This is a genomic window from Acinetobacter sp. LipI_15 (assembly GCF_058242865.1).
Genome location: NZ_JBZAYN010000001.1, coordinates 3,113,521 through 3,169,891 on the forward strand (window position 1 = coordinate 3,113,521; position 56,371 = coordinate 3,169,891).

The 56,371-nt window shown below is 42.2% G+C and carries 50 protein-coding genes, 2 tRNA genes, 3 rRNA genes and 3 pseudogenes (1 of these 58 cut by a window edge); 25 read left to right on the forward strand and 33 right to left on the reverse strand.

The features are described from left to right. The 4 genes from ssuD to AC4CU0_RS14780 form a co-directional block, all read left to right on the forward strand. Positions 1 to 380 carry the 3' portion of an FMNH2-dependent alkanesulfonate monooxygenase gene (gene ssuD / locus AC4CU0_RS14765; protein WP_490743414.1) on the forward strand. It extends 796 nt beyond the left edge of the window, so 380 of the gene's 1,176 nt are visible here — the last part of the coding sequence; the start codon falls outside the window, past its left edge; the stop codon is at positions 378 to 380. Next, positions 380 to 1,195: an aliphatic sulfonate ABC transporter permease SsuC gene (ssuC, locus tag AC4CU0_RS14770; protein WP_078190647.1), complete on the forward strand. Its 816-nt coding sequence runs from the start codon at positions 380 to 382 to the stop codon at positions 1,193 to 1,195. Before ssuD ends, ssuC begins: the two co-directional genes overlap by 1 nt. A gap of 10 nt (positions 1,196 to 1,205) precedes the next feature. Then, complete coding sequence (locus tag AC4CU0_RS14775) at positions 1,206 to 2,012, forward strand: ABC transporter ATP-binding protein (RefSeq protein WP_490743415.1); 807 nt, start codon at positions 1,206 to 1,208, stop codon at positions 2,010 to 2,012. Between the two features lie 347 nt (positions 2,013 to 2,359). Further along, positions 2,360 to 2,980 (forward strand): TetR/AcrR family transcriptional regulator, encoded by a 621-nt coding sequence (locus tag AC4CU0_RS14780; protein ID WP_078190649.1) that lies wholly within the window; start codon positions 2,360 to 2,362, stop codon positions 2,978 to 2,980. A gap of 69 nt (positions 2,981 to 3,049) precedes the next feature. On the opposite strand, the gene AC4CU0_RS14785 is transcribed toward AC4CU0_RS14780, so the two are convergent. From AC4CU0_RS14785 to AC4CU0_RS14800, 4 genes and pseudogenes are all read right to left on the reverse strand, one after another. Beyond that, complete coding sequence (locus AC4CU0_RS14785; RefSeq protein ID WP_111886021.1) at positions 3,050 to 3,616, reverse strand: 5'-methylthioadenosine/S-adenosylhomocysteine nucleosidase family protein; 567 nt, start codon at positions 3,614 to 3,616, stop codon at positions 3,050 to 3,052. 117 nt (positions 3,617 to 3,733) lie between these two features. Then, positions 3,734 to 4,351, reverse strand: coding sequence for a hypothetical protein (locus AC4CU0_RS14790; protein WP_306670149.1), 618 nt, complete (start codon positions 4,349 to 4,351; stop codon positions 3,734 to 3,736). Further along, positions 4,303 to 4,809 carry a Rieske 2Fe-2S domain-containing protein gene (locus AC4CU0_RS14795; RefSeq protein ID WP_490743416.1) on the reverse strand — a complete coding sequence of 169 codons (507 nt, stop codon included), beginning with the start codon at positions 4,807 to 4,809 and terminating at the stop codon, positions 4,303 to 4,305. Before AC4CU0_RS14795 ends, AC4CU0_RS14790 begins: the two co-directional genes overlap by 49 nt. Positions 4,810 to 5,068: 259 nt before the next feature. Next, positions 5,069 to 6,209: pseudogene (locus tag AC4CU0_RS14800) on the reverse strand (TDT family transporter). Positions 6,210 to 6,417: 208 nt separating this feature from the next. Here AC4CU0_RS14800 and ribF point away from each other — a divergent pair. From ribF to AC4CU0_RS14825, 5 genes and pseudogenes are all read left to right on the forward strand, one after another. After that, complete coding sequence (gene ribF / locus AC4CU0_RS14805) at positions 6,418 to 7,419, forward strand: riboflavin biosynthesis protein RibF (RefSeq protein WP_180009565.1); 1,002 nt, start codon at positions 6,418 to 6,420, stop codon at positions 7,417 to 7,419. A 63-nt stretch (positions 7,420 to 7,482) separates the two neighbouring features. Beyond that, positions 7,483 to 10,329: an isoleucine--tRNA ligase gene (ileS, locus tag AC4CU0_RS14810; RefSeq protein ID WP_180022897.1), complete on the forward strand. Its 2,847-nt coding sequence runs from the start codon at positions 7,483 to 7,485 to the stop codon at positions 10,327 to 10,329. After that, complete coding sequence (gene lspA / locus AC4CU0_RS14815; RefSeq protein ID WP_078190655.1) at positions 10,322 to 10,861, forward strand: signal peptidase II; 540 nt, start codon at positions 10,322 to 10,324, stop codon at positions 10,859 to 10,861. Before ileS ends, lspA begins: the two co-directional genes overlap by 8 nt. Continuing rightward, positions 10,854 to 11,336, forward strand: coding sequence for an FKBP-type peptidyl-prolyl cis-trans isomerase (locus AC4CU0_RS14820; RefSeq protein ID WP_078190656.1), 483 nt, complete (start codon positions 10,854 to 10,856; stop codon positions 11,334 to 11,336). The genes lspA and AC4CU0_RS14820 overlap by 8 nt, the downstream gene beginning before the upstream one ends. A 145-nt stretch (positions 11,337 to 11,481) precedes the next feature. After that, a pseudogene (locus tag AC4CU0_RS14825) lies at positions 11,482 to 12,024 on the forward strand (NADPH-dependent FMN reductase). Between the two features lie 324 nt (positions 12,025 to 12,348). Here the strand turns inward: AC4CU0_RS14825 and AC4CU0_RS14830 are convergent. Continuing rightward, positions 12,349 to 13,638 (reverse strand): glutamate carboxypeptidase, encoded by a 1,290-nt coding sequence (locus tag AC4CU0_RS14830; RefSeq protein WP_490743417.1) that lies wholly within the window; start codon positions 13,636 to 13,638, stop codon positions 12,349 to 12,351. A gap of 490 nt (positions 13,639 to 14,128) precedes the next feature. After that, on the reverse strand, positions 14,129 to 14,524 hold the full coding sequence (locus tag AC4CU0_RS14835) for a tautomerase family protein (protein ID WP_472585132.1): 396 nt from the start codon (positions 14,522 to 14,524) through the stop codon (positions 14,129 to 14,131). Between the two features lie 471 nt (positions 14,525 to 14,995). Here AC4CU0_RS14835 and AC4CU0_RS14840 point away from each other — a divergent pair, with 471 nt between their 5' ends. Then, the gene (locus AC4CU0_RS14840; RefSeq protein WP_472585133.1) at positions 14,996 to 16,036 is read left to right on the forward strand and encodes a TauD/TfdA family dioxygenase; all 1,041 of its coding nucleotides are present in this window, start codon (positions 14,996 to 14,998) and stop codon (positions 16,034 to 16,036) included. Between the two features lie 92 nt (positions 16,037 to 16,128). Here the strand turns inward: AC4CU0_RS14840 and AC4CU0_RS14845 are convergent, their stop codons facing one another. Further along, entirely contained in the window at positions 16,129 to 17,304 is a 1,176-nt protein-coding gene (locus AC4CU0_RS14845) for a PQQ-dependent sugar dehydrogenase (RefSeq protein WP_490743418.1), read from the reverse strand. Positions 17,305 to 17,747: 443 nt separating this feature from the next. Here AC4CU0_RS14845 and AC4CU0_RS14850 point away from each other — a divergent pair, with 443 nt between their 5' ends. Next, positions 17,748 to 18,329, forward strand: coding sequence for a type 1 glutamine amidotransferase domain-containing protein (locus AC4CU0_RS14850; protein ID WP_490743419.1), 582 nt, complete (start codon positions 17,748 to 17,750; stop codon positions 18,327 to 18,329). A 68-nt stretch (positions 18,330 to 18,397) separates the two neighbouring features. On the opposite strand, the gene AC4CU0_RS14855 is transcribed toward AC4CU0_RS14850, so the two are convergent. The 10 genes and pseudogenes from AC4CU0_RS14855 to AC4CU0_RS14900 all read right to left on the reverse strand — a co-directional run bounded on the left by AC4CU0_RS14855 (position 18,398) and on the right by AC4CU0_RS14900 (position 28,527). After that, a complete protein-coding gene (locus tag AC4CU0_RS14855; protein ID WP_490743420.1) occupies positions 18,398 to 18,709 on the reverse strand; it encodes an ankyrin repeat domain-containing protein in 312 nt (103 codons plus the stop codon). Between the two features lie 15 nt (positions 18,710 to 18,724). Further along, positions 18,725 to 19,561, reverse strand: coding sequence for a hypothetical protein (locus AC4CU0_RS14860; protein WP_490743421.1), 837 nt, complete (start codon positions 19,559 to 19,561; stop codon positions 18,725 to 18,727). Positions 19,562 to 19,643: 82 nt separating this feature from the next. Continuing rightward, on the reverse strand, positions 19,644 to 20,993 hold the full coding sequence (locus AC4CU0_RS14865) for an MFS transporter (protein WP_427987900.1): 1,350 nt from the start codon (positions 20,991 to 20,993) through the stop codon (positions 19,644 to 19,646). 407 nt (positions 20,994 to 21,400) lie between these two features. After that, positions 21,401 to 21,952: pseudogene (locus AC4CU0_RS14870) on the reverse strand (DUF4256 domain-containing protein). Positions 21,953 to 22,170: 218 nt separating this feature from the next. Continuing rightward, positions 22,171 to 22,285 (reverse strand): 5S ribosomal RNA (gene rrf / locus AC4CU0_RS14875). A gap of 190 nt (positions 22,286 to 22,475) precedes the next feature. Then, positions 22,476 to 25,369: ribosomal RNA gene (locus AC4CU0_RS14880) — 23S ribosomal RNA — on the reverse strand. Between the two features lie 457 nt (positions 25,370 to 25,826). Continuing rightward, positions 25,827 to 25,902 (reverse strand) — tRNA-Ala (locus tag AC4CU0_RS14885). Between the two features lie 71 nt (positions 25,903 to 25,973). After that, a tRNA-Ile gene (locus tag AC4CU0_RS14890) sits at positions 25,974 to 26,050 on the reverse strand. 61 nt (positions 26,051 to 26,111) lie between these two features. After that, positions 26,112 to 27,650 (reverse strand): 16S ribosomal RNA (locus tag AC4CU0_RS14895). Together the 16S, 23S and 5S rRNA genes with 2 tRNA genes alongside form the textbook arrangement of a ribosomal RNA operon. Positions 27,651 to 28,254: 604 nt before the next feature. Then, entirely contained in the window at positions 28,255 to 28,527 is a 273-nt protein-coding gene (locus AC4CU0_RS14900) for a hypothetical protein (protein WP_180042222.1), read from the reverse strand. 225 nt (positions 28,528 to 28,752) lie between these two features. Here AC4CU0_RS14900 and AC4CU0_RS14905 point away from each other — a divergent pair, with 225 nt between their 5' ends. Then, positions 28,753 to 29,394, forward strand: coding sequence for a YczE/YyaS/YitT family protein (locus AC4CU0_RS14905; RefSeq protein WP_490743422.1), 642 nt, complete (start codon positions 28,753 to 28,755; stop codon positions 29,392 to 29,394). 494 nt (positions 29,395 to 29,888) lie between these two features. On the opposite strand, the gene tyrS is transcribed toward AC4CU0_RS14905, so the two are convergent. Then, a complete protein-coding gene (gene tyrS, locus AC4CU0_RS14910; protein WP_171262600.1) occupies positions 29,889 to 31,121 on the reverse strand; it encodes a tyrosine--tRNA ligase in 1,233 nt (410 codons plus the stop codon). Positions 31,122 to 31,184: 63 nt separating this feature from the next. On the opposite strand from tyrS, the gene AC4CU0_RS14915 reads away from it, so the two are divergent. Beyond that, complete coding sequence (locus AC4CU0_RS14915) at positions 31,185 to 32,312, forward strand: anhydro-N-acetylmuramic acid kinase (RefSeq protein ID WP_490743423.1); 1,128 nt, start codon at positions 31,185 to 31,187, stop codon at positions 32,310 to 32,312. 56 nt (positions 32,313 to 32,368) lie between these two features. Here the strand turns inward: AC4CU0_RS14915 and AC4CU0_RS14920 are convergent, their stop codons facing one another. Further along, a complete protein-coding gene (locus tag AC4CU0_RS14920) occupies positions 32,369 to 33,655 on the reverse strand; it encodes a lytic murein transglycosylase (protein WP_490743424.1) in 1,287 nt (428 codons plus the stop codon). Positions 33,656 to 34,014: 359 nt separating this feature from the next. On the opposite strand from AC4CU0_RS14920, the gene AC4CU0_RS14925 reads away from it, so the two are divergent. Beyond that, positions 34,015 to 34,761: an IS5 family transposase gene (locus AC4CU0_RS14925; protein ID WP_026056797.1), complete on the forward strand. Its 747-nt coding sequence runs from the start codon at positions 34,015 to 34,017 to the stop codon at positions 34,759 to 34,761. A gap of 483 nt (positions 34,762 to 35,244) precedes the next feature. On the opposite strand, the gene AC4CU0_RS14930 is transcribed toward AC4CU0_RS14925, so the two are convergent. Then, entirely contained in the window at positions 35,245 to 36,366 is a 1,122-nt protein-coding gene (locus AC4CU0_RS14930) for a 5-(carboxyamino)imidazole ribonucleotide synthase (RefSeq protein WP_111886091.1), read from the reverse strand. Between the two features lie 16 nt (positions 36,367 to 36,382). Beyond that, entirely contained in the window at positions 36,383 to 36,895 is a 513-nt protein-coding gene (gene purE / locus AC4CU0_RS14935) for a 5-(carboxyamino)imidazole ribonucleotide mutase (RefSeq protein ID WP_078189531.1), read from the reverse strand. Between the two features lie 215 nt (positions 36,896 to 37,110). On the opposite strand from purE, the gene AC4CU0_RS14940 reads away from it, so the two are divergent. Beyond that, the gene (locus AC4CU0_RS14940; RefSeq protein WP_490743425.1) at positions 37,111 to 37,407 is read left to right on the forward strand and encodes a hypothetical protein; all 297 of its coding nucleotides are present in this window, start codon (positions 37,111 to 37,113) and stop codon (positions 37,405 to 37,407) included. After that, entirely contained in the window at positions 37,404 to 37,544 is a 141-nt protein-coding gene (locus tag AC4CU0_RS14945) for a hypothetical protein (protein WP_227591843.1), read from the forward strand. The genes AC4CU0_RS14940 and AC4CU0_RS14945 overlap by 4 nt, the downstream gene beginning before the upstream one ends. A 25-nt stretch (positions 37,545 to 37,569) precedes the next feature. On the opposite strand, the gene AC4CU0_RS14950 is transcribed toward AC4CU0_RS14945, so the two are convergent. Continuing rightward, a complete protein-coding gene (locus AC4CU0_RS14950; protein ID WP_078189529.1) occupies positions 37,570 to 37,908 on the reverse strand; it encodes a DMT family protein in 339 nt (112 codons plus the stop codon). Positions 37,909 to 38,182: 274 nt separating this feature from the next. Here AC4CU0_RS14950 and mpl point away from each other — a divergent pair, with 274 nt between their 5' ends. Continuing rightward, positions 38,183 to 39,547 (forward strand): UDP-N-acetylmuramate:L-alanyl-gamma-D-glutamyl-meso-diaminopimelate ligase, encoded by a 1,365-nt coding sequence (gene mpl / locus AC4CU0_RS14955; RefSeq protein ID WP_490743426.1) that lies wholly within the window; start codon positions 38,183 to 38,185, stop codon positions 39,545 to 39,547. A gap of 61 nt (positions 39,548 to 39,608) precedes the next feature. Here mpl and AC4CU0_RS14960 read toward each other — a convergent pair whose 3' ends face one another. The 3 genes from AC4CU0_RS14960 to AC4CU0_RS14970 form a co-directional block, all read right to left on the reverse strand. After that, positions 39,609 to 40,079: a BLUF domain-containing protein gene (locus AC4CU0_RS14960; RefSeq protein ID WP_180109492.1), complete on the reverse strand. Its 471-nt coding sequence runs from the start codon at positions 40,077 to 40,079 to the stop codon at positions 39,609 to 39,611. Between the two features lie 601 nt (positions 40,080 to 40,680). Beyond that, a complete protein-coding gene (locus tag AC4CU0_RS14965) occupies positions 40,681 to 41,007 on the reverse strand; it encodes a GNAT family N-acetyltransferase (RefSeq protein WP_257225408.1) in 327 nt (108 codons plus the stop codon). Positions 41,008 to 41,320: 313 nt separating this feature from the next. Further along, a complete protein-coding gene (locus tag AC4CU0_RS14970) occupies positions 41,321 to 41,626 on the reverse strand; it encodes a GNAT family N-acetyltransferase (RefSeq protein ID WP_490743522.1) in 306 nt (101 codons plus the stop codon). Positions 41,627 to 41,758: 132 nt separating this feature from the next. On the opposite strand from AC4CU0_RS14970, the gene AC4CU0_RS14975 reads away from it, so the two are divergent. The 3 genes from AC4CU0_RS14975 (at position 41,759) to AC4CU0_RS14985 (ending at position 44,453) form a co-directional block, all read left to right on the forward strand. After that, on the forward strand, positions 41,759 to 42,952 hold the full coding sequence (locus AC4CU0_RS14975; protein ID WP_490743427.1) for a sugar transporter: 1,194 nt from the start codon (positions 41,759 to 41,761) through the stop codon (positions 42,950 to 42,952). Between the two features lie 302 nt (positions 42,953 to 43,254). Then, a complete protein-coding gene (locus AC4CU0_RS14980; protein WP_078189519.1) occupies positions 43,255 to 44,220 on the forward strand; it encodes a TerC family protein in 966 nt (321 codons plus the stop codon). Positions 44,221 to 44,327: 107 nt separating this feature from the next. Then, positions 44,328 to 44,453 carry a hypothetical protein gene (locus AC4CU0_RS14985; protein WP_490743428.1) on the forward strand — a complete coding sequence of 42 codons (126 nt, stop codon included), beginning with the start codon at positions 44,328 to 44,330 and terminating at the stop codon, positions 44,451 to 44,453. 64 nt (positions 44,454 to 44,517) lie between these two features. Here the strand turns inward: AC4CU0_RS14985 and AC4CU0_RS14990 are convergent, their stop codons facing one another. Beyond that, on the reverse strand, positions 44,518 to 45,096 hold the full coding sequence (locus AC4CU0_RS14990; RefSeq protein WP_490743429.1) for a nucleotidyltransferase family protein: 579 nt from the start codon (positions 45,094 to 45,096) through the stop codon (positions 44,518 to 44,520). Positions 45,097 to 45,362: 266 nt separating this feature from the next. Between AC4CU0_RS14990 and guaD the strand changes: the two genes are divergently transcribed. The 3 genes from guaD (at position 45,363) to AC4CU0_RS15005 (ending at position 47,870) form a co-directional block, all read left to right on the forward strand. Then, complete coding sequence (gene guaD / locus AC4CU0_RS14995) at positions 45,363 to 46,679, forward strand: guanine deaminase (RefSeq protein WP_490743430.1); 1,317 nt, start codon at positions 45,363 to 45,365, stop codon at positions 46,677 to 46,679. 225 nt (positions 46,680 to 46,904) lie between these two features. Beyond that, complete coding sequence (gene hpt / locus AC4CU0_RS15000; RefSeq protein WP_078194457.1) at positions 46,905 to 47,432, forward strand: hypoxanthine phosphoribosyltransferase; 528 nt, start codon at positions 46,905 to 46,907, stop codon at positions 47,430 to 47,432. Positions 47,433 to 47,612: 180 nt separating this feature from the next. Beyond that, positions 47,613 to 47,870 carry a GlsB/YeaQ/YmgE family stress response membrane protein gene (locus AC4CU0_RS15005; RefSeq protein WP_078189516.1) on the forward strand — a complete coding sequence of 86 codons (258 nt, stop codon included), beginning with the start codon at positions 47,613 to 47,615 and terminating at the stop codon, positions 47,868 to 47,870. 79 nt (positions 47,871 to 47,949) lie between these two features. Here the strand turns inward: AC4CU0_RS15005 and AC4CU0_RS15010 are convergent, their stop codons facing one another. Together AC4CU0_RS15010 and dmeF are read right to left on the reverse strand one after the other, a co-directional pair. Beyond that, positions 47,950 to 48,648, reverse strand: coding sequence for a DsbC family protein (locus AC4CU0_RS15010; RefSeq protein ID WP_490743523.1), 699 nt, complete (start codon positions 48,646 to 48,648; stop codon positions 47,950 to 47,952). 116 nt (positions 48,649 to 48,764) lie between these two features. Further along, the gene (gene dmeF / locus AC4CU0_RS15015; RefSeq protein WP_490743433.1) at positions 48,765 to 49,709 is read right to left on the reverse strand and encodes a CDF family Co(II)/Ni(II) efflux transporter DmeF; all 945 of its coding nucleotides are present in this window, start codon (positions 49,707 to 49,709) and stop codon (positions 48,765 to 48,767) included. 56 nt (positions 49,710 to 49,765) lie between these two features. Between dmeF and AC4CU0_RS15020 the strand changes: the two genes are divergently transcribed. Next, the gene (locus AC4CU0_RS15020; protein WP_078194474.1) at positions 49,766 to 50,032 is read left to right on the forward strand and encodes a metal/formaldehyde-sensitive transcriptional repressor; all 267 of its coding nucleotides are present in this window, start codon (positions 49,766 to 49,768) and stop codon (positions 50,030 to 50,032) included. A gap of 115 nt (positions 50,033 to 50,147) precedes the next feature. After that, complete coding sequence (locus AC4CU0_RS15025; RefSeq protein WP_490743434.1) at positions 50,148 to 51,323, forward strand: MFS transporter; 1,176 nt, start codon at positions 50,148 to 50,150, stop codon at positions 51,321 to 51,323. A 279-nt stretch (positions 51,324 to 51,602) separates the two neighbouring features. Here the strand turns inward: AC4CU0_RS15025 and mnmE are convergent, their stop codons facing one another. From mnmE to rpmH, 5 genes are all read right to left on the reverse strand, one after another. After that, a complete protein-coding gene (gene mnmE / locus AC4CU0_RS15030; RefSeq protein WP_078189512.1) occupies positions 51,603 to 52,958 on the reverse strand; it encodes a tRNA uridine-5-carboxymethylaminomethyl(34) synthesis GTPase MnmE in 1,356 nt (451 codons plus the stop codon). A 92-nt stretch (positions 52,959 to 53,050) separates the two neighbouring features. Further along, a complete protein-coding gene (yidC, locus tag AC4CU0_RS15035; RefSeq protein WP_490743435.1) occupies positions 53,051 to 54,817 on the reverse strand; it encodes a membrane protein insertase YidC in 1,767 nt (588 codons plus the stop codon). Positions 54,818 to 54,822: 5 nt separating this feature from the next. Next, positions 54,823 to 55,143, reverse strand: a complete 321-nt coding sequence (gene yidD, locus AC4CU0_RS15040; RefSeq protein WP_078189510.1) for a membrane protein insertion efficiency factor YidD — start codon at positions 55,141 to 55,143, stop codon at positions 54,823 to 54,825. A 9-nt stretch (positions 55,144 to 55,152) separates the two neighbouring features. Then, on the reverse strand, positions 55,153 to 55,545 hold the full coding sequence (gene rnpA, locus AC4CU0_RS15045; RefSeq protein WP_490743436.1) for a ribonuclease P protein component: 393 nt from the start codon (positions 55,543 to 55,545) through the stop codon (positions 55,153 to 55,155). A 31-nt stretch (positions 55,546 to 55,576) separates the two neighbouring features. Further along, a complete protein-coding gene (rpmH, locus tag AC4CU0_RS15050) occupies positions 55,577 to 55,711 on the reverse strand; it encodes a 50S ribosomal protein L34 (RefSeq protein WP_000831329.1) in 135 nt (44 codons plus the stop codon). Positions 55,712 to 56,371: the final 660 nt, after the last annotated feature.

The following is a 56,371-nucleotide window of genomic DNA, read 5'->3' on the forward strand; positions in this document are numbered from 1 at the left end:
CCATGGACTCTGTTGGTCAACGCCGTATGGCTGAACTGCACAACGGCGACCGTAGCAAATTAGAAGTATCGCCAAACTTATGGGCGGGTGTTGGCCTGGTTCGTGGTGGTGCAGGTACGGCACTCGTTGGTGATCCTGAAACCGTCGCCGCACGTATCCAAGAATATGCCGATCTAGGAATTAGCACCTTTATTTTCTCTGGTTACCCACACCTTGAAGAGTCGATCCGTTTCGCAGAATTGGTGTTCCCACTACTGCCATTGGAAACGCGTCAGAAATTGGTTCAACCTAACTTAACAGGCCCATTTGGTGAGATTGTCGCGAACAACTACACCCCAGATGAAAATAAAAAAGCTGGACAGATTCAGGAGCCGGCCTAATGTCCAAAACTGTTTCTGTTGAAACCTTCAAAGCACCGAAGGTTTCACGTGGAACACAACTCGGGCAGCGTTTGCTGCCTTGGTTGTTTCCTATTGCATTAATTATCGTGTGGCAAATTGCCTCTGTTACAGGGCTGTTAGAAAGTCGTATTTTGCCTGCGCCAAGTGCGGTGGTGGTGGCCTTTTGGAACTTACTGATCAGTGGTGAACTGTGGAAGCATGTCCAAATCAGTGCGGGTCGTGCTTTGGTTGGGCTTTTAGTCGGTGGTGGATTAGGTCTTTTTTTAGGGCTACTAAATGGTTCATCCAAAACAGCATCGACGCTACTCGATACCACGCTGCAAATGATCCGTAACATTCCTGCTCTTGCCCTGATTCCCTTGGTGATTTTATGGTTTGGGATCGATGAATCGGCCAAGCTTTTTTTAGTCGCTATTGGCGTATTCTTTCCCATTTATATCAATACCTATCATGGTATTCGCTCTGTAGACCCTCAACTGATTGAAATGGGCAAAAGCTACGGTTTGAGTGGCTGGCAACTGTATAAAGAAATCATTCTACCGGGGGCGATGCCGTCTATTTTAGTTGGTCTGCGTTTTTCACTCGGGCTCGTTTGGGTTTTGTTGATTGTGGCAGAAACCATTTCTGCACAAGCCGGCATCGGTTATATGACCATGAACGCACGCGAATTTCTACAAACCGATATCGTCTTGGTCGGGATTTTATTGTATGCCCTACTCGGTAAATTAGCCGATGTACTGGCTGTTGCCTTAGAAAAATATTTACTCCGTTGGCACTCGGGTTACCAAAAATAAGGAGCATGTGATGACCGATTTAAGCATAAGCCGTCATGCAGACGACTCAACCCAACCTCAGTGTTCTTCAGTCGAGGATATCAACCCCCATGCGGTGTTGGGCGCAGAGATCCTGATTGAACAACTACACAAATTTTATGGCGATGTTAAAGTCCTTGAGGACCTTGACCTGCATATTCAACCCGGTGAATTCTTGGCGATTGTCGGTCGTAGTGGCTGTGGTAAAAGTACCCTGCTTCGCCTCATCGCCGACTTAGAAAAGCCCAGTTATGGCGAAATTAAATTTAAGTCTGCACGTCATATACGTGAAGGCATCACCAGTGATGATATTCGTGTGATGTTCCAAGACCCTCGCCTTCTGCCTTGGCGTAGCATTGAGAAAAATGTGCAACTCGGTTTAAGCAAAGACCAACATGCCAATGCCACAGCACTCCTCGAAAAAGTCGGTTTAAAAGACAAAGCGGGGCTTTGGCCGACACAGCTGTCAGGGGGACAACGTCAACGGACTGCATTGGCACGGGCCTTATCACATAAGCCACGCATTTTGCTGTTGGATGAGCCACTGGGTGCGCTCGATGCCTTAACACGTTTAGATATGCAGAATTTGATTGAAAAACTTTGGACTGAACAAGGTTTTACCGCGATTTTGGTCACGCATGATGTAAGTGAAGCCGTACAGTTAGCAGACCGTATAATCTTGCTCGATAAAGGCCATATCGCCAAAGAGTTTAGTGTCGATTTGGCCCGCCCACGAAAAAAAGGCATTGAATTTACTGAACTTGAACAACAAGTCTTACAAGCAGTCTTGGCCACTTAAGCTGTACTTGTGCAGGAAATCATCACTTAAACCGTGTGACTTCCTGTCCTATTCAAGAACAATATCGCAACAAAACCATGTTTAGCATTGAGGGGAAATTTATCGCCTGTTGACAAATACATCACAAAAATTACGATAAATCATATAAATCCATGACTAAAAATAATGATTTATTTAAATTTCACCCTAAAATGATTATTTGAAATATTATGGCATTCGTCGTATTTATTTGACCGTTGAACAGAATAAACTGCCAAAATTCATAAAATTAAAAACGATGATTGTGCACAAATCTGTTGATTTGCCGTACAATTCAATATTCCCTTTTCATTTTCTTAAAAGAGCTAATGGAACAAAAAAAGAGTACCCAGAAACGCCACCAGTTGCTTAATGCAGCACTGGATGTCTTTTCCCTGTATGGCTTCAATGGCGCCAGCTTGGATGAGATCGCACAGATTGCAGAAATGCATAAATCGAATATTTTCTATTACTATGAAAATAAAGAAGCGCTTTATGTTGAAGTTCTGACAACGGTTCTACAAAAGTGGCTTGCTCCGCTACAAATGTTGGAAGCAGACCTTGAGCCTGAAGAAGCGATCACCAATTATCTATTGCAGAAAATTGAAGTATCTCGTACCCAACCGAAAGCCTCACGTTTGTTCGCACTTGAAGTCATTCAGGGCGCACCACACATTCTTGAAATTTTAAAAGGCCCACTAAAAAAATTAGTGAAACGCAAAGCCAAAGTCATTAGTAACTGGCAAGAGCAAGGCAAAATTTCAAAAGATATTGATCCAGAACTTTTAATTCTGAACATTTGGGCAATCACGCAAAACTATGCTGACTTTGCAACCCAAATGGAAATGGTCACTGGAAAAACCTTACGTAATCGCAGTATGCAACAACGGATTATTCAACATACCGTCCATATGATGCTTTACGGTGTAATTCCACGCCCAGAAAAGTAAATTGAATTGGGTCGAATTGGCATACGACCATAGCATTCTATGGTCGCCGACCGAAATTAGCTAAATGCCTTATTTGACTGTTTGATATAATTTCAATAATTTCTTTGCGCCGAATAATAAATTTTCTTCCCAATCCAGATGCGCTGTGTCATTCGCACCATCGGTAATATATTTTACCGATACAAAGCGAACACCCAGTTTTTTACATACTTTAGCGATTGCGTAGCCTTCCATATCGACAAGATTACACGGTACTTTCGGCAGCCCAGTTTCAAAGCTGTCGCCTGTACCACAAATTCCTTTAGGCAAATGGCTAAACATGCTCTCTGGCTGAATTTCAGCAGGATGATCGGTATCCATCGGCGTCACCCCCACATCAAAACCCAAAGGCGATACATCCATATCCCGTTGTACAAATTGAGCTACTTCAACCAAAGCATGTGCATCAAAATGTGAACTTCCCGCAGTGCCCAAATTCAGCAAAGTATGACATCCGGTTTTTTGAATCACATCAAAGGCTTTAAATGCGGCATTGACTTTACCAATACCACTGTAATGTACTTCAATGCCTGCGGCTTCAAACAAGCCTTTAGATTCACTCGGCAGTGCCATAATTAAAGCGATTTGCTGACGCATAGCGGTCTCCTCAAATTGATGCCTTCATATAGCATACATTTGCACGTGCGCAGAAAAAATCATCTTCAAAAATCACATTGCTCAGAAAATAAATTCCTCACGCAGATTTGAATGCTATCAAATTTGAAATTGCATCGGCCGCTTGCCAATAAAAGATGGTGCCAATTGTTGGTCATGACGTAAGGCATCTAAAATCTTCTCTAAGGCAATATGTGCCATATCCCCTCGTACACTATGCGAATGGGTCATTGGCATATGCTCGATCCCAGCTCTTCGCGCTGACAAAATTTTAATGTCTTGTTTGTTGACCACCCAAGTATAGGCATTCACAGCCGGCATCAATGCCTTAGACAACAATTTTGGAATCGGAAATTTATAACTAACACAGGTATAAACCCGTGACTCATACGGCCCCACAGGGCTAATCAGACTATTAAACACCATACCCGACGGCTCTCCCCAATGGTATTCCACCAAGGTAATATTCGGTGCGATAAAACTGTCGCGGTGAACCTGTTCAGCACCATGCGGATTGGTCAGCCATGGCATCATGCCGACATCTGCATCATGGTCATGATAGTCAACGACTACTTTGCGCGGCCCGACATCTATGGTGGCATCCACGGCTTTTCCCGACTCTGAACGAAACCAGCCTTCATGGACAAATATGGTATGGGTTACATCCATTATATTCTGTGCAACAGCGCCCATCTCGCCATCATAACTGCCGACCATGTAATAGCTGACCCAGCCGGCTTGATCATAAAACGGTAATTTAAATATTTCCGGGCGTTCCTGTTTGGGCTTTTCACCGAGATAAATCCATACCACCCCATCTTGCTCACATACATCAAAACTACGCTGTTTAAAAGGATGCGTTTTTCTGGAAAAAATTGTCCATTGACACTAGGAATATGCGCCACATGCCCATCGCCCTGATACGACCAACCATGATATGGACATGTCACGCAGCCATCGGTCATTTTACCCTTAGACAAAGGCACACCACGATGCACACATTGATCGAGCAATGCAGCGGCTGTTCCATCTTTTTGTCGGAACAGAACAAATTTTTTACCATACAGGGTGGCTGAAAAAGGTTGATCTTTTTTGAGTTCTTTAGAGGTACAAGCGACGTACCACTCTTCTAATAATCCTTTGGCATCATCCCAAAAACGGGTTTGATTACACATAATTCGATCCTTATTTTTATCTTTTTTGTTTTAATCCATATGCCTTGCTCTAGTTCCTACACTTCAAGCAAGTTTATATCTCGAAGCCAGTTGATCTCTCGAAAATACGCGCAAATTTTATACATGAATGTTTTGCTTGGATAGCAAAATAACGTAACTGCATCACACGCTTGCAGAAGCTCTATATTTGTTTGCTGAAATCCATCAAAACCAACGCGCAATAGTTTTCTTCAACGGATTTACATTCACCCGACATCATTTAAGATGCGCGCTGAGCATTACAATACGCTTTTAAACACGGAGAAAAAAATAAGCTGCCGCGATAAAACCCTTGTATGGTTTTCAGCATCACCAATGTCCAAAGCGTACAGAGCAATACTGCAAAAAAAGTACCGAACTGTTGAATAGCGTGTAATTGCGTCTGTTCCGCCAAATTGATGACCGCCAAACTAAAAACGCCGAATGGAAATGTCATCGTCCACCACCCGAGATTAAAGGGTAAATCTCGTAAATGTTTTAGCGTGATGAGTATAGCGATTCCAAACCACCATACACCAAATCCGAGCAGAACAAGGGCTGCGAACACGCCGCCTTGAAGCAACACCTGTCCTAAATCTGCCAAGTCTACTGCTGTCAAAATACGTGGGGCTTGCTCGCCCAAAAGTAACAGCGCTAAAGCCCCTGTCCCAATCGGTCCTAAGGCCAACCAACTGCTGATCGCCATTTCCTTACTTGGCAATTGATGTAAAGCCAGACGCAGCAACAAGATGCTTAAGATGGCAAATGCAGGAAATACTGAGATCCCCCAAAGCAGATAACTCCCCAGCAAAATATGGACAGAATGGGCCTGTGCAGGTAAATGCGCCAACAATAAACCGCCTGAACTGGCAACCACCTCGCAAGCCACTATCGGCAATAACCATACTGCGGTCATGCCTTGCAGCGCATGTTGCTGACGACTAAACATCAGAAATGGAACACACCATGCAATCGCTATTGACATCAACACATCGACATACCATAAATATTCAGCCCATGTGATGATGCTCATGCCCAAAAACTCTGTGTATAGCGTGGTGCCAAATTTCAATGCGCCATTGATCAGGGTTGCCAGTGCCATGGGGATCGCCCCAAGAAATAAACTCATCACTGGATGCTGGAAAATCTGCTTGTGGGTACAATATCCATCGGCTGAGATACATCCCACTAAACAATATGAACAACACGATGCTGATCTGCCACAGCGCTGCTCCGAAGGACCACATCCACTGCGGCGCCACCGCTATAGATGGTAAAATGAGGGCCACCACACCTGTGCCCATCACCACCGTAAACCAGTTTGGGGTGAAATGACGAATCAAGTCTTGTTTATGCTGGAGTTGATAAAATGGCATTTTCATCGCATGATGCTCATCAAAATGGAATGTCTATAGTTTAAGCACACCATTAAATAAGAAAAATTGATTAATATTTATTTTTATAATTTATTTTATTGATAGTAAATTCATCTCTGCATAAAAAAACTTGAGTAAAAACACAACAACAAGACGAACGCAGAAGATTATGGCAATATATAGCCCTCAAACATTTTCAACAATTGATTCGCCCATGAAGCTGCTCCGTCTGAATGCTTTAGCGCCCCACTTAGAACTCCCCAAAACTGCCGTGACCATTGGCAATTTTGATGGCGTACATTTGGGTCATCAAGCGATGGTCAGCCAGCTCAAAGACATAGCACAGCAACAAAACTTAAAAACAGCTGTGATGATTTTTGAGCCACAACCGCTTGAATTCTTTAAAGCTTATGATGCACCGCCTCGAATCAGTTCACTACGTGAAAAAGTCGAATATTTAACTGGACTGGGCGTCGACTATATTGTGGTGGCGAAATTTGACAATGCCTTTCGTAATCTCAGCGCCGAAGAATTTGCCGATATTTTAAAAAATAAACTCAATACACAAAGTTTAGTTTTGGGCGAAGATCATCACTTTGGCAAAAACCGTCAAGGCAATAGCGAATTTTTACGCCAATACGGCTTCCAAGTCACAGCCCTGCAGAATGTCGAAGTCGATGGCGAACGTGTCAGTTCGACACTGGTTCGTCAGACTTTACAAGCAGGTGACCTTGCCCATGCCGCAAAACTTTTAGGTCGTCCTTATAGCATCACCGGTCGTGTGCAATATGGCGATCAAATCGGTCGCACGATTAATTTTCCCACCATTAATGTGCGTTTAAACCGTCATAAACCTTGTTTAAATGGCATTTATGCAGTCGATGTCATTTGTGAAACCGAATCTTTAACAGATAAAGTAAAAAGCGAAAATGCTGACAAATTAGGGGTTGCAGGTTATGCACCCTCTGCCCTGTTTGGTGCAGGGCATGTTGGTACGCGTCCCGCAATTAAACAGGAACATCCTGAATGGCGATTAGAAGTACATTTTCCTGATGTTTCTGCTAATCTGTATGGCCTGTTAATGCGGGTGACGTTCTTGAACTTTTTACATGGCGAAAAGGACTACCCTTCGCTTGAAGCACTGAAAGCCGGAATTGATGACGACGTCGAAAAGCTCCTTGAGTTTCGAGGTCAGCACCCTCATTTCCCCTTTTAAACCCCGATTATTTATTGTAAAACGCGTCAGTCAACGGGCTGATAAATTTGGAAGACAACTTGCATGAGCGATAAGCAAACTCCTGAAAATGCAGTGGATTATAAAGCCACGCTAAACCTCCCAGGTACTGAATTTGCGATGAAAGCAAATCTCGCAGTACGTGAAGCGAAATGGTTAGAAGAGTGGTATGCCGACAACATTTATCAGCAGATTCGTGCATCGCGTATTGGCAAGAAAAAATATGTGCTTCATGACGGCCCTCCATACGCAAATGGCCAAATTCACTTAGGCCATGCGGTGAATAAAGTCCTCAAAGACATCATCATCAAAAGCCGTGTAATGGACGGTTTTGACGCACCGTATGTACCAGGCTGGGACTGTCACGGTCTTCCAATCGAACTGAAAGTTGAAGAAAAAGTCGGTAAAGTCGGCGTAAAAGTAGATGCCTCAACTTTCCGTAAAGCCTGCCGTGAATATGCTTACACCCAAGTCGAATTACAGAAAAAAGACTTCGTGCGTATGGGCGTATTTGGTGATTGGGACAATCCTTACCTCACCATGAACTTCAAACAAGAAGCCGACATCGTTCGTTCGCTCGGTGAAATTGCCAAAGCAGGCCATATTGAGCCGGGTCTTAAACCAGTCAACTGGTGTTTGGACTGTGGTTCTGCCTTAGCTGAAGCTGAAGTGGAATACGAAGACAAAAAATCAGATGCGATTGACGTTGGTTTTAGCGTTGTTGATTTGGCTGATTTATCTGCACGCCTAGGTGTTACAGTTAGCGATTCTACAGATATCGTAATCTGGACAACTACGCCTTGGACCATGCCTGCCAACCAAGCGGTTGCTCTACACGCTGAACTTGAATACCAATTGGTGAAAGCAACCGGCGAAGACAAAGCAGCGCAAAACTTCATCCTTGCAAAATCATTAGTTGAATCTGCAACTCAGCGTTATGGTTTTAACGCAGTAGAAGTGATTGCTGAATTTGCTGGTGCAAAACTTGAAAATCTAGTACTACAACATCCGTTAATTGCTGAACGCCAAGTGCCAGTGATTTTGGGTGAGCATGTCACAGACGGCAGTGGTACAGGTGCTGTGCATACCGCGCCAGGCCATGGTGTGGACGACTATAAAGTTGGCTTACAGTACAACCTGAAAGTCGACAATCCAGTTGGCGGCAACGGTGTATATTTACCGACTGCGCCAATTTTTGCAGGCGAACACATCTACAAAGCCAATCCAAAAATCATTGCTGCTTTAACCGAAGCAGGCAAACTTTGGGCACATGTGGTGATCAAACATAGCTACCCACATTGCTGGCGCCATAAAACACCGATTATCTTCCGTGCAACACCGCAATGGTTCATCAGCATGGATGCAAAAGGTTTACGCCAAGGTGCATTGAACGCGATTGAAAATGACATCAGCTTCGTACCGGATTGGGGTAAAAACCGTATCCAATCGATGATTGAAGGTCGTCCAGACTGGTGTATCTCACGTCAACGTACATGGGGCGTGCCAATTCCATTCTTCGTGCATAAAGATACCAACGAACTTCACCCGCGTACCCCTGAGCTGATCGAAGAAGTGGCGAAGCTGATTGAACAGGAAGGTATTGACGGTTGGTATAACCGTGATGCATCTGAGTTTATCGGTGCAGATGCAGAGCAGTATAATGCGGTTCGTGACACTCTAGATGTTTGGTTTGACTCTGGAACAACACACTTTGCAGTGCTTCGTGAACGTGAAGAATTGCAAGACCCTGCTGACTTATACCTTGAAGGTTCTGACCAACATCGCGGCTGGTTCCAATCTTCATTGTTGACGTCTATGGCGATTAATAACCGCGCCCCGTACAAAGGCTTATTGACTCACGGCTTCGTTGTGGATGAAAAAGGCCGCAAAATGTCGAAGTCGATCGGTAACGTGATCACTCCACAAGACATCATCAAAGACATGGGTGCAGATGGTCTACGTTTCTGGATCGCCTCTGCAGACTACCGTTATGAAATGACTGCGGGTAAAGAAATCTTTAGCCGTGCATCAGATGGTTACCGCCGTATCCGTAACACGTTGCGTTTCTTGTTGGCTAACTTGAATGGCTTCAAACCATCGACTGATGCGTTGCCTGTTGATCAATTGATCGCGCTTGATCAATACATCTTGCAACGTGCTGCGGAAGTACAGAAAACCATTCAGCAAGCCTATGAAGATATGAACTTCCATATCGTGACCAGCGCATTGACCAACTTCTGTATTAATGACTTGGGTGGTTTCTACCTCGACATCATCAAAGACCGTCAGTACACCACTAAGGCAGACTCAGCTGCGCGTCATTCTGCGCAAACTGCGTTGTATCACTTGGTTCAAGCCTTTGTCCGTTGGATGTCTCCAATCTTGAGCTTTACCGCACAAGAAGCTTGGCCACTGATTCCAGAGCAATCTGAGAAATATGTATTTACTGCGGAGTGGTATGACATTCCTGTAGCCTCTACAGCGAATCTAGTGACTGAAGCTGAATGGCAAACCTTAATCACTGTCAAATCTGCAGTGAACAAGTTTATTGAAGCTGCACGTACTGCAAAAACTGTGGGTTCAAACTTGTCTGCCAAAGTTGAACTTTGGGCCAATGCTGAGCTGAAAGCTGTTTTAGACAAATTCGGTGAAGAACTGCGTTTTGTCCTCATCACTTCTCAAGTGATTGTCAATGCGTTTGATGCAGCGCAAGGTGAAGCCTCTGACCTTGACGGTTTAAATGTCAAAGTCTCTGCTGCTGATGGTGAAAAATGTGCACGCTGCTGGCATGTACTACCAGATGTGAATACACATCACGAACATCCAGGTCTTTGTTCTCGTTGTATTATTAACCTTCCTACAGGTCAAGGCGAAGAGAGAAAATATGCCTAATCCACAAGAAAAAAAGGGCTTCTTTCAATTCTACCCACACAATTTAGTGTGGGTGGGCTTATCCATTGTTGCCATTATTTTGGATCAATGGACCAAATGGATTGCAAGTACACATCTGAACTACGCAGATCCTGTACCTGTCATGCCCTTTTTAAATTGGACATTACTACATAACTATGGCGCTGCCTTTAGTTTCTTGTCCGATGCCGGTGGATGGCAACGTTATTTCTTTACTTCACTCGCAGGACTTGTGTCTGTCATTTTTGTATTTTGGCTCATGCGTATGCCAAAAAACGTGAAAGTCCTTCCAATTGCCATTGCCCTGATTTTAGGCGGCGCAATAGGTAACTTAATTGACCGCGTATCTTTAGGCTATGTGGTGGATTTCATTCACGTGTATTACAACAACAGCCACTTTCCTGCATTTAATATTGCAGACAGTGCCATTACTTTAGGCACGATTCTGCTTCTTATCGATACGTTTTTCTTAGAAAAACACCGAATTCAACGTGCGGAAGCGCAAAATGACTGATTTTATCAATCCTAACGAGGAAACTCGTATTGAAGAAGGTTCTAAAGTAGACCTTCACTTTTCTGTTGCTATTGAAAATGGCGTAGAAATTGACAATACCCGTAGCCGTGCTGAACCTGTCAGCCTTGTCATGGGTGATGGCAGCTTATTACCGGGTTTTGAGAAAGCTTTATTCGGTTTACGTGCAGGTGACCGCCGTACTGTGAGCCTTCCTCCTGAAGATGCTTTTGGTCCATGGAACCCGGAAAACGTACAAAAATTTGATACTGTCAAATTTGAGCAACGTCCTGTTGAAGGCCATATGATTGAGTTTGAAGATAAAGCCAAACAAAGTCTGTATGGGGTGATCAAAACTGTAGGTGAAGACATTACCGAAGTGGATTTCAACCACCCTCTAGCCGGTAAAAATATCACCTTTGAAGTTGAAATTTTCAAAGTGACCCCTGCCGGTCAACAAGGCGTGAAACTGATCTAAGTTTCAGCAAATGAAAGCTCCTTCGGGAGCTTTTTTTTATCACTATTTTTATAACTATCAATCGACTCGATACATTTTCTGTATATGCAACGGACCGTTTTCATATTAATTTAATGCAAGACTTTAAAACAAGACGGAAAATACCATGAAACTTCATATTATTGTCGGCAGTGTCCGCGAAGGTCGCACGGCAATTAAAATTGCCAACTGGCTACTTTCAGAAATCGAAAGCTATGACTACAGTACCGTAGAAACTGAAATTATCGACTTAAAAGAATGGGATTTGCCTTTTTTTGCTGGCGCAAACCCTCCTTTGACCGGTATTTATGATCAGCCTAAACAACAAGAATGGGCAGATAAAATCGCGCAAGGCGACGCATTTATTTTCATTAGCCCTGAATACAACCACGGCTACAGCCCTGCACTCAAAAATGCGTTGGATTACCTCGGTAAAGAATGGGGCGGAAAACCTGCGGCATAAGTTAGCTATGGTGGCACCAATGGTTCACGTTCGATTGATCAAATTCGCCAAGTGGCAACCCAATTGGGCTTAATCGACAGTAATGCTGTGGTTGAAATTCGTGACATTTTCACGCGTAATCAAGCAGATAAATTCGAACCGAATGAATTTGATAACAAAGCGGTTAAAGCGATTTTCAAAAAATTACTGCAATATGTGAGTGCTTAATTATTGCCGTTCGCGTGATAAATGCCGCCTTTTGTAGGTTCAGGCTTACATTATTTTCGGCAGATGGCAGCTATACGCCATGCATCATCCACGATAAAGTTAAAACATACAGAGACAGGACGTCACTGAACATAAAACAACAATGATAAGACTAAGCAGGAAGCTTACGGTAGGACAGGAGTTATACCGCTAGAATGAATCTGAAAAAGCCTCGACAGGATGTCGGGGCTTTTTTCATTTCAAATGCTGCACAAGATTAGCTCTAACATGAGCCACAGCCAACTCAGGGCAATGGCTCAATGGATCTCGCCCAATCGGATCTGCTTACTTTTTAGAACTTTCGATAATTAAACGCGTCACCAAGTACAAACGTGGAACGATGGAATCGATCAAAATATATTCGGCTTTATCTGAATGTAATCCATCTCCCGACATACCGATTCCTTCAATGATCGCGGCTTTTGAACTAACCCCAGCAAAAGCGGCATCGGTACCACCACCCCAAGCGGTCGTTTCAACTTTCATCGGCAGCTTTAATTCATTTGTATAAATCTGCTGCGCTGTCGCGGCTAATTTTTTGGCTTGTGGGCTGGCTTCTAAAGGTGGACGACGGACTTCAAATTTAACCTCGACCTGACTTTCCGCCAATTTTTTGGTTTTGACTTTTTGCTTCAAGGTTTTTTCCAACTCGGCAAAATCTTGGGGTTTTAAGGAACGAGCATCTGCCTGCGCTGTCGCATGGTCAGGAATCACATTTCGGGTTTTTCCAGCCGTCGCAACAGTCCAATTCAGCTTTAAACCCGTTTTCGGATTGGATAGATTTTCCAATTGTTGAATCTGAAAAGCCAGTTCTGTCAAGGCATTGACCCCTGCTTCAGGTTTTACCCCCGCATGCGAACCCCGCCCTTTAATATCTAAATAAGCCGCACCAATCCCACTGGTGGCTAACATCAAACTTCCCTCTAAACCACCGGTTTCAAAGGAGAGGACAACATCCTGATTTTGAGCGGTATCCATAATCAATTGGCGCGAGCCGGGTGAACTGATTTCTTCATCTGAATTAATTAACACTGTAATGGTGCCGTAATCTTGGTACTTCAGCTGTTTCAGCATATCCAAGACATGAATCACTGCAGCAACACCTTGCTTGTCATCCAAAATACCCAAGCCATAGGCTTTATTACCGTCTATACGAAACGGTTGACCTTGTAATTGGCCCTTTTGATATACCGTGTCATTATGTGCCAACAACATAATGTTCGTTTTACCTTTGCCTTTTAGTATCGCTTTTACAATCGGCCCTGTCTGATCTGGCGCACCATCGAGTTTCATGATGTCTTTGGGCTGAATCACGTTCACCTCAGCCCCTGTGGCTTTTAATTGCTCTGCGACCACCTTGGCAATTTGATTCAAACCCTCAATATCTTTACTTCCAGATTCAATATTGACCAAGGTTTTCAAGGTTTCTAAATAACTTTGCTTTTGACTTTCCGCAATTTTCTTAATCTCTTGTGGAGATGCTGCCCAACTTGCTGAAGCACTAAGCGCAATGGCGCAGCCTAACGCGAGCTGAAGTTTTGATGTCGTCCTTTGTTGTGTAAGTGTTCTTAGCATCGATCCTATTCCCTGTATATTTTTCATTATGAATTTTTAATGTCTGATAAATTAGTTCACCATTCAACCAATTAATCGCAAAAATATGTAACACCGCTGATGAAGATTTTAATCACATCAAAACTAGCTTCCTACTGTTTTAAAAGCGGTTTAGATCGATTTGGATACATAGATCTAGCGGTCTAGAGCCTATCTGCTATGCAATACATTGACGCGACGGACAGAATGATAATTTAGGTGTTGTACGTTTTGGCTTACATCAGATGCGGATAAAAGACACTATTCACATTATTGGATTACTTTTATATTAAGGTCATACAGCGACAGGATGTCACTGAACATAAAACAACAATGATAAGACAATGAGCAGGAAGCTTAACGGTAGGACAGGAGTTATACCGCTAGAATGAATCCGAAAAAGCCCCGACAGGATGTCGGGGCTTTTTTCGTTTAGGCTCCGTGAAAGCAACATTCCATGTATTTGCACAGACTAAACATCCACCTGAAAACCTAAATCGACATCACAAGCGGCTTGACCACCTCGTATCCCCCAGTTTTCTTGAGGGCTTTCGCGTAAGGTAATGATGATATGGTCGGCTGGAATGCCAAATTCCACCAAATTTTGCACCAGCATTTGATATAACTTACGCTTGGTTGCTAAGGTTCGTCCCGCAAAGCAATCGATGGTGATATGTGTAAAACGCTCAGGCTGCGTCAAATGATCAAACACCTGAAACCGATGTAGCGCATGCACTTGCAAACGTATATTGCGGTCATATCGAGGCAGCTGAAAACTCTGTTGTAAGGCATCAAAGACAGCATTTATCAGCTGTTGTTCTTGTTCTATGCTGTATTGCATCCGTATATCGATTTGTGTTGCAGGCATGCGCGAAACTCATTGTTTTTATTTAAATCACTACACTAGCAGGATTTAGCGACGTTCTGCTGTAGGCATTTACCTACAGCGCTTGCAGTATTTACGCCTATAGCCTCAACAGCAACGCGCCTATAGTAAGAACATACAGAGACAGGATGTCTTGCAATAAAAATAAATAATGCACATGCAGCAGGAACGCTGATCGGTATGACAGGAGTCATATCTTTAGAATGAATCTAAAAAGCCCTCGATAGGATGTCGAGGGCTTTTTTCATGTCGTCATTCATTCAGAGATCGCACTCTATTCGTCGAAAAATCGCAATTTATCAACAATACTTACATCGCAACAGTAAAACTGTACTTATAATCGGCAGAGAATTTAGACAGAATAACGGCTGCGAGTTCAGCAGCTCGAACTGTCAGCGCTTAGGGATTAGGCGACAACAATAAAAATTGAATTAAAAAATTAGAGAATGACCTATGCAATTGCAACAGCAACAACTGAATAGTTTTACCCGCATTTTTCATGCCGCTCCAGAACACAATAGCCCGCAAGATCTTGCACAATATATTGGCGCGCATCGACAAGAGCTTTTACAACAAATCCATGAAAATGGCATCTTACTGTTTCGTGGTTTTAACATCGAGCAACCCGAACAATTTAACCAACTGATTGAACAATATTTTCAGTTTACGCCATGGAATGCATTTAACCCCAACATGCCCAGCTGGGTTGCATCTTGGATGCGAAAATACAGCGAGAAATTGCTCGGCGCAGGCGACTACCGTCGTTATATCGATCGCAACACAGTGCAATTGGGTCCAGTCGAAAACTCGGTACAAGGCCCGCATGTTGAAGGCGGAGTACGCTCAGAACGCTCGCGTTATATCGCCTTATTTTGTCAGGAACCTTCGACGTATTTGGCAGAAACAGGATTTAATAACTTAGAGCAGATTTGGGAGAATTTTCCGAAACATCTACAGGAAAAATATCTTGGTGCATGGAACCATTTTTCTTATGTCTCGGCGTGCGAGGTGGGGCTATTTGACCGATTATTGCTGAAAAAGAGCCCGTTTAGTCTAGAGATTCGACAAGATAAAAAAGCCAAACTGACCTTGCAGCGTTCGCCACTGGTGATTCATCACCCCGATACGAAAAAGCATGTGATTCAGCCGTGGGCTTTTGCTAATAATACCAATCCATTTGCCCATCAGGCGGCCAAAAATTGCTTTGAAAATCGCGGGGAGATTGAAATCGATTCGACGGCGGACGGCATGCAACTGACTTGGGAAATTTACACACCAGAAGGTCAACAAATTGAATGGAGCGATGCTGAAAAGCAGCAATTTTTTGATGCGATGTATAAAGATGCACTGCTTTTGCAGTGGCAAAAAGGTGATGTTTCGATCGTCGATAATATTAAAATTGCGCATTGGCGGATGAATGGAGAGCAAGGAAATCGTAAACTGATTCAAATTCAAGCCAATGCCTTTAATGCCGATGAGCACTATGCGGCTTAGCTGACGTATTTAAAATTCGTGTAGGCCTGTATGTGAGAAGCCCCGTAGGGGCTTTTTTTTATTTTTTGAATTTTTTGTTTATTTTTTAGTCACTATTTCGGCTCAATTTTGAATAACCATGCCTTTTCTCCATCTTCAATGCCCCAAAGACTGCCGTCTTTGGCTTCAATTAGTCCTCGAATACGCTGTGGCATGGCAATTCGTTGTATTTCTTGGACAGGTTTAAGCTCTGTATCAACAATCACAATCGCTTCTGAAGATAAGCCACCAATCAGCGCCTTATTTTTCCACAACGGGAACTTTTGCCCTTGGTAAAACATCAAACTCGACGGTGAAATCACCGGTGTCCAACTGATGGCAGGCGCTTCAAATTCAGGCCGAGTATGATGATCAGGAATCGGTTGATCATCATAATGATCGCCATTCGACACATGCGGATAGCCATAGTTTTTCCCACGCTGCACAAGATTTAACTCATCGCCGCCTTTCGGGCCCATTTCGGCCACCCAAAGCTGCTGTTTTGCATCAAATGCCATGCCTAAAGGGTTACGGTGCCCGAAGCTCCACACTTGCTTTGCAACTTCGCCTTGGGTCTGAAATGGATTATCCGCAGCAGGTGTTCCATCACTATTTAAGCGCAGTACTTTACCCAAATTTGACTGCAGATCTTGTGCAGGATCAAACTTCTGACGTTCGCCCGAACTCACCCATAATTTTCCATCTGTACCAAACTGCATTCGGTGTGAATAATGGCCTTGACCTTCTGCTTTTGGAATTTGCCTCCAAATGATTTTCCGCTGTTTTAAACTTGGTGCAGCTTCATTGAGGTTTAATGTGGCTTTTTCGATGACAGCGCCATAACCGCCCTGTCCTGCTTCTGCATAGCTCAAGTATATCTGATGATTTTTTTCAAACTGTGGATCGAGTGCAATATCACCTAAGCCGCCTTGTCCACCATAGGCAACTTTGGGAAGGTTTTTCACCTGTATTTTCTGCTGGTTTTGCGGGTTAAAGATGATCAGTTGACCTTTTCTTTCTGTCAGCAATAAACGTCCGTCTGAGAGCGGCTGGATGGCCCAAGGCTCATTAAATTGAGCGATTTTTTGTATTTTAAAGCGTTGTTCTTGCTGGATTTGTGCCGAATTTTGAGCTTGGTTTGATGTTTGATTCTGCGCTGTAGATGCGGTGTTTTCCGCATGGCATGCGGCTGTCATCAAGATACCGACGATGAGGCTAGGCGTTCGAAAATATTGTAAGCATTGTTTCATTTACTGTTCCCTTCCCTTTTATAATCATTTGATTCTAATCAATTAATCAGATGATTTTTCTTTGGAAAGGTAACAGAATAATTTTGTACGTTTTGGCTTACATGACATGCAGAAAATTGCTGCTATTCAATTTATTCAAACAGGCCTAATCTACAGTTATCAGGAAACAGGAAGTTTCCGAAACATAAAACAATAACAATAAGTTTCTGCATCAGGACGTGAGATATGACATGGAGTTGTATCTAAAATACGAAATACGAAGAAAACCCCAACAGGATGTTGGGGTTTTCTTTTTCTAGCTGATTTTTAAAAGTTCGCTCTAATCTAGAACTTTCGCATAACATCTCTGTCAAAACTTCTTACAGTTTCCTGCGAAATTATTACATACCCAAATCCGTCAGCTTGTTAGCGTGGTAGACAATCCTCATTGCAAGGAGTCAATCATGACTTTAAAAGCTTTAGTGATAACGTCAAATGTCGGTGTTGAACATGACGAGCTGATCCAACCATTAAATTATTTAAATGAAAAGGGAATTGAAGCCATTCATGCCGCTATTAAACATGCGGTTGTCCAAACAGTAAAAGCCGACAAAAAGGTCGAAGCTGAAGTTCAACCCAATGCCCAATTGAGCAGCGTAAATGCTGAAGACTATGATGTCTTAGTAATTCCGGCCGGAACTGTCAATGCAGATCATCTACGGATCAATGAAGATGCACTGCGACTTATTCAAAACTTTGCTGACCATCAAAAACCTATTGCTGCAATTTGTCATGGTCCTTGGGCGCTCATTAATGCTGAACGAATTCGTGATAAAACTCTGACGTCTTATAAAAGTATTCGTTTGGATTTGGAAAATGCGGGTGCACATTGGGTCGATGAGCAGGTGCACCGCTGTAATACGGGTGGTTGGGTGCTCATTACTTCTCGTTGTCCAGATGACTTGCCTGCGTTTAATCAAGCGATTCAGCAGGAGCTTGAGCAACAGCAACAGCAACAGCAACAGCAACAGCAACAGCAACAATAATTCTAAAATGAAAATACCCGCATATTGCATGCGGGTATTTTATGAATCTACTTTATAAGATGTATGGCTTACAAATTTTTTAAGTATGCCACTACATCATCATTGCCTGCCATTTCTGCAAGCTCTAATGCTGTGTATTGGGTCTTATGCTGTACATTTGCACCTTTCTCTACCAACAGCTTCACTACGTCTAAATAGCCGTTTTCTGCGGCTGCATGCAGTGCGCTGTAGCCTTCGTCATCGGCAGAGTTTACGTCTGTGCCATTTGCCAAAGACTTTTCGACTTCTGCGCGTTCACCTAAAGATGCCCAGTACACCAGTTCAGGCAGATGCAGTTCTTCATCGTCTTCTGGAATTGGGGAGAATGAGTTGAGTTTCATATAGCAAACCTTAAATTATTTTTTAAATAATGGGTTATATCTTGCCATAAGTTCTTCCTCTGAACGTCCTAGGATTGTTGATAATTTTTTGAAATCAGGTAAAGGACATTCTGAAAGTAACTCAATACTTGTACTCCTTCCATAATTCAAAATTGAGCCAAAATTTTTTAAGCATTTCATATCAACTGCTTTTTTGGATATTAATGGCAGTTCATTATTAAGTGATTCAAGTTCAATTATTAAGTCATCAGTGTATCTAATTACAATTTCAGTTAAATCAATTAAGGCCGCAAACTTACTTTGATCCACTGATTTATCTATTAACTCTCTAGAAACATCAAAATAAGTTAAATTTTGAGGAATTTTGTTAATTATTTGCGCTTTAACTTCATCATTAAGCTCATTTCTTTTAGCCCATATTGAAACTAAATTTATATAGTTTTCAAAAATTGTTCTTAAATAGGGTATATGAGAAAATTTTGAAGGGCTGACATTTTCAATAAAAGCTAACTCTTGATATTCTAAATTATAGTTTTTTTTATTTAAAAGTATCGTTGGTATATTAAAAATTCGGTAATAAGGATCTTCATTCACTCTTTTAATGTAATTTTCTTTAATGGCCAGTAAATCTTGCTGTACTTCATTTGAAAGTAAAATCCATTTATTAATTATATTTAGCTTTTCCTTTTCAATACCAAGTTTCTCTTGTCTTAAATAAACCTTATACCCAACTATTGCACCAATCAATGAAGAAAAGAGTGCCATTGCTATAGGGAAAATATAATCTTTAAAAACATTGGATTCTTGTTTAAGTTGCAAAATTGCTTCAGCTATTAATTGTTCTTCACTCATTTCTTTAATTTATTTTTAAAATTAAATTTTATAGCATAAAAAAGCCCCCTTTCGGAGGCTTTTCCTTTTAAAGAATCACAACTTAAGCTTTGGCTGTAGATGCTTCTTTAACATCAATTTTATCACTGTCATTTTCATGCATAATCAGCGCAACCGCGATTGCAGTAATCAGTACAGGTAAACCCACCGCCATAAAGTTGAAATGTGCAGGTAAGTTCATACCGAGCAAACCACCAATCAGAATCGGCCCTACAATCGCGCCCATACGACCGATCGCAGAAGACCAACCAATACCCGTCGAACGTACAGCAAGTGGGTAATACTGCGCCACATAGCTGTATAGCAGCATTTGCGAACCAATAGACGCAGCACCTGCCAAGAACACCAAGATGTATAGCAAGAACTGATTCGATTGGAAGCCCATCAAGCTCATCACAATCGCCCCCATCATACCCAAAACCATCAGCACAGGTTTTAAATGGAAACGGTCAGCCAAAATACCACCGCCAACAATACCCACAACTGCGCCAACGTTCATGACCATCATGAACATCAAGCTGTTATCCATAGAATAACCGGCTGCCATCATCAGTTTTGGTAACCAGCTGCTTAGCGCATACATGGTCAATAGGCACGTAAAGAACGCCACCCAAAACAGCAATGTATTTACGGCACGACCACGGCGGAACAAACTCACCACGTTAGCAGCTTCAGGTACATTTTCTTGCGGTAAAGTGAACACTGTATTTTCAGTCACTTTCACTTCAGGCGCTAAGCGCTTCACGATACTGCGAGCTTTTTCCTGTTTGTTTTCTTTCACCATAAATGCCAAAGATTCAGGTAAGAATTTCCAAATGACAGGTAAAAGGAAAAGTGGAATACCTGCGATAAAGAACATGATTTGCCAACCAAAATCAGGGGTGAACCATGAACCTAAAAGTGCCGCCATCACACCACCGACTGCATAACCACTAAACATCGTCGTTACTAGTGTACTACGCATCTTCTGCGGCGCGTATTCCGACGTTAAAGCCACAAGGTTAGGCATTACACCGCCAATCCCTAAACCAGCCAAGAAACGCAAAATACCAAATTCTGTTGGATTTGACGCAAAACCACCGGCAAAGGTCAAACCACTAAATAAAACAATACAGATCATGATGACTTTTTTACGGCCAATCTTATCTGCTAAAGAACCAAAGAACATGGCACCAAACATCATGCCTGCGAGCGCAGTACTGGCAAGCATCCCCGCTTGCATTGCAGTTAAGCCCCAGTCTTGCATCAATAATGGTAAAACCACGCCATTAATCGCTAAATCGTAGCCATCAAATAAAATAATCAATAAGCACCAAGCCACTACATTGAAGTGGAACGGGGTAAATTTAGCCTTATCGACTACAGAATTTATGTCTATTTTTTCCGTTGTCATCGTTCTCATCTCCCATGAGTACTTGTCCATAACATTCATTGAATTTTTAAGTAAAATTCAACAGCCACGGAATATACGGAACAGTAATTTCTAGGGATATTAGACGTATGTTTAATAAATCGAATTGCTTATAAGTGCATGTTAATTGTGTTATTTTTCATGTTTTAGTTTAATTATCAAACATTATCAATATATGATTATTTAACTGATTTTTTTAAATCATAATATCCTAGTTTTTAGGTCTAATTCTTCTATTCTTTCATTCAACTTCAGAACGACACACCATCATTTATTTCTATCTTTAGTTGAGAAAAAATTTAAATGTCTAAAAAACAAACGAAAATATATCTTTAGAAAAGTTTGTTTGAATACTCTAGATTGTTTTAAATACCTTGATAGCGCTGAGATTAAGCAATCACCAGCTTACAGCGAAATCCACGAGACGCATAATATGACTGTGCGCCATTATGGTAGCTAAATACATGATCATAACGTCAGTCACAAAACAGTGCCCCACCCTTTTGCCGAATATCTGCTGGCGTCACGATCCAGCTCGAAGTATTTAAATCGAAATGAAAAACTTGCTGTATCGCTCGATAGTCCTCTTCTGTAAGCAGCTCAGCACCGATGTCTCGAACCATGTCTATTACGTTATTTTTGGGAGGATGATCCTTCCGATTCTCCAAGGCATCACGGTCATAACATATGCGTCGTTTAGGCTTTGGCGACTCTAAGCTGCAATCATAAAATATCAGGTCATGAGATTGCCGATTCAGCCTCACAATATCTGGCTCACCCCCTGTTTTTTCCATTTCGATTACAGTTTTTAGTTTTGAGGGCTGTGCAATCAATTGTTTTTTAACATCATCCCAAAGCAATTCTGGATGACGCTGCATATTTGCCTCAAAGCGTTGCTGCAATATCTCTAAAATAGAGACTTCATTGAGATCTTGGAGCATTTGCACATCCTATTGTTTTTATACATTGGAGACTGAACTTCACTATAAAGAATATAGACTCACCTTGATGTAAATTTTTAGCGCTGTTTAGCCGTATTATTTTTAAATATCTATCATTTCCCAGTTTGTCTTTCTGCTTTTCTTATTATTTTTTTCTTCCCTTTTCATCACGCATAAAAAACACCCCCTGCACTAGTCAGGGGGTGTTTCGAATAATGAGCTGGCGATGACTTACTCTCACATGGGTAACCCCACACTACCATCAGCGCTAAGAGGTTTCACTTCTGAGTTCGGGAAGGGATCAGGTGGTTCACTCTTGCTATTGTCGCCAGCACAACTGTTATGGATACTTGCTTAGTCTAATCTCAGAGCAGTGCTCTTCGTGCTAAGTTTTCTACCAAATGAGTTATTAACAGATCATATCTGAGTTGCAGTATTTTGTTCTTAAGCGTTAACTAAATCAAGTTATTTTGCTTAATATCGAATCAATTGAGCTTTTATACAACAACTGTTTGGGTGTTGTATAGTCAAGCCTCACGAGCAATTAGTATTGGTCAGCTTCATGCGTCACCGCACTTCCACATCCAACCTATCAACGTCGTAGTCTTCAACGGCTCTTTAGTGGACATAAAGTCCAAGGGAAATCTTATCTTGAGGTAGGCTTCCCGCTTAGATGCTTTCAGCGGTTATCCCTTCCGAACATAGCTACCCGGCGATGCGACTGGCGTCACAACCGGTACACCAGAGGTTCGTCCACTCTGGTCCTCTCGTACTAGGAGCAGATCCTCTCAAATTTCCAGCGCCCACGGTAGATAGGGACCGAACTGTCTCACGACGTTCTAAACCCAGCTCGCGTACCTCTTTAAATGGCGAACAGCCATACCCTTGGGACCTGCTTCAGCCCCAGGATGAGATGAGCCGACATCGAGGTGCCAAACACCGCCGTCGATATGAACTCTTGGGCGGTATCAGCCTGTTATCCCCAGAGTACCTTTTATCCGTTGAGCGATGGCCCTTCCATACAGAACCACCGGATCACTAAGACCTACTTTCGTACCTGCTCGACTTGTGGGTCTCGCAGTTAAGCGCGCTTTTGCCTTTATACTCTACGCGTGATTTCCGACCACGCTGAGCGCACCTTCGTACTCCTCCGTTACTCTTTAGGAGGAGACCGCCCCAGTCAAACTACCCACCAGACATGGTCCTCGCTCCAGATCATGGAGCAGAGTTAGAACCTCAATATTACCAGGGTGGTATTTCAAGATTGGCTCCACCGAAACTAGCGTCTCGGTTTCAAAGCCTCCCACCTATCCTACACAAGTAAGATCAAAGTTCAATGTCAAGCTGCAGTAAAGGTTCACGGGGTCTTTCCGTCTAGCCGCGGGTACACCGCATCTTCACGGCGATTTCGATTTCACTGAGCCTCTGCTGGAGACAGCGCCCCCATCATTATGCCATTCGTGCAGGTCGGAACTTACCCGACAAGGAATTTCGCTACCTTAGGACCGTTATAGTTACGGCCGCCGTTTACTGGGGCTTCGATCAAGAGCTTCGCTTACGCTAACCCCATCAATTAACCTTCCAGCACCGGGCAGGCATCACACCCTATACGTCCACTTTCGTGTTTGCAGAGTGCTATGTTTTTAATAAACAGTTGCAGGGGCCTGGTTTCTGTGGCTGCTCTCAGCTCAGGAAGCAAGTTCCATCACCAAAAGCAGCGTACCTTCTCCCGAAGTTACGGTACCATTTTGCCTAGTTCCTTCAGCAGAGTTCTCTCAAGCGCTTTGGTCTACTCGACCTGACCACCTGTGTCGGTTTCGGGTACGATTCCAGTGTAACTGAAGCTTAGAGACTTTTCCTGGAAGTATGGTATCAGCCACTTCACTGTACAAGTACAGCTTGCTGTCAGATCTCAGCATAGAGTACCCCGGATTTGCCTAAGATACATGCCTACTTCCTTTCACCTGGACAACCAACGCCAGGCTGACTTAACCTTCTCCGTCCTCTCATCGCATTACACTGAAGTATTGGAATATTAACCAATTTCCCATCGACTACGCCTCTCGGCCTCGCCTTAGGGGTCGACTCACCCAGCCCCGATTAACGTTGGACTGGAACCCTTGGTCTTTCAGCGAACGGGTTTTTCACCCGTTTTGTCGTTACTCACGTCAGCATTCGCACTTCTGATACCTCCAGCAGACTTCTCAATCCACCTTCATCGGCTTACAGAACGCTCCCCTACCACTTACACTAATGTGTAAATCCGCAGCTTCGGCATATAGTTTTAGCCCCGTTACATCTTCCGCGCAGGCCGACTCGACTAGTGAGCTATTACGCTTTCTTTAAAGGGTGGCTGCTTCTAAGCCAACCTCCTAGCTGTCTATGCCTTCCCACATCGTTTCCCACTTAACTATAATTTTGGGGCCTTAGCTGGCGGTCTGGATTGTTTTCCTCTTGACTACGGACGTTAGCACCCGCAGTCTGTCTCCCGGATAGTACTCATTGGTATTCGGAGTTTGCATCGGTTTGGTAAGTCGGGATGACCCCCTAGCCGAAACAGTGCTCTACCCCCAATGGTATTCGTCCGAGGCGCTACCTAAATAGCTTTCGGGGAGAACCAGCTATCACCGAGTTTGATTAGCCTTTCACCCCTATCCACAAGTCATCCCCTGGCTTTTCAACGACAGTGGGTTCGGTCCTCCAGTTAGTGTTACCCAACCTTCAACCTGCTCATGGATAGATCACCCGGTTTCGGGTCTACACCCAGCAACTAAACGCCCTATTAAGACTCGATTTCTCTACGGCTCCCCTAATCGGTTAACCTTGCTACTGAATGTAAGTCGCTGACCCATTATACAAAAGGTACGCAGTCACCAAACAAGTTGGCTCCCACTGCTTGTATGCATGCGGTTTCAGGATCTATTTCACTCCCCTCACAGGGGTTCTTTTCGCCTTTCCCTCACGGTACTGGTTCACTATCGGTCAGTCAGGAGTATTTAGCCTTGGAGGATGGTCCCCCCATATTCAGACAAGGTTTCACGTGCCTCGCCCTACTCGACATCATTATCTAAGCCCTTTCGCGTACAGGACTATCACCTACTATGGTCGCACTTCCCAGAGCGTTCCACTAAAGCTTAGATAACTTAATGGGCTTTTCCCCGTTCGCTCGCCGCTACTGAGGGAATCTCAATTGATTTCTTTTCCTAAGGGTACTGAGATGTTTCACTTCCCCTCGTTCGCCTCATAAACCTATGTATTCAGTTTATGATACCCGCCTTATAGCGGGTGGGTTTCCCCATTCAGAAATCTCCGGATCACAGGATATTTGCCGCCTCCCCGGAGCTTATCGCAGGCTATTACGTCTTTCATCGCCTCTGACTGCCAAGGCATCCACCACATGCACTTAATTACTTGACTATACAACCCCAAACAGTCGCTAATACATACAAGTTGTATTTCGCGTCGCAAACTTAATTGCCACAGTTAGAGTCTCGTGAACTTAATCACTGTACAGCTTCAATTAGATTCATATACCAAAACGCTTGATTCAGTTAATTTCGCTAGTAACTCATTTCATTCAACTTTCACAATTGCTTGTTAGGTTAAATCAAACGAGTATGAACAAATTATTTCAACTCAAATATATTCTGTTAATGATTTTTCCAGCCTTCGTCAGGTCAGGAAACTGTGATAAATCACAGAGCTTAATAACAATGAAGCGAATCATACGCCACTTTGTTGCTAAGCTCTATAACCTAAACACTTGATCGCTTAAGGACTAAACAACTTCAACACTGCATGATCACATACTGCGCGAAGCGTAGCTTCTTGCTTAAATTTCAAGTAAAAGCGTTGCTTTTATAATCTTGAAATTTGGTGGAGACTAGGAGAGTCGAACTCCTGACCTCCTGCGTGCAAAGCAGGCGCTCTACCAACTAAGCTAAGTCCCCAGCTTATCAATAAGTCAATGTTTCTGATTCTCTGTTTGCTTCCGTATTTTATTCAAATACTTCGTCAGTAGTGGTGGGTCTGACAAGACTTGAACTTGTGACCCCACGCTTATCAAGCGTGTGCTCTAACCAACTGAGCTACAGACCCTCAGATACATCGTCATGAAGAACAACTTGTTGTGGATTCTTACCAATCGTCAATCTTTCGTTAAGGAGGTGATCCAGCCGCAGGTTCCCCTACGGCTACCTTGTTACGACTTCACCCCAGTCATCGGCCACACCGTGGTAAGCGTCCTCCTTACGGTTAGACTACCTACTTCTGGTGCAACAAACTCCCATGGTGTGACGGGCGGTGTGTACAAGGCCCGGGAACGTATTCACCGCGGCATTCTGATCCGCGATTACTAGCGATTCCGACTTCATGGAGTCGAGTTGCAGACTCCAATCCGGACTACGATCGGCTTTTTGAGATTAGCATCTCCTCGCGGAGTAGCAACCCTTTGTACCGACCATTGTAGCACGTGTGTAGCCCTGGTCGTAAGGGCCATGATGACTTGACGTCGTCCCCGCCTTCCTCCAGTTTGTCACTGGCAGTATCCTTAAAGTTCCCGGCTTAACCCGATGGCAAATAAGGAAAAGGGTTGCGCTCGTTGCGGGACTTAACCCAACATCTCACGACACGAGCTGACGACAGCCATGCAGCACCTGTATGTAAGTTCCCGAAGGCACCAATCCATCTCTGGAAAGTTCTTACTATGTCAAGACCAGGTAAGGTTCTTCGCGTTGCATCGAATTAAACCACATGCTCCACCGCTTGTGCGGGCCCCCGTCAATTCATTTGAGTTTTAGTCTTGCGACCGTACTCCCCAGGCGGTCTACTTATCGCGTTAGCTGCGCCACTAAAGCCTCAAAGGCCCCAACGGCTAGTAGACATCGTTTACGGCATGGACTACCAGGGTATCTAATCCTGTTTGCTCCCCATGCTTTCGTGCCTCAGCGTCAGTATTAGGCCAGATGGCTGCCTTCGCCATCGGTATTCCTCCAGATCTCTACGCATTTCACCGCTACACCTGGAATTCTACCATCCTCTCCCATACTCTAGCTTCCCAGTATCGAATGCAATTCCCAAGTTAAGCTCGGGGATTTCACATCCGACTTAAAAAGCCGCCTACGCACGCTTTACGCCCAGTAAATCCGATTAACGCTCGCACCCTCTGTATTACCGCGGCTGCTGGCACAGAGTTAGCCGGTGCTTATTCTGCGAGTAACGTCCACTATCTCTAGGTATTAACCAAAGTAGCCTCCTCCTCGCTTAAAGTGCTTTACAACCAAAAGGCCTTCTTCACACACGCGGCATGGCTGGATCAGGGTTCCCCCCATTGTCCAATATTCCCCACTGCTGCCTCCCGTAGGAGTCTGGGCCGTGTCTCAGTCCCAGTGTGGCGGATCATCCTCTCAGACCCGCTACAGATCGTCGCCTTGGTAGGCCTTTACCCCACCAACTAGCTAATCCGACTTAGGCTCATCTATTAGCGCAAGGTCCGAAGATCCCCTGCTTTCTCCCGTAGGACGTATGCGGTATTAGCATCCCTTTCGAAATGTTGTCCCCCACTAATAGGCAGATTCCTAAGCATTACTCACCCGTCCGCCGCTAGAAATCGGTAGCAAGCTACCTATTCCCGCTCGACTTGCATGTGTTAAGCCTGCCGCCAGCGTTCAATCTGAGCCATGATCAAACTCTTCAGTTTAAAATCAATAGTACATATAGTGTACCAATCTTGGCTCATCAATTACTGACAAAAATTTGCTCAAATAAACTTCGAGTAATTTCTACCATTAATCAATGAAAATAATTTCGATCGATCAATCAGTAAAAATCCACACAAGTTGTTCTTCATAATCTCTTAATGATCTTTCTAACATCTCGTCAATGCTAGAAGCTGGACTTCGATAAACTTAACAACTCAACGCTTCGCGTTTCGTTCGTTTCCGTCTATCTCGTCGGTATGGGGTGCATTCTAGAGCATTTCAGAATCATTGCAACCCCCAATTCACTATATTTTTCACGTATGTATTTTTTATAAGCGTTTTTGCTAAAAAAATTGCACTTTTACCTATTTTTTAAGCATTTTTTATAAATATTTAGCAAATAGTCGATATTTAATTAAGTAAATTTCTTATATCTAGCAAATCTTTTTCAGCGCTTTTAAGTCTAATAAAAGTAGCTTTGATTATTTATTAATCATTAGTCTACTTTTCTTCCTCAAAGCACATCATTTTTTTCTGTCATCACACCGATTCAAGCTTCATAGACATTTTTTAGCTTGCATTTTTATATTTACCAACATTCTTTTAACGTTCATATGCTAAATGTTGCATGACTTCCAAGATGACTTGTTGCTTTCCACTGAAATCCTCGGCAGAAAATAGCAGCTTGGCACGCCGAGGGAGTTGTTCTCGTACCAATGCAAATAGTTGGTACTGTGCTGCGATATCCAAATCATGTAATTGTTGCTGCGCCTCACAAAATAATGCTCTTTTATGCTGTGTAGTTTGGTAGTCAAATAAATACCTCAAGATTCGATCAATCTGTTCATCATGATTATCGGTATTGTAATACGCCATGTTGTTGCTCTTTTTTGATTTTTGACCATTGTTCCATAAGGCCTGTTTTTGCAAAAATCATTTTAATTACATGCTTAGTCATTTTTGCTGATAAAAATACAGCCTATTTTATTTGAATAATCACTATTAACGATCACAGTCATAAAAAGCCACTATTTTTGGGCTTTAGACGCATAGAGTGCAGGCTGCGTTTTACGTACACTCTTTTTATTTTTTAGGTGCAGGATGCCAACACAGTTTTTTCCACGCTTATTCTTACTATTAAGCGGATTAGGATTATTGGCTTTTGGTGTCGTACTCTCTATACATTCAAATTTAGGGACACCCCCTATTTCCTCGGTGCCCTACAGCTTTAGCTATATCTTTCCACTCACCGTCGGCACATTAACAGTATTGATGCACATCGTCATGATACTGCTGCAAATGCTGATCTTAAAATCACGCTTTCAGTGGATACAGTGGCTGCAATTACCCGTGGGAATTTTGTTTGGTGCATTTATTGACGGTTTAATGTGGCTCACCCAAGGCTGGAGCATAGAAAGTTACCCACTTCAACTCCTGGCTTGCTTGGCAAGTTGCCTGATTACCGCTTTAGGTGTGAGCTTAGTGGTCAAAGCCAGCCTAGTCCTCTTAGCCGCAGAAGGTCTCTATCAAGCCATTGCTATTCGTTATCGCCTTGATTTTGGCAACTGTAAAACCTATGGCGACATTGTCTTGGTCAGTATTGCGGTTATCAGCAGTTGGCTAGTCTTACATCAAGTCATCGGAGTACGTGAAGGCACAATTATTACCGCACTTTTAGTGGGAACATTAGTTAAGCGGATCTTGCCTAAATTAAGCTTCATTCAATTTGGTTCTAAGCCCTAAAACCAAGCTCCATGAACATCTGTCTAAGTAGAAACATTTTAAAGCTCGATTGAATCGGGCTTTTTTTTGGCGCGGTTAAAGTCTTTAATACAGAAATAAATGTGACTTTTGAAAGGAATACTTCAATTTTACAAATAAAAAAGGGAAAGATCTCTCCCAAAATCTTTCCCTTAGAATTGAATCTTTAGTCGATCCATCGTGTAGTTATTATAGTTATTTGTTAACTCACTAAAAAAAGAGTCCCTTGGGGAAGAGACTTATAAAAAGTGGAGTTATCGTTATGTACCCTCTAGATGGTATATATATCTCTCTAGATGAATAAATCTTATACATAAAATTCAAGAAATGCAACACATTTGGCAAAATTTAAGTGTTGTTTTTATAAGGTTTTTTTTGAATTTGCTTATTTATATTATTAATATATTAATTGGTAAAAAAAAGCAGGCCGAAGCCTGCTTTTAATTCAATAACTTAACTAAAAATTCAAGAATTTATTAGTCGGTAAAAGTTACTTTTGCGATCGCTTTTTTGCTCGCTTGGATAATCAAAGTTTTGTTTTCTGACACAGCATAACCTGCATCAACCACTTCCCAATCCACTTTCACTGCACCACGACCAATTGCATCTTTTGCTTGAGCTGCATTTTTAGTCAAACCCGCTTCACGCAAAATAGAAGTAATGAAAATCTCACCACCAAATGCGCCACGAGAAATAGTCACTTCTGGTGTACCTTCTGGAAGTTCACCTTCAGTAATCAAGTTGCCTGCACCTTTGTGCGCATTTGCCGCAGCTTCTGCGCCATGGAAACGCTCAACCAATTCAAGTGCAAGAATTTTCTTCACTTCTTGTGGATTACGACCTTCAGCCACTTCTTTAAGTAACTGTTGAATTTCTTCAATCGATTTAAAGCTCAACAAGTCAAAGTAACGTTCGATCAAATCATCTGGCATTGAAAGCACTTTTTGGTACATCGCACCCGGTGCATCAAATACAGCAATATAGTTACCCAAAGATTTAGACATTTTATTTACGCCGTCTAAACCTTCAAGAATTGGCACAGTAATGCACACTTGAGATTCTTGGTCATAACGGCTTTGTAATGTACGACCCATCAGCAAGTTAAAGGTTTGGTCTGTACCACCTAACTCTACATCCGCTTCTAGTGCAACTGAGTCATAACCTTGTACCAATGGATATAAAAATTCGTGAATCGCAATCGGTTGATGGCTGTTATAACGTTTAGTGAAGTCATCACGTTCCAACATACGTGCCACAGTTTGCTGTGAAGCTAACTGAATCAAGTCAGCAGCAGTTTTTTGACCAAACCACTCTGAGTTAAACACAACTTTAGTTTTCGCTGGATCAAGAATCTTAAATACTTGTTCTTGATAAGTTTTAGCATTTTCTAAAACTTTTTCACGAGACAACGGCGGACGCGTAGCGCTCTTACCCGTTGGGTCACCGATCATGGCTGTATAGTCACCAATCAGGAAGTAAACTTCATGACCTAAATCTTGGAAAACTTTTAATTTATTAATCAGAACCGTATGACCTAAATGTAAATCAGGTGCAGTCGGGTCAAAACCCGCTTTAATTTTTAATGGGCGATTCTGCTTTAATTTCTTAAGAAGATCTTCTTCAGAAATAATCTCATGTGTGCCTCGTTGGATGAGGGCAAGTTGTTCTTCAGCCGGCAGGAAATTTGACATCACAAAATCCAAATAGATCAGTTATACAATTTGTGCGATATACTAACACTTTTTCAGCACATTGCAGGCTTAAGAATCATCATGACAGCGATCTACATTGGGGTAATGACCGGCACAAGCATGGATGGTGTCGATATTGTTGCTGCTTCTTTTGATCCTTTAGAGATTCATGCAACGCTCACACTTCCCTTCGACCCAGACCTTCGTGATGAACTCATGGCACTTACTTTGCCTGATGATAACGAAATTGATCGCATGGGTAAGGCAGACGTTGCTTTAGCTCAAATGATCGGTCATGGCATCAATGAATTGATCGAGAAGAATCAGCTAGATCGTAGTCAAATCAAGGCTATTGGCTCACATGGTCAAACCATCCGCCACCGTCCTGAACATGGTTTTACCCTGCAAATTGGCGACCCCAATATTATTACCGAACTCACTAAAATCCCTGTGATTTCAGACTTCCGCCGCCGTGATATGGCTGCAGGTGGTCAAGGGGCACCGTTGGTACCTGCATTTCATCAAGCGCTTTTCCAACATGACACTATTCACCGTGTGATTTTAAACTTGGGCGGCATCGCCAATGTCAGTATGTTACCTGCAGGCAAACCTGAAGATGTCTATGGCTTTGATACAGGCCCTGCCAACATTTTAATGGATGCATGGTGCGAACGTTATACTGGTCAACCGTATGATGAAAATGGCAACTGGGCGGCTTATGGTCAGCCTATTCGCAGCCTGCTCGACCGCTTACAAGCGCATGAGTTTTTCTCTAAAGAACCGCCAAAAAGTACAGGTCGTGAAGACTTCAATCTAGAATGGTTAGATGAACAGATTCTCGATTGGCGTGGAGATCTCGAATATGACGAACTCGAAGATACGCCAGAAAACATTCAAGCAACCTTAATGAAACTCACCACACGTGCCATTAAAAAAGCCATTTACCGTTCTGATATGGATACTGGTGAAGTCTATGTCTGTGGTGGTGGTGCATACAATTCGCACCTTTTAGAACAACTGCGCTGGCGTCTACGTAAACATGGATGGACGGTGCAAAGTACCGCAGATTTAGGCTTAAGCCCAACATGGGTGGAAGCGACGGCCTTTGCTTGGTTGGCGATGCGCTTTGTCAATCAGCTTAGTGCAAATTTACCAAGTGTGACGGGTGCTGCTGGCTATCGTATCTTAGGTACAATCACTGCGGTTTAAGAGTCAAAAACATATAAAAAAGGTCTGCAATTGCAGACCTTTTTATTATTGATGAATTAACGCATCATATTTTTCGCATTTTCATTGCGAAATGCGCGTAAAATCTGTTGCCCTGCACGTCCTGTTGGACTTAAACCCAGTCGATTTTGCTCTTGTCGAATGGCTTGACGGGTTTTATCTCCAATTAATCCATCAACTTTACCAATGTCATAGCCACGGTTAAGTAAAAACTGTTGAATCTCTCGTCGTTCCGCACGTGAAGTCCCAGGATCATCGGTTGGCCATGTCGTACTAAAGCCACCCTTGCCTTGCAAGCGATCGGATAAATGCGCAATCGCTAATGCATAACTCTCTGCCGCATTATAACTGTAGATTGCATCGAAATTTTTAAACACCAAGAACACAGGCCCACTTGCCCCAGCCGGTGCCATTAAACCTGCTTGGCTCGATCCAGAAAGGTTACCTTGAATTAACGGCGTACCATCGGCACGCTGCAAACCACGATTCATCCAGCTGTCTAATGACTTTTTATTACGGCGACTTTCTCTACTGATCGACATGCCATCCGGAATTTTGACTTCAAAGCCCCACGGCTGACCAGTTTGCCAACCACGCTTTTTCAGGAAGTTGGCTGTAGATGCCAACGCATCCGTGGTGCTCGATACCAAATCACGGCGGCCATCACCATCAAAATCCACGGCCAGTTCTTCATAGGTACTCGGCATAAATTGGGTATGACCAAATGCACCTGCCCACGAACCTTTCAATTGAGATTCATTTAAATCACCACGCTGCAAAATCCGCATGGCTGCAAAAAACTCGCCACGGAAATAGCTTTGACGGCGTCCTTCACAACTTAAAGTGCCCAATGACTGTAATAAAGGATAGCTACCCGCAATATCACCAAAATTACTCTCCACACCCCAAACCGCGACCACGGTTTCAGCAGGCACACCATAAGCCGCTGCGACACGGTTTAATACATCACGATGCTGCGCCAATTTCTGCTGACCCAGTTGTACACGCTCTTCATCTACCAGACCGGACAGATAGTCCCAAATCGGAGTTGAAAACTCAGGCTGATAGTTGAGCTTTTCAATCACAGAATAATCAGGTGTTAAATTTTGTGTATAGCGATCATAAGTGGACGCACTCACACCAGCATTCATTGCTTGCGAGCGCAAATTAGCTAAACAGCCTTGAAAGTTATTTTGTGGTGAAATGCTGCTTGTTGTAGGCATGCTCGACGCATTGACAGACTGACCATTAATAATCAACTCGGCATTTGCCTGAGTTATTGCCAATAAAGCAGTCCCGAAAACAAATCCTAAGTGATGCTTCATACCCTAGATCTTTTTTGAATTTAAATTGTTGCTTTAACAATAGCAGCTCAAAGCAAAAGTTAAAGGTTCAAAACGTAAATTTAAATTCATATTTTCTACTTATTTAAATTCATTTTTAAAATTTGAATTCAAAAGTAGTTACCCACAACCCAACTTTAAATTCATTAGAAACCAAACACCGGTTTAAATTTAAATTCAAAACTTTTAAATTTAAAGATAAATTAGGTGCATAAAAAATTATCCACAAATGCAAAATGGGGTAAAAATTCATTTTTATTATTAGGGTCTGTTGACATTTGTTGATTAAAAAAATAGCGAGATAGTAAAATTAAATCGCCAAACCCAATTTTACACTCGCTATGCCTCGAACAATGCTAAATGATCAACACTGGTCCAAGTTACTTGCTATTTTCCGTCACTTTAATATTTATCTCAAATTAAATTTACGGAATTTTATTGAAGCGATTTTATTTCGAATTAGAACAGGCTGTCCTTGGCGTGATTTACCTCAAGAGTTTGGTAAATCAAATTCTATTTTTAAGAAATATAATCGATGGTCTAAAAATAGTAAGTTTATGAATATTTTTAAATTATTCAGCCAGCATGCTGATAAAGAGTGGATTTTTATCGATGGGAGCCATGTACGAGCGCATCAACATTCAGCTGGTATTAAGAATCAAAGTATTTCCAAAAGTATTGGTGGTAATAGTTCAAAAATACATTTAGCAATCGATTCAAATGGTAATCCTATTGAATTTATTATTTCAGATGGAACTTCACATGATATTAAGGTTGCACCTGATCTTGTATCAAAATTAGATTTAACAGAGTCAGAAATGCTATGTGCAGATAAAGGCTATGATTCAGAAAGTTTCAGAAAGAAAATTAGAGAAAGTAATACGAAAGCAAACATTCCTCGAAGATCAAATGCCAAATCTAGCAATGATGATATGGACTGGTATATGTATAAAATCAGACATTTAGTTGAAAATGCATTTTGTAGATTAAAACAATTTAGAGGAATTGCCACAAGATACGATAAGCTAAAACGTAACTATCAAAGCGCTGTTGCTTTAGCTTGTATATTTATATGGTTGCCTCTTTAGCTCAATTTATCGGCTGTAAATGTCAACACACCCTAATAATCAAAATATTATAGATTTTAAAAGCACTTTCTACAGATCCAATAAGTCTGATCAACTTTTAAATTCAAATTTTTTAAATTTAAACACAGCAAAATGAATTCATTTTTTCAAATTTGAATTCATAAACTTTGAATTCATTGTTTTTCGTATAGGATTTTTTGAATTCAAATTCATAGTTTAAATTTAAAAACACAATTTGAATTCAAAACGCTTTGGTTATTTTTGATTTTGATTCACACACACCACAGGCTATTGATACACAAAAAACCATACGAAGATTAGCGCAGAATATTTATAAACAAACGAACACTTTATGATCAATAGTTTCTTATCGTTTCAGCGATAAACGGTGTGATTTTGCAAAGAGGCGCAATGATGCCCGAACTACAGCAATAAAAAAAGCGGCCATGTGCATGACCGCTTTTTTATCATTCAAACACAGGTTTAAATGGTCATATCTTCGCTAAGTGCCAGTGGATTCGGCAAAATTTTCGCCAAAGCACGGCATAAAGCTGTTAATTCAGCAGTATCGTTCGGCATTAAAGTGATGTGACCGATTTTGCGGCCTTCACGCTCTGTTTTGTTATACAGATGCAAATGCGCGCCATTCAGTGCCAATACATCTTCAGACTTCGGATGTTGGCCAATGATGTTTACCATGACCGTTGGACGAACAACTTCAGTCGAACCCAAAGGCAAACCTGCTACAGCACGAATGTGGTTTTCAAACTGTGAACACACTGCACCTTCAATCGACCAATGCCCCGAGTTATGCACACGTGGCGCCATCTCATTGGCATATAAGCCTTTATCTGTCACAAACAGCTCTAGCGTCAAAACACCGACATAATTCAAATGATTGAGCAGGCGAGTAATGTAGTCTTGCGCAACTGGTTGTAAGTCTGCGCTGTTTGGCGCAGGCACAATCGAATGCGACAAAATGCCGTTGTGGTGGTGGTTTTCCGCCAATGGCCATGTTTTCACATCACCGTCTTGACCACGCACCGCAATGATTGAGACTTCACGTGAGAAGGTTACAAAGCTTTCCGCAATCAATTCACCAGCAGGGCCCAGTTCAGCCCATGCTTGATCCATTTGCTCAGCGCTACGTAGCACAAATTGACCTTTGCCGTCATAACCGCCACGCGATGTTTTCAGTACGATGGGTAAACCCAACTCAGCAACAGCAGCTTGTAAACCCTCGAAAGATGTCACGGCCTTATAAGGTGCAACTGGGATAGCCAATTCATCAAACAAAGCCTTTTCGGACAAACGATGCTGTGCAATCGCTAAAGCTTGGCGCGGTGGGTGCAATGCTTTGTTCTTGGTCAACACATCAACATCTGCTAACGGAGTATTTTCAAACTCTAAGCTGAAAACATCTGCGCTCTGAATGAAATCTTGCAAACCATTTTCAGCTTGAGTCGAAATCACTGGACCCAGCGCTGCAGAAGGGCAGTCGGTACTCGCTTCAAAGAAGGTGCATTGAATGTTTAAAGGCAATGCCGCTTGCGCCATCATGCGACCAAGCTGGCCACCACCAAAAATACCAATGGTTTTATCCATGAGAAATGCCCCTTAATTAAGCTTGACCCGGAATATTTTTACTCGCCACTTTATCGGTTTGCGCAGCGCGGAAATCTGCAACATTCTTTGCGATTTCAGGACGTGTTAAACCTAAAATTTGTGCCGCCATGATCGCTGCATTGGTTGCACCCGCTGGGCCAATCGCCAAAGTACCAACGGCAATACCTGCGGGCATTTGCACGATAGACAGTAATGAATCCACGCCGTTTAAAATTGATGATTTCACAGGTACGCCAAGTACAGGTAGGTCAGTCTTCGCTGCGCACATGCCAGGCAAATGTGCTGCACCGCCAGCACCGGCAATAATCACTTGAATACCACGATCACGTGCGGTTTCAGCATATTCGAATAATCGATCTGGAGTTCGGTGTGCAGATACAACTTCCGCTTCAAATGGGACGCCAAGCTGTTTGAGCATATTGGCAGTGTTTTCTAGCGTTGCCCAATCCGATTGAGAACCCATGATAATTCCAACGAGAGGAGTGTCTTGTGAAGCGGCCGCATTCATTGCAATGTTTCCAGAGATTAAAGTAAGAGAGAGTAAATCTCGACTAGAGCCAAGCTTTAATAAGAGCCCCATATTATAGACTGAAAATTCATCTCAATAAAATTTAACGGTTGTCTTTAAAGAGAAAACTCCATAATATTTTTATAAAATTATTTTTATTTTTTTCAATTTTATAAAAACTTTTATTAAATCAATATTTATAAGACACTTTAAAGATGAAACAGATCTTCATCCTGCTCACTTTAGCCTTAAGCTCTCAGAGTTTTGCCCAACTGGTTCAACTCAATACCAGCCAATTTATAATAGAATTTAACCTCTTACAGAAACAAAAAGGCTATAACAGCCAGATTAAGAGTAACGGCTACATCCACGAAAAATTTTTAGTCACCGGAAAATCGATCATTGATGAACGTGAGTCGGTCAAGATGACAGGCTATTACAAAGCAGATGATGGCCGTGATAAAATGTATTCAATTTCAGAATATCGTGTAGCTATGTTTTTGCACTCATGAACTTTGAAGCAGACGGTCAAATGACTGTACTGACCAGTGAGAGTGATTATGCCTTTGACTATGAAGATCCCACTCCAAGAGACCGTGAGTTTAGTAAAGTCCTCAAAAATGCCTGCAAACACGCCTCACTTAAATGATCAGCCCCATGCGGCATCGGATCAGTTAAGCACTGCGAAACACGAAATAGACACATCCAAAAAGGCATAAACCTGCCCACAAATAGTCCAACTTAAAGGGTTGTTTAAAAAGGAAAATCATAAATGGAACGAAGACCAATAGCGTCACGACTTCTTGTGTGATTTTCATTTGACCCAAAGACCACCCATGTTTGGCCAACAGTCGCGTTGCTGGGATCATAAAACTATATTCGAGTAATGCTATAGCCCATCCAAATAAAATCGCTTGCCAGAGCGGCGCATCATGTAGAAATTTCAGATGTCCATACCAGGCCAAAGTCATAAAACAGTTGGAAATAATCAATAAAAACAGGGCAAGTGACATAAGCAATCAAGATCGCAAAAATTTGCGCATATTGTACGTTTTTCATCACGATTTCGCGCCTATTTTCCGTGTTTTTATCCTCAAGAAAATTGCGTACATTTGATCAGTTACGAGCTCAATCTTTTTGCACGATCTCATACAAAAAAATCTATCTTTTCCCTAAGACCCTTGCTATGGTTGCTCTCAAATGAAATTAACCTTTTCAACCAAATCTATAATGACAACACCACAATAACAAAGTGATGTGTCGATAAAAGCAGTGGAGTTAGAACGAATGCATCTGCATATCTTGGGTATTTGTGGCACCTTTATGGGTTCATTGGCGCTCTTGGCGCGTGATTTAGGACATAAGGTGACGGGTTCAGACCAAAACGTTTACCCACCAATGTCTACCCAATTGGAAAATGCAGGCATTACCTTAATGCAAGGCTATGACCGTAGCCACCTTCAACCACACCCAGATCTCGTGATTGTCGGCAATGCCATGAAACGTGGCATTGATGCTGTGGAATACATGTTGAACGAAGGCCTGCCTTATATTTCTGGCCCACAGTTCCTTGCAGATCACGTGCTACAAGGTAAACATGTCTTAGGTGTTGCAGGCACCCATGGTAAAACCACAACCACAACCATGTTGGCATGGGTCCTCGATCAAGCAGGTTTAGAACCAGGCTTTTTGATTGGCGGTGTGCCATTGGGTTTCACTGAGAGTGCACGTTTAGGCGGTGGTGAATATTTCTGTGTAGAAGCCGATGAATACGATTCAGCATTCTTCGATAAACGTTCTAAGTTTGTACATTACCATCCTAAAACAGCGATTTTAAATAACCTTGAATTTGACCATGCCGATATCTTCGACAACTTGGCGGCGATTCAAAAACAATTCCATCATCTAGTGCGTACTATTCCAAGTGAAGGCCGTATCATTGCGCCCATCACAGAGACAAATATTGATGAAGTCTTGGAAATGGGCTGCTGGACCCCTGTCGTGCGTACATCTTTAGATGCCAATGAAAAGTCTGAACTGTACGCAGAACAACTATCGAACGATGGTTCTCACTTCAAAGTATTACAACACGGTGTGGTAAAAGGCGAAGTCAAATGGAATATGACTGGGCAACACAGTGTAGCCAATGCTTTGGCAACCATTGCTGCGGCTGAACATGTCGGTGTTTCGATTGAAACGGCGTGTGAGGCGCTTTCGAACTTTGGTGGTGTAAAACGTCGTATGGAGCTTTTGGGTACCGTACGTGGCGTTGAAGTTTATGACGACTTTGCACATCACCCAACGGCGATTGATACCACGTTAGAAGGTGCGCGTAAGCGTTTAGGTCAACGTAAGCTTTGGGCGGTAATCGAGCCACGTTCTAATACCATGCGCATGGGTAGCCATAAAGATGGGCTTGCACATTCTGCACGCTTAGCAGATGAAGTGATTTGGTATCAACCTGAAGGTTTGGATTGGGATTTACAACCTGTGATTGAAGCTGCTGCGAATAAAGCTGTGGTGGCTCGTTCACTGGATGAGATCATTCAAACCATCGTAAGCGAGGCAGGCGAGGGCGATGCTGTGGTGATTATGTCGAATGGCGGTTTTGGTGGTTTACATCAGAAGTTGATCAGTGCATTAAAAGCCTAAACCCACTAGATAAAATAAAAAAAGCCCGCTGCGCGGGCTTTTTTTTTTATTCACACTCAGCTTAAAAATAATGCTGATAGCCTCGGTTTTTATAGCCTAAATCCAGCTTAACCGGCTGTTCAACATTCTCTAATCTTAACAATGTCGTTAAAAACGCCTGAATTTGTTCTAGATTGAGCACGTCGGGTTGAAAGCTTGAATGTCCAAAGCGCTGAAACAAACTAGCAATTTCACTATGTCGGTTGACATATTTCATCGACCATTTTGAAAAATCGATTTGATCAATATTTTGATCAGGATAACGCACAATATCCCGATGGCGAGTATCTTTCGCAATATGCTGAAAAAGCTGTTCGAGAGCCGCTTGCTCACCTTGCAAGCATTGGAAGAACCGGCCTTCGGCATAGTACAGCACGCCAAAAATACGCTGTTCGGTATTGAAGCTGCGGGCTCTCACCAAAATATCACTTAAATCTTGTATTAAATCAAATTGTTGTTCTACACGTGTACTGGCATAACAGAGTTGTATCATTGTGTTTATTCTTAAAGTATTTGCACGATTTTAACGTAGAAAGTTCTACAGGATGAGTAAATATTTGTATATTTTTTAATCAAATGTGCTTTTTAACTTACAACAGAAAACCAAGATCACGTATACCGATATCACCTTCATTTTTTTAAACTTATACATATTAAAACAATGAAATTATTTCCATTTGAAGATGAATAAAGAGGCCGACCATGCTTAAAAATTTACTCATTTTTTTATCGATCACTTGTGTATATTTTGCTGCCTTGATCATACTGAATAATTTTGGCGTTTCAGATTTTTTTAATGTCGTTATTTGCTCATTTATTTTAGGAATAACACTGCGCACCGTGATTCCTCACTATCTTATTTATTTACTAATGATAATGACCATTGGCAGTATTTATTTCGTGCTGAATGATTTTGCTTTATTAAATATCATGTGTTTAAGCTTGGTTTTAGGAATATTGATCTGCTCGATTTTGTTACAATTGTGGCCACATATCGTCAAAACACCATCAACGGTGTTGAAACTCAAGCTCAATTGAGCACAACGCAGTTTTTAAATTTTCATACTGATAAAACGCCCGCATCGCGGGCTTTTTTAGGCTTGAACATCGGCTAATGTCTTGTCTCGGCGAAACATCACCTCTACATAAGAACAGGTTGGAATAATTATTAAGTGTTTCTCACGAGCGAATTCCACCAAATGATCCAATAGTACACGAGCAACCCCTTGCCCACGTAAGGAATCATCTACCCACGTGTGATTTGCCACAATGGTATGTTCATCACGCCATAGATAACTCATTTCTGCAAGGCGTACACCCTCAGCATTTAACTGAAAAAATTCACCTTTTTGACCATTATCTTGATGTTGCATAGTCACTGTTTTTTCTTCCTTTTTATGAAAAAATACACCGTGTAACAAACGAGAAAGTGATTGGTACAGAACTTAAACGACCTATATTCAACTGTAGGTGATAATAAATCCGTACACCTTTCACATTAATTAAAAAACAATTAAATCACATTTGCCGGATATTTTTATTATGGACCTTTATATTGTCGCCATCTTTGTATTGCTGATTGCTGCAGCTTGCTTGGTTGTATCGCTGTATAAATCACGATCTTAATTCAACTTCACAACTAGATTTCAAATAAAACAGCCTGATTGCAATACGATCAGGCTGTTTTTATTTATCCAAATGATTAATTCACATCACGCTATACAATTTAGCGTATTAGCGTAGAACATCACGAATCGATTCATCTTTATCAAATACAGATTTTGCAAAAGGGCAGAGCGGAATAATTTTCACGTTCTTTTCCCGAGCAAAATTCACTGCTGCATCGAGGAGATGTCGCCCAACACCTTGTCCTCGCAAGCTGTCACTGACATCGGTATGATCAATAATAAATTTATCATCGCCTGCCCATGAGTAAGTCATCTCTGCCAAACGCTCCCAATCTTGCTCAACAAAGAAAGCTCCTTTTTTTTGATCATCATCTTGTTGTACAAACATCTTAAATTTCCTCCATTTTTTTATAAATTGGCATGTAATGCAGGCCAACTCTGTTGTTTTTGTATTAATTTAAACCGCATGTACAGGGCTTAAATCGGTTCCTGCTTGTGTATAGAGCATAGTAAAATATGCCACTTTTTTTATTTGAAGACACTCATGTCTGCCTCTCCCTCCGAAATGGCTTCTTCTGGCTCTTGGACGGCTGTGATTGCTTTGGCTTTCGCAGCATTTATTTTTAATACCACTGAATTTGTACCTGTCGCGTTGCTCAGCGATATTGGCAAAACATTTAGCTTAGCCGCGACCGATGTCGGCATCATGATTACGCTGTATGCATGGGTGGTTGCGCCGATTTCTTTGCCGATCATGTTATTGACCAAAAATATTGAACGTCGCTCGCTCCTGATTTGCTTATTTATGGTGTTTATTGTCAGCCATATTCTGTCGTATTTCGCATGGAGCTTTAATACTTTATTGCTCAGTCGAATTGGCATTGCTTTCTCGCATGCACTTTTTTGGTCCATTACTGCGTCGCTGGCAGTTCGTGTTGCGCCGAAAGGCAAAGAATTTCAGGCCTTGGGTCTTTTGGCCACAGGCACAGCTTTGGCAATGGTTCTCGGTATTCCGTTTGGGCGGATGGTTGGAGAAGCCTATGGTTGGCGAAATACCTTTGCTCTGATTGGCATTGGCGCCAGTATCGTATGCCTGATTTTAGCCAAAACGCTGCCAATACTGCCGAGTTTGAACTCAGGTTCACTGAGCAGCCTAAAACAGTTTATTCACCGTCCAAGCTTAATGATGGTCTTTGCATTAATCATTATCGTCATTAGCGCGCAATTTACCGCATATAGCTATATCGAACCGTTCTCGCTCAACATTGCTGCATTTAACTCCATGCAAACCACCACGTTGTTATTAATCTTTGGTGCAGCAGGCTTTCTAGGTTCTTATCTCTTTGGAAAATTTGGTGGGAAATATCCCAAAGTTGCGATTCCTTTAAGTACAGCCACACTGGCTTTATCCATGCTGCTGTTGCTTCCTGTTTCTTTCAGTTTTGCAGGTGTAAGTGCAGTGTGCTTATTGTGGGGCATGAGTATCATTGGATTTAGTCTCGCATTACAGTCAAAGACACTACATCTCGCATCCGACGCCACCGATGTCGCCATGGCTATCTATTCAGGACTTTATAATGTCGGGATTGGCGGTGGTGCACTCTTGGGCGGTACCGTCAGCGTTCATTTCGGTTTGAGTTTTATTGGTGTGATCGGAGGAATCATCGCCGTGATCGGCACACTTTTAGCCTTAGCGTTAGTACACCGTGGTGATTTTAATCCTCCCGTGGCACATTAAATGAATTCGCAAATTGCCGATTGCACTTTGTACTAAAAACTGTCATGCTTTGCCGCATATTTGGACAGTGTCCAAAACAAAATTTGAACAAGGGGAGTAGCCTCCTCCAAACGTAAACCTTGTTTTACGTGTCAGAATATCGTCATTACACTTTGCAAAAAGTCGGTATCTGAGCATCGCTGCTGCAAATCATTATAGTACGATGTAGGCAAGACCTTGATCATGTTGTCTCAGGCGTTTTATTTCGTCTGGCAACTGGTCGAGGTTTTTTTATGGCTGGTTGTTAGATGTGGAGAATACACATGGAAACGATTGGCTCATTATGGCTATATCTGGCATTTTTCGGTTTAGTCACCATCATGCTACTCATCGACTTTTTAGGCTTTAAAAATAACAAAGGCCAAGAAATCAAAGTCAAAACCGCTGCCTATTGGAGTATTGCATGGGTCTCTGTGGCTACCTTATTCGGTGGTGCATTGTGGCTCTACTTACAGCAAACCGCTGGTGTCGCTGTTGCAAACACCAAAGTCATGGAATATTTCGCTGGTTATCTGCTCGAGAAATCACTCGCAATTGATAACGTTTTTGTCTGGCTCATGATTTTTGCAGCCTTTGCCATTCCACCTGCTTTGCAGCGTAAACTGTTGCTCTACGGTGTCCTCGGCGCAATTGTACTGCGTACCATCTTTATTTTTATTGGGGCATGGTTCGTTCAAGAATTCTCTTGGGTACTGTACTTCTTCGGTGCGTTCTTGGTGTATACCGGCTTTAAATTCCTTAAGGGTTCAGACGAAGACGACAAAGATATCGAAGATATGGCGATTTTGAAGTGGCTACGTAAACACATGCGTATTACCCCTCAAATGCATGAAGATAAATTCTTCGTTCGTCAAAATGGTGTCTTGTGGGCAACGCCGCTCTTTTTAGTGTTGATCTTGGTTGAAGCATCGGACGTCATTTTTGCGGTTGACTCAATCCCAGCGATCTTTGCGGTTACCTCTGACCCGTTTATTGTACTGACTGCAAACTTGATGGCGATTTTGGGTCTACGTGCCATGTTCTTCCTCTTGTCTGGTGCTGCATCGAAAATGCATTACTTACCATATGGTCTGGGCATTATCCTGGTATTTATTGGCGCTAAGATGCTGTTGCTTGATGTGTTCCACATGCCAATTTGGATTTCACTCGGCTTTATTGTGGTGACCTTAACCATCACTGCGTGGTTATCGATCCGACACAGCAAGAAGTACCATGAAACCACGTTATAAAACACTTAGATGAATAAAAGCCTTCTTTCGAGAAGGCTTTTTTATTCTGCAACGAAAACTTGGACTAAGCTTCGGGCATCATCATCCTGGTATTTATTGGCGCTAAGATGCTGTTGCTTGATGTGTTCCACATGCCAATTTGGATTTCACTCGGCTTTATTGTGGTGACCTTAACCATCACTGCGTGGTTATCGATCCGACACAGCAAGAAGTACCATGAAACCACGTTATAAAACACTTAGATGAATAAAAGCCTTCTTTCGAGAAGGCTTTTTTATTCTGCAACGAAAACTTGGACTAAGCTTCGGGCATCATCAAGAGTTTGAGTTTCGGCCAGCGTTTTAAAAATTGTTTTTGCTGCACACGCTGCAAAAAAGTCGCCTGACTGACTAACCGTGGGTTCCAGCGGACATTTAACTCAAATAAATCATCTAAGCCCAAAGGAGCGATCAGCTGTATTTGTTGTTGATCATCCAATTTAACAGCGATGGCAGTAGCAGTTTCTGGCCACAACGATAGGGCATGCTCAATCGACTTGAGCGCCTGTATCGGCTCGCCATTTTCCAAGCGATACCACTGGTGTACTGTCGCTTGGTTGGTGACATCCCAATGAATGTGAGGAAAATCCAACTGCATCTGCTGTTGAATCCTGTAACCCTGTGTTCCATCATCATGTTCCGCATAATAAATCACATCGACTTCTGTGCCTTCCAGTGCATAGTGTTGTTGATGTCGCTGTGACCAAATCAAATTACGAACCACGCCTGCAGCCAAATAAGCCTGTGTATCTATGGCATACAGGGCATGTAAAATCTGCATGATGCCTTGATGCTGCAATAGGTCATGTTTTAATTGGTCTGAATAACGCATGTACATTAAAGGGTTCATTGTCGTTTTTTAAAGGGCGCTCTTGAGATCAATATAGCAAGCGTTGCGACTCATGGTCTTTATTCATTCATCGATGCAATGTATACAGCTCAATGCTTTTGTATTATTCAAATCAAATACAATGAACAAAAAAACAGAATCACTCATAAACAGCTGTTCTATTTTTTAGAACACATTTTCACAATTACTCTAACGGTATTTTGAACCAAATTGGGCTACAATCAACCGAAAAAATTCTAAACTGCAGGTATGTCATGTCTTCTGTTATCGCATCTACAGCGATCCGTGGTCGCTTTCTAGATATTCAGAATACAGTTGCTCAAGCACGTGAAATTCACGACCAAGTGCGCTATTTCGAAGATGGTTTGCTGATTACGCAAGCCGGAAAAATTCAATGGTTCGGTCCATGGTCTGAGGGCCAACACCATCTCCCAGATCAGGTTGACGTACAGCATTATCCAGATCAATTGATTGTTCCGGGTTTCATCGATACCCACATTCATTATCCACAAACGGAAATGATGGGGGCTTATGGTGAACAACTGCTGGAATGGCTTGATACTTATACCTTCCCAACCGAAATCCAATTTGAAGATCCGGCTTATGCAGAGCAAATTGCACAGTTCTTCGTAAACGAGTTACTCAAAAACGGAACCACAACAGCCCTTGTTTTTTGTACCGTTCATTCACAATCGGTCGATGCTTTATTTAAGGCTGCAGAACAGCATCAGATGCGCTTAATTGCCGGTAAAGTGATGATGGATCGACATGCACCTGAAGCATTATGTGACACTGCAGAGAGTGGCTATAACGACTCCAAAGCACTCATCGAAAAGTGGCATGGCAAGGGCCGTAACCTTTATGCCATCACGCCTCGCTTTGCCCCAACCTCAACGCCTGAACAATTGGCACGGGCAGGGGAGCTAAAAGCCGAGTATCCTGATGTTTATGTACATACGCATTTGAGTGAAAATAAAAATGAAATTGCGTGGGTCAAATCATTATTCCCTGAGCAAAACGGCTATTTAGACGTTTATCATCATTATGGTCTGACCGGATCACGTTCCGTGTTTGCACACTGTGTGCATTTGGAAGATGCTGAATGGGACTGTATGCATCAGACCAACTCTGCCATTGCGTTTTGTCCAACCTCGAATTTGTTCTTAGGCAGTGGTTTATTTCCATTAAAGAAAACATGGGAAAAACAGGTGAAAGTCGGCTTAGGCACAGACATTGGTGCAGGCACCTCATTTAACCAACTACAAACCATCAATGAAGCCTACAAAGTTCAACAACTTCAAGGCGATAAACTGTCCGCATTTGAAGCGCTGTACCATGCCACGTTAGGGGGAGCAAAAGCCTTAGACCTACAGGACAAACTTGGAAACTTTGATTTAGGCAAAGAAGCAGATTTTGTGGTACTCGATTTAAAAGCCACTGCGCTACAAGCCCTACGTCAACAACGTGCCAAAAATCTGGAAGATGCTTTATTTGCCCTGATGCTGATGGGGGATGATCGTAATATCCATGCCACCTATGTGTTTGGACAATGTGCTTATGTCAAAGCATAAAACGGCTCGACCGAGAGGAAAAACAACGTTGAAAATTGGACTGATTGCCGTCGCTTGTCTGTGCTTACTCAAGCGTGACAGCACTTCCAAGAAAAACTGATTACATTTTCAACGGCAAAAAAGATGCATCTGCGAGCCAGATGTATTAAAATTGGTTCATCTTTAGAGGTGTTGCAAGTCAACACCTTTTTTATTTTTTTGATTTGCTTTTTTAGGTATCTACCCATGTCTGTTCAAATGAGCGTACTGATTTCCACTGAAGAAATTCAAGCTAAAGTGAAAGAGCTTGGCGCAAAAATTGATGCACACTATGCTAACAGCGACAAAGAGTTGGTGTTAATCGGTCTTTTACGCGGTTCTGTTATTTTTATGGCTGACCTTTGCCGCGCAATTTCAAAACCGCATGAACTCGACTTCATGACCGTTTCAAGTTATGGCGGTGGGACCGTATCTACTCGTGATGTAAAAATCTTAAAAGACTTAGACGGCGACATTAAAGATAAAGATGTCTTGGTGGTTGAAGATATTATCGATTCAGGAAATACCTTAAGCAAAGTTTTAGAAATTTTACAGACGCGCAATCCAAATTCAATCGAGCTTTGTACTTTGGTTAGCAAGCCTTCACGTCGTGAGATTGAACTCGAAGTGAAATTTTTAGGTTTTGAAGTCGAAGATAAATTTATCGTAGGTTATGGTCTGGACTATGATCAAAAATATCGTCACATTCCATTTATTGGCGAAATTGGTCTCTAAGCAAGATCAGATACTTAAGAGTGGCCTAAGGCCACTTTTTTTTTACTTTTCTGGCTATTTCAGAACAAAAAAACAACAGTTTTTTGCATGTTTAGGCTGTAGCTCAGCTTAGTTTTGATTAAAGATAAAGATTGAACATGTCGTAAAAAACAAATACATGATAACAAAAGGAGAGTTACTATGTGGTCACTCATTGTTGCGATTGTTGTTGGTTTTATTGCTGGTTTAATTGCACGTGCGATCCATCCTGGAGATGACAAAGCCGGTTTCATCATGACCACCATTCTCGGGATAGCAGGTTCCTTACTTGCGACCTATGGCGGACGTTTATTAGGTCTGTATGGAGAAAATTCTGCTGCAGGATTTATCGCTTCCGTCATTGGTGCGATCATCGTGTTATTTATCTATAACCTTGTAACGAAAAAAACCCGCGTCTAGTTTTTTATAACGCCATTAAAATACCCGCCTATAGACGGGTATTTTTTTACTTATACTTTATTCACCGTACAGCTTGAAATTATTTGATCTCTTTTAACATCGATTCTAATTCAGCAGCAGGGTAAGCACCGGTTAAGATCGAACCGTTGGCAAATACGATTCCCGGTGTACCACTTAGTTTTAAGCTTTTAGCTAATTTTAAATTTCGCTCAATCGGGTTTGCACAGCTTTTCGCTGACTTCGGTTGAACTCCCTTATTGATTAAATTATCCCAGGCCATAGTAGGATTTGACTCACAAAAAATCTGCTTCGATGGCGCCAACGACTGTGGTTTTATCGCTGTGACAAAAGTATAAATGGTCACATCATTGAGTTTTGCCAGTTCTACTTCAAGCTTCTTACAATATGGGCAATTTGGGTCAGAAAAGATCGCGATTTGGCGCTTCCCATTCCCCCTGACTGTTTTAATCGCATCTTGTAATGGAAGTTTATTCCACTCAGTTTTCTGCTGATCGAGGATCAATTGTTTGGTCAGATTTTTTTGATCTTTTAAACGGATCATAGATCCTGCAATCACATAATCCGCATTTTCACTCAAATACAAAACTTGATCTTCAACAAAACCGCTATATATGCCCGGCATTTCGGTACTTTGAATATTTTCAATTTTTAAACTGGGGTGCTTTTCTACCAAGAGCTTTTGAACCTGTGCCGCATCTGCCAAAGCAAAAGTCGAAAGGGTGGTACTCAACGCCAACGCACATATTTTTTTCAACATAGACCGAACAACTTCAACATTTAATTGATTCAGCATTCTAAGCCTTAACACGTGAAAGTCTTGGGCATTTTTCAGTTCATTACGCAATAGCTACATGCCGTTTCACGTGGAACATATTAAGCTGCATCAGGTGAATTAATTTCAACAGACACATGTACAATTTCTTCATGAATCGACAGCGCTTGACGCACTTCATCTGCACTCAATGCCTGACTTGTTTCTAAAGCCACAATACATGAAAACTGACCTTTACCCACTTTCCATACATGTAAATCAGTTACATCGACGTCGACAGGTAATTGCATTAAAATCTCTCGAATCTCATCAACGACAGGGTGATCCATTTCCGCATCCAGTAATGTTTGTCCAGTTTCTTTCATCAGCCCAATGGCCCACTTACCAACAAGTACCGCACCAACAATCCCCAATAGCGCATCTAAAAATCCCCAGCCCATCCATTTTCCAGCAAATAAAGCCACAATGGCCAACACTGAAGTCACCGCATCAGCAACTACATGCATGAAGGCTGCTTTCTGATTGAGGTCGTGATGATGATCATGCTGCTCCTCATGGCTATGATGTTGATGGTGATGGTGATGGTGATGGTGATGGTCATCATGCAATAACCAAGCACAGATCAAGTTCACCACCAGACCTAAAATCGCAATAGGGATTGCTTCGTTATAATGAATTTGGACCGGGTTGAATAAGCGTTCCACCGAATGAAAGGCCATAAATGCAGCAATGACCATCAATAATATCGCGCTGCTATAGCCCGCTAAAATTTCAATTTTCCAAGTCCCAAAGCTAAAACGAGCATCTTGGGCATAGTGGTGTGCCGCACGATAGGCAAAATAAGCCAAACCTAATGCCAACATATGTGAACTCATATGCCAGCCATCTGCCAATAATGCCATTGAATTAAAAATCCAACCACCAATGACTTCTAACAACATCATGACTGCCGTTAAAATAGTGGCAATTAAGATCCGTTTTTGTGCGAGTGGATTACCTTCATCAAATTGATGATGATGAATTCGGATGGATGGGGAAGTTTTCATTAGGTTCTATGCTTAAATATACTCCCCCATAGTATATTTATTTTCGGGAGAAAGTATTGAGTCATTTACATCAGGACAAAAAGATTTTAAATCGGGTTAAACGTCTACAAGGTCAGGTCAATGCGGTCGAACTGGCTTTACAACAACCCGAAGCAGGGTGTATCGAGGTTTTACAACAGGTTGCGGCCATCAAGGGTGCAGTGAATGGATTAATGAATGAACTCATCGAAGCACATTTACGCCATCATGTATTGCCTCAAGATGCTGAAATTAATGAAGCAGAACTGGAAGAATTTGTAAAACTGCTTAAACGCTATGGATAAAGTTACAACTGTGATTTGACCATAGAAAACAATCGGCATTAAACTGAGCCCATATTTCCTTCTTTCTCATGCAGCACAATATTGACCCTATTGACTGTACCTCTGCGACTTTAAAATGACCACATCTCCCTCTTGGCGACCATTTATCATGGTGAGCCTTGCACTCTGTATGGGCACTATTGGTACAGCGCTAGCTAGTCCTCTGTATCCCATTTATCAACAACTTTGGGGACTGCTGCCGAGTCATATCACCTATATCTTTGTTGCCTACATGTTTGGTTGCCTAGCGACCTTGCTGTTTTTAGGTCGTACCAGTAATAGTTTTGGTTTTTTAAGAACCCTGCAAATCGGTATGGCGTGCATCATCTTGGGTTTAAGCTTGTCGGTGTTTGCCAGTAATGCGCTGTGGTTATCTATCGGTCGCTTTATTATCGGTATTGCCTCGGGTTTAATTAGTACCTCAGCTATGCTTGGCATGGTCTATACCATTCCTGAACAGCATAAAAATAATGCTCCGCAGCTGAGTTCAATCATAACTGTGATTGGTTTTGGTCTTGGCCCATTTATTGGTGGAGTGATCGCTCAGTTCTCTGAACAGCCTTTAATTACCCCTTATATCCCTGTGATCTTTGGGGGTTTGACGTGTTTAATAGGGTTATTTTTTATTCGCACACCGAATTTTGAGCCACAGCCTTTTTCAGTGGCACCACATTTGGAATTGCCTGAAAAGCGTGATCATTCACGATTTTATATCGCCGGACTAACTGCCTTTTGTGCCTTTGGCTCTTTTAGCTTATTTGCATCACTCGCACCCTCTTTCGTCAAAGATGCAATCCCATGGCATGGCCCTTTGGTCAGTGGTAGTGCCATTGCAAGTATCTTGCTGGTTTCCGCTGTCGTGCAATTTATGGCGAAATCGATTCCTTCTGCAAAATGTGTCAATGCCGGCTTAATAGTGTTAATACTGAGCTATGCGCTCCTTGCGCTATGTATGACCCAACATTGGAGCGCATTGTTTTTTATTAGCGATGTTTTAGTCGGTGTCGGGCATGGTCTGGGGCTTTTAGGCGCATTTGGCTTAGTTCATCAAATGACCAACAATCAAAACCGTGCTGCGGTGATCTCGACCTATTTATTTATTGGATATCTAGGCACCATTATTCCAATTATTGCAGCCGGCTATTTATCTGATCATTTCGGCTTAATGGTCGGTGTTTTAGGTTTTTGTATTGGCGTAGGCTTATTGTGTATCGGCTTATTGTTTTGGCACCGCAGTCTGAACACCAATTAACCATTGAACTTATTCAAGAAGCATCTTGTATTGGGTGCTTCTTAAACCCAAAAACAATTAAAAAACCCTATAAAAATCAATAATTTTAAATTAAACCTTTGTGTGGTGTGATTCATTTGAGAATCTAAGGGATGAAAATGAAAGATGTGCTGAGATCGATCTTTAACATCATTTTTGGCTCAAACCCACGCTAAAGCCATGCAAAAAAGCACGATGTTTTCGAACATCGTGCTTTGGATGGATCTATCCATAGGTGAAATGAGGAGCTCAATCGTTTTATTACTTCCCGATACAAAACGATCCAAAAATCTTCCCGAGTAAATCATCTGCACTGAAATCACCCGTAATTTCACCTAAAGCATTTTGCGCCAACCGTAGAGACTCGGCTACCAACTCACCCGCATGATAAACCACCAACTGCTCACGTGCTTCTGCAAGATAGCGCTGAGTGCGCTTCATTGCATCTAAATGGCGTGTTCGAGCAATAAAGGTATCTTCTTCTGGTTGAAAGCCTGCATGCGCTGTAATCGCATCAATAAGCGCTTGAACGCCAGTTTCTTGTTTAGCCGAAACACGAATATGTCGAAAACCGTTTAAATCGGTCATTTCCGCGGTAGATCCCGTCAAATCGCATTTATTACCAATCAGCATCAACCGCTTCGGTTCGATATGATCGGCAAAGTACGCTTGAGCCAATTGCAGTGGATCTTCGCCTTGACTTAAGTCATAGACCAAAAGTAACAAGTCAGCTTGCTCAATTTCTTTAATTGCGCGGCGAATCCCTTCTTTTTCGACGATATCACCGGTTTCACGTAAACCAGCGGTATCGGTCAAAGTAATCGGCAAACCATTGAGGCTGATTTTTTCATGTAAAACATCACGTGTCGTACCTGCAATATCCGTCACAATCGCCCGTTCCACACCCGCCAAAGCATTGAGTAGAGATGACTTACCTGCATTGGGTTTACCGGCAATCACCACTTGTAGACCTTCACGCAGTAACTGACCTTGGCGAGCAGACTGCTGTACAGCATGGACCGAGCTTGCCACTTCATCTAATAAACCCAAAATCTTACCATCCGCCAAAAAGTCAATTTCTTCTTCAGGAAAATCAATCGCTGCTTCCACATGCAAACGCAAATGGATAAGTTTTTCTAGCACCGTATTGACCTTGCTCGAAAAGGCACCTTGTAATGAACGTACCGCAGAACGTGCTGCTGCTTGTGAGGTGGCATCAATCAGGTCGGCAATCGCCTCGGCTTGCACCAAGTCCATTTTGCCATTTTCAAAGGCGCGCATTGAAAATTCGCCCGCTTTTGCAGCAATAGCACCCAATTCAAGTAACCGTGCCAATAATGCATTTTGAATAACGGGGCCGCCATGACCTTGAAGCTCCACCACATCCTCACCCGTAAAGGAGTGCGGATTTGGAAAGCAAATCACCAAACCTTCATCCATGATTTCATTCGATGCATCATAAAACTTACGGAAACCAGCAAAACGTGCTTGTGGTAAGGATTGCTGCGTTAATGCTTCTGCAATGGCATAAGATTTGGGACCAGACAGGCGAATCACGCCGACACCACCACGACCCGGCGGTGTGGCAATTGCTGCGATGGTGGTTCGGTTTAACATAAAATTCACCTAAAAATTTTCAAACGACAGATAAAGAAAAATCCGCCTAAGATTACCATCTTAAGCGGATTTATTCAGCCCATCAGCAATGCTTAGTTTGCTGAGTCAGCCGCTTCACGTTTTAAACGGTCTTTTTCAACTGATTTGTTAATCAAACCTTGTTGAAGAATAGTAATACTGTTGTTACAGATCCAGTAAAGCACAAGGCCCGCAGGGAAGAACAACATAAATACCGTAAAGATCACTGGCATGATTTTGAAGACTTTCGCCTGCATTGGATCAGCCGGTTGTGGGTTCAAACTTTGCTGAATGAACATGGTCAAGCCCATTAATAGCGGCAAAATAAACCATGGATCCATCGCAGATAAATCTTGAATCCAACCTAACCATGGCGCATGACGTAGTTCAACAGACTCCATCAATACCCAGTACAAAGCAAGGAAGATCGGCATTTGGAGCAATAACGGCAAGCAACCTGATAGTGGGTTCACTTGTTCACGTTTATACAATGCCATCATTTCTTGCGAGAAGCGCATACGGTCTTCACCGAACTCTTCTTTCATGCGTTGCATTTCAGGTGCAATCACACGCATTTTCGCCATAGAGCGGTAGCTCTTCGACGACAATGGCCACAAGATCAGTTTCACCAGAATCGTCAATAGAATAATTGACCAACCCCAGTTACCCACTAAACCGTGGAAAAACTCAAGACCGACAAACAATAATTTCGCAATAGGCCATAACCAACCGTAGTCTACAGTTTGGTTTAAACCAACCGCCAATTCTTTTAATTCAGATTGGATTTTTGGACCTGAATAGAACGTTGCATCTACTTCTGCCACAGTTCCTGCAGGAACATTGATTGCAGGTGAAGTGAACTGAATAATGTTCATATCATCGGTAGATTTACGTGACTCAAGTTTCGCAGCATAAGGTTGACCATTGGCTTGCGTTAATTTGATCTGTCCAGGAATCCACGCACTCACGAAGTAATGCTGAACCATTGCAACCCAACCGCCAGTTGCTTCAACATTCAATTTTTCTTCATTGAAGTTAGCAAATTTAAGTTTGTTGTAATGTTCTTCAGGCGAACCCCATGCACCACCAAGGAATGTACCTAAAGTGAAAATACCTTGATCAGATTTACCTGGATCTTCAGAGTTGTCGCGTTTAAGCTGACCAAACATCTGACCTTGCCAGTTCTGAGCACTGCGGTTCACGATTTTATGATTCACGACAACAGGGTATTCACCTTCAGTGAAGTTAAAGGTTTTAATAACCTCTATACCATCTGCTGTTTTATAAACCATTGGTACTGACAAAACTTTTGCTGTTTGGCCATCTTTACCCTTCACAGCTTTTGCGTCATTCAACGTATATGAAGATTTTTCAATCTCATAGGTTGGACGTCCTTTCGGATTGCTGTCAGGGCCATTAAGACCAATTAAGCCAGACTGAGCAACATAAGTCCGTTTCGCATCGCTTTCAAGCATTACAAACGGTTCGTCGCTGTCTTTATTTTTGTCATGATTGAGTAATTCAATACGAACAATATCGCCACCCTTTGGATTAATCCAAAGATGGTAAAGGTCAGTTTGTACTGAAATTAACTGTTGACTAACAGGTGCAGTGGCATCTGTTGTTTGTTGTGTAGCAGCATTATTTGCTTGCGGCACATCAGTAGCAGCCGTAGCTGTCTGGCCATTTGGCAAATCGGCAGATACTTCATGCGTTACCACCGCAGCATTTTGCTGAGTTTTTTGTTCCGCATGTCCATAATCTTTCTGCCAAGCCAAAATGAGCAAATATGCGACAACAAACATGGCCCCTAGAATTGCAATCCTGGCCCATTGTTGCATAGGTATTACCCCAAGTGGTTAGAGTGATTTTGGTTCAATAAACGTTCACGAAAGGGTACAGCAACGTGAAGCGTTTGAGAATCTATTTGCTGAAATGAAATAAAACGAATTGCTTTTGATGGAACAGGATCATAGCCTGAACCGCCCCAAGGATGACAACGGCAAATACGCTGAACAGCTAGACACACTCCACGTACAGCACCATGTTGATGGACTGCTTCCAAAGAATATTGAGAACATGTTGGAATATAACGACAGCGTGGTCCCAATAAAGGACTAATCGCAATCTGATAGAAACGAATGAGCCAATGCAGTAAACGAACCATTGGTCATCTCTACGCTTGTGGGGAGGTAGCTATTTTTTTATGCTTATTTGCAAGGCGCTGCAATTTTTCCCAAGCAAATTGTAATTGCTGATGCAACTCTGCATTCGGTACCGCCTCTATGCCCATTTTTGGCATAACGACAATATCTAATACATTAGACTGCTGTTGATGCAGGCGAAAACTTTCGCGTGCAAGTCGTTTTACTCGATTTCTTTCATGTGCGCGGCGCACTTTTTTCTTAGCAACAACAATACCCAAACGGCTATTCGGCTGTTCGGAGATTTTTGCTAGAAATAAGAAATGGGGTTGATGCACTTTAAAAAGCGCACCATCGAACACACTTTTATAATCGGCAGCACAGTGTATTCGCACATCTGTGCTAAAGCCGTAAAGTGTTGTCATAACACCCAAGTCTTGACAGTCTTAACTGAAATTAAACAGTTAAGCTGTGACGACCTTTTGCACGACGACGCGCTAATACTTGACGGCCAGCTTTAGTAGCCATGCGAGCACGGAAACCATGAACGCGTTTACGTTTCAACTCAGAAGGTTGGAAAGTACGTTTCATATCGAAACTCCACAAATGATCTTTCAGTAAAGGTTCGCGATTTTAGTGCTCATTGCTTGAGCTGTCAATGAAAAACACGCTTTCTTTCAAAATCTAGGCTGTGATATATCAAGATAATATAAGGATTAGAAATCAGTCAGAAAGTTTTAAATTAAAATATTCACAAACTAAATCATTGTATATATTAATTATTTAAGTTATCTTCAAGTTTACTCACAGATTTATCCACAACCTTAAATTTGTGAATTGGTTTTTATGAATTTATATTTGAATTTAAACCAACAATCAAGTTATCCCCAGAATGGGTCGATCTTATAAATAAATTCAAATTTTAAAATTTAAATTTATTACTATTAGTGTTGATATTTTCTGTGGAAAACATATTTTTAGATTTAAAAAACAAATAATTATATTGTGGATAACGATGTTTTTATAATTTTGATAGTTTGTGGATAACTTTGTGCTACAATTTATCCACAGCTTGCGGATAAACTTATCCACACGTGATTTAAATTTAAATTTAAACTCAATTTGCGTTTTTTTGATCGATTTCGACTGATTTGTTCATGACAGATGTGGATAAGATGGTTAGAATGGCTGCCCGCTTAGGCGGGGTTGAATTATTTTTTTACGTACAATGGACTGAAATAGGGGTTTCAC

What these genes read in the sequence shown, in the direction of transcription:
- AC4CU0_RS15005 (WP_078189516.1), top strand. Translation starts at nt 47,613, where the DNA reads ATGTGGTCACTCATTGTTGCGATTGTTGTTGGTTTTATTGCTGGTTTA.
- AC4CU0_RS14925 (WP_026056797.1), top strand. Translation starts at nt 34,015, where the DNA reads ATGCCTCGAACAATGCTAAATGATCAACACTGGTCCAAGTTACTTGCT.
- AC4CU0_RS14985 (WP_490743428.1), top strand. Translation starts at nt 44,328, where the DNA reads ATGCTGTTGCTTGATGTGTTCCACATGCCAATTTGGATTTCACTCGGC.
- AC4CU0_RS14780 (WP_078190649.1), top strand. Translation starts at nt 2,360, where the DNA reads ATGGAACAAAAAAAGAGTACCCAGAAACGCCACCAGTTGCTTAATGCA.
- ileS (WP_180022897.1), top strand. Translation starts at nt 7,483, where the DNA reads ATGAGCGATAAGCAAACTCCTGAAAATGCAGTGGATTATAAAGCCACG.
- rpmH (WP_000831329.1), bottom strand. Translation starts at nt 55,711, where the DNA reads ATGAAACGTACTTTCCAACCTTCTGAGTTGAAACGTAAACGCGTTCAT.
- ribF (WP_180009565.1), top strand. Translation starts at nt 6,418, where the DNA reads ATGAAGCTGCTCCGTCTGAATGCTTTAGCGCCCCACTTAGAACTCCCC.
- ssuC (WP_078190647.1), top strand. Translation starts at nt 380, where the DNA reads ATGTCCAAAACTGTTTCTGTTGAAACCTTCAAAGCACCGAAGGTTTCA.
- lspA (WP_078190655.1), top strand. Translation starts at nt 10,322, where the DNA reads ATGCCTAATCCACAAGAAAAAAAGGGCTTCTTTCAATTCTACCCACAC.
- AC4CU0_RS14920 (WP_490743424.1), bottom strand. Translation starts at nt 33,655, where the DNA reads ATGAAGCATCACTTAGGATTTGTTTTCGGGACTGCTTTATTGGCAATA.
- AC4CU0_RS15025 (WP_490743434.1), top strand. Translation starts at nt 50,148, where the DNA reads ATGACCACATCTCCCTCTTGGCGACCATTTATCATGGTGAGCCTTGCA.
- AC4CU0_RS14900 (WP_180042222.1), bottom strand. Translation starts at nt 28,527, where the DNA reads ATGGCGTATTACAATACCGATAATCATGATGAACAGATTGATCGAATC.
- AC4CU0_RS14950 (WP_078189529.1), bottom strand. Translation starts at nt 37,908, where the DNA reads ATGTCACTTGCCCTGTTTTTATTGATTATTTCCAACTGTTTTATGACT.
- AC4CU0_RS14850 (WP_490743419.1), top strand. Translation starts at nt 17,748, where the DNA reads ATGACTTTAAAAGCTTTAGTGATAACGTCAAATGTCGGTGTTGAACAT.
- purE (WP_078189531.1), bottom strand. Translation starts at nt 36,895, where the DNA reads ATGAATGCGGCCGCTTCACAAGACACTCCTCTCGTTGGAATTATCATG.
- AC4CU0_RS14905 (WP_490743422.1), top strand. Translation starts at nt 28,753, where the DNA reads ATGCCAACACAGTTTTTTCCACGCTTATTCTTACTATTAAGCGGATTA.
- AC4CU0_RS14830 (WP_490743417.1), bottom strand. Translation starts at nt 13,638, where the DNA reads ATGCTAAGAACACTTACACAACAAAGGACGACATCAAAACTTCAGCTC.
- AC4CU0_RS14930 (WP_111886091.1), bottom strand. Translation starts at nt 36,366, where the DNA reads ATGGATAAAACCATTGGTATTTTTGGTGGTGGCCAGCTTGGTCGCATG.
- AC4CU0_RS14990 (WP_490743429.1), bottom strand. Translation starts at nt 45,096, where the DNA reads ATGTACATGCGTTATTCAGACCAATTAAAACATGACCTATTGCAGCAT.
- mnmE (WP_078189512.1), bottom strand. Translation starts at nt 52,958, where the DNA reads ATGTTAAACCGAACCACCATCGCAGCAATTGCCACACCGCCGGGTCGT.
- AC4CU0_RS14915 (WP_490743423.1), top strand. Translation starts at nt 31,185, where the DNA reads ATGACAGCGATCTACATTGGGGTAATGACCGGCACAAGCATGGATGGT.
- AC4CU0_RS14835 (WP_472585132.1), bottom strand. Translation starts at nt 14,524, where the DNA reads ATGCCTGCAACACAAATCGATATACGGATGCAATACAGCATAGAACAA.
- yidC (WP_490743435.1), bottom strand. Translation starts at nt 54,817, where the DNA reads ATGCAACAATGGGCCAGGATTGCAATTCTAGGGGCCATGTTTGTTGTC.
- AC4CU0_RS14975 (WP_490743427.1), top strand. Translation starts at nt 41,759, where the DNA reads ATGTCTGCCTCTCCCTCCGAAATGGCTTCTTCTGGCTCTTGGACGGCT.
- hpt (WP_078194457.1), top strand. Translation starts at nt 46,905, where the DNA reads ATGTCTGTTCAAATGAGCGTACTGATTTCCACTGAAGAAATTCAAGCT.
- AC4CU0_RS14855 (WP_490743420.1), bottom strand. Translation starts at nt 18,709, where the DNA reads ATGAAACTCAACTCATTCTCCCCAATTCCAGAAGACGATGAAGAACTG.
- dmeF (WP_490743433.1), bottom strand. Translation starts at nt 49,709, where the DNA reads ATGAAAACTTCCCCATCCATCCGAATTCATCATCATCAATTTGATGAA.
- guaD (WP_490743430.1), top strand. Translation starts at nt 45,363, where the DNA reads ATGTCTTCTGTTATCGCATCTACAGCGATCCGTGGTCGCTTTCTAGAT.
- AC4CU0_RS14820 (WP_078190656.1), top strand. Translation starts at nt 10,854, where the DNA reads ATGACTGATTTTATCAATCCTAACGAGGAAACTCGTATTGAAGAAGGT.
- yidD (WP_078189510.1), bottom strand. Translation starts at nt 55,143, where the DNA reads ATGGTTCGTTTACTGCATTGGCTCATTCGTTTCTATCAGATTGCGATT.
- AC4CU0_RS14960 (WP_180109492.1), bottom strand. Translation starts at nt 40,079, where the DNA reads ATGATACAACTCTGTTATGCCAGTACACGTGTAGAACAACAATTTGAT.
- AC4CU0_RS14845 (WP_490743418.1), bottom strand. Translation starts at nt 17,304, where the DNA reads ATGAAACAATGCTTACAATATTTTCGAACGCCTAGCCTCATCGTCGGT.
- AC4CU0_RS15010 (WP_490743523.1), bottom strand. Translation starts at nt 48,648, where the DNA reads ATGTTGAAAAAAATATGTGCGTTGGCGTTGAGTACCACCCTTTCGACT.
- AC4CU0_RS14795 (WP_490743416.1), bottom strand. Translation starts at nt 4,809, where the DNA reads ATGTGTAATCAAACCCGTTTTTGGGATGATGCCAAAGGATTATTAGAA.
- AC4CU0_RS14940 (WP_490743425.1), top strand. Translation starts at nt 37,111, where the DNA reads ATGAAACAGATCTTCATCCTGCTCACTTTAGCCTTAAGCTCTCAGAGT.
- AC4CU0_RS14860 (WP_490743421.1), bottom strand. Translation starts at nt 19,561, where the DNA reads ATGAGTGAAGAACAATTAATAGCTGAAGCAATTTTGCAACTTAAACAA.
- AC4CU0_RS14840 (WP_472585133.1), top strand. Translation starts at nt 14,996, where the DNA reads ATGCAATTGCAACAGCAACAACTGAATAGTTTTACCCGCATTTTTCAT.
- mpl (WP_490743426.1), top strand. Translation starts at nt 38,183, where the DNA reads ATGCATCTGCATATCTTGGGTATTTGTGGCACCTTTATGGGTTCATTG.
- rnpA (WP_490743436.1), bottom strand. Translation starts at nt 55,545, where the DNA reads ATGACAACACTTTACGGCTTTAGCACAGATGTGCGAATACACTGTGCT.
- AC4CU0_RS14980 (WP_078189519.1), top strand. Translation starts at nt 43,255, where the DNA reads ATGGAAACGATTGGCTCATTATGGCTATATCTGGCATTTTTCGGTTTA.
- AC4CU0_RS14865 (WP_427987900.1), bottom strand. Translation starts at nt 20,993, where the DNA reads ATGACAACGGAAAAAATAGACATAAATTCTGTAGTCGATAAGGCTAAA.
- AC4CU0_RS14790 (WP_306670149.1), bottom strand. Translation starts at nt 4,351, where the DNA reads ATGGTCGGCAGTTATGATGGCGAGATGGGCGCTGTTGCACAGAATATA.
- AC4CU0_RS14945 (WP_227591843.1), top strand. Translation starts at nt 37,404, where the DNA reads ATGAACTTTGAAGCAGACGGTCAAATGACTGTACTGACCAGTGAGAGT.
- AC4CU0_RS14775 (WP_490743415.1), top strand. Translation starts at nt 1,206, where the DNA reads ATGACCGATTTAAGCATAAGCCGTCATGCAGACGACTCAACCCAACCT.
- AC4CU0_RS14785 (WP_111886021.1), bottom strand. Translation starts at nt 3,616, where the DNA reads ATGCGTCAGCAAATCGCTTTAATTATGGCACTGCCGAGTGAATCTAAA.